Source organism: Pseudomonas onubensis, from assembly GCF_965653655.1.
Taxonomy (GTDB): domain Bacteria; phylum Pseudomonadota; class Gammaproteobacteria; order Pseudomonadales; family Pseudomonadaceae; genus Aquipseudomonas.
Genome location: NZ_CBFHAZ010000005.1, coordinates 57,068 through 112,995 on the forward strand (window position 1 = coordinate 57,068; position 55,928 = coordinate 112,995).

The following is a 55,928-nucleotide window of genomic DNA, read 5'->3' on the forward strand; positions in this document are numbered from 1 at the left end:
GCCGGCCCCGAGCATGCGATCAGAAAATTGTTGGAATGTAACGCGTTGGACACGAAGGGGAAAAGGCAAGAAACGCGCGCGGGTGGCGTGGCGCAGAGAGAGCTGCTCCCAGGGAAAAAAGTAAGACTGACGTTGAGCGTTACAGACGAGGAGGCACCCGCTTTTCAGGACACCTGGCTCGCTGTACCGGGGGGGTGGAGACGGTGCCGGGGTAAAAGCTTTGAAGATCTGTCCGGATACTGTGGCAGTAACACCACGGACTTTAAACCTATAACGATGCCGGATGGACGTGTTTGCGATGTTTATCCAACGTGCAATTAACAAGGAGATGATTCATGACTCAGGAAGCATGGAAGCAACCTTTTTTCAGTAGCAAGATGCCTGCTTGCCCGTTGAAAGGGCATTGGGCAAGCGTTTGCCTGGTGGATGAAACAGGCAGCGGCAAGGCTTATGGCGGGCTGGTTTACACAATCCAGGACACTACAGGGCGACTGTACAACGGCAGGTTGAATGGAGAGGGATACGCCAAGTTGGAAGGGTTTTATTGCGGCCCTGTCATTCTCACTTTGGATGCGCAGTATTCCGGCGAAGAGGAGCCGTATTCAAAATTGAGAAAACGCAAGACTTACCCGTTGCCTATCACCGAACTTCAAGCCCGCGCCGAACACACCCGATTTTCAGCGGCTGATGGCCAGCGTATCGAAGGCAACCCTGCACAAGGCCAAGCAGACCGGTTTTACCAGGTTGAGGTGCGCGATCTGGTTCGACATATTGCCCACCTGCCGCCGTTTGCCTCCAGAACCTATCAGCCCCCAAGGCATGCGTTGAAAATGATGGCCGAGCTGGGGTTTGGTCCGCCGCAGCCCGCATTGTCAGGCGTTGTGCTGTTCCCCAACTTGCACACGGTGTTGGAAGTACGGCCTTTGCGAGCCCTGCGCCCGATGTTATCGACCGACGATCAGTTTTGTGCGTTGAACCTGTATCAATTGGCGTTGATGTCCACATTGAGTTACTGCGATTTTGGTCAGCAGCCTGCAAAACCGCCGGTGCAACACGTCAGCTTTCCCCTGGATCCCAGCGCAGGAAATCTGTTCGCGGAAAAACTCTCGGGGTTTCAAGAAGCCTGGAAGGTCGATCGTGAACAGGCTCAGCGCTTCTACCCCTTGTATGAAGAGGTTCCATACTCCCAGCGTTTTGAGATTTTGCCTTTCGATCCTGAGTTGTATCCACAAAATCGTCCGGAGCTTGAAGATAAACAGGAACATCCCGCTAGCCTGCACTTTTTTGACGATGAAGCCCTCGGTACGGATACCCAGGCGTTTATCAGTCACCACAACGAAGTGATTCTGATCGCTGTACGGGGTACCGCCAGTGGTGCCGATGCTTTGCGAGATGCGAATGCCCACCAAGTGCCCTTTACCGAAGGTGTTGGCAAAGCCCATGAGGGTTTTTACCAGGCCTATCGAGCGATGCGCGATTTTGTTCTGTACTACCTTGATCAGTTCCACAGCGGTCAGCGCGTTGTGATATGCGGCCACAGCCTTGGTGGCGCCATCGCGTTGCTCCTGGCAGAAGGGTTACGCCGAGTTACCCGCGTAAAGTACAACATCCTCCTCTACACCTACGGCGCTCCCCGCGCCGCAGATTCCGAGTTTACCGACGGCGCCTCGGCCCTTATCCATCACCGCATCGTCAACCACAACGACCCGGTGCCCAGTGTTCCTGCCACGTGGATGAATACCACCGCCAAACTCTGGGTGCCGGGTGCCATCACACTTTTTGCCGCGCCCGGGGCGGGTGGCCTGCTGTTCGCCGCCGGCCTCGTGCGCGTCGGCGGTAACCCTTACCAGCATCACGGCGAACAACAGCACTTCATGCCCATCAAACTGCCGGATGGCACGCACTCCTCGGTGTTATGGGCGCCCGGTTGTGAGTCCATCCTCGAGGCCGGATGCAACCGGGTGCTGCAACAGCATGGCGATATGCCCGAGCGTGCCAACCTGTTGAAACAACTGTTTCAAGCCAGTCAGCACTTCATGACCGCCAGTTACATTCCAGCCGCGTGGGCCACGCTGCGTCGTTGGCAGCAAACCGTGGATAGCCAGGGCCCTTTGATCACAGCCCGGGAGTTCGAGTTGATAGACCTGGCGCTCGACACCATGACGCAACAACTGCGCGACAAGAACCGCGAGCTCGAACGTCGTCGCCCACCGAACCAACGCGATTATGAGCATGCGCATAACCAGGCACTGAACGCTGAAGTCGATCGCTTGCGCAGCAGCCGGCGCCGATTGGAGTCATTACGCTGGCGCCGTCTGGACGTGCGTGACGTGTATGGCAGCCACGCTGATTCCACCCGCTTGCAGCCCAGCGTGAAGCGCTGGTTGCGCCACCGTGAAAACCGCAAGTCGGCGCAAATCGCCAGTATTCCTGCGCCACTCCAGGACGGCGCCGGCCGGGTGCAGCCACTGGATATCGACTCAATCGTCTGACCCAGTTACTTATGGCCCCGCTGCTTACAAAAACTCCACCTGTGCCGGTCTACGTTGCATCAGTACCTTGCCATTGCGGATCGAATATAACGGCAGGCCTTGGCTGCGGATTACCTCGTAGTCACTGTCTGCCGAGAGCACCAGCAGGTTGGCCGGGCGACCGGGTTCCAGGCCGTACCGGTCACCCAGGGCCATGGCCTTGGCGCTGTTGTCGGTGACCAGGTCCAGGGCGCTTTGCAGGTTGCGGTAGCCCAGCATGTGGCAGATGTGCAGACCGGCTTCCAGCACGCGCAGGATGTTGCCGTTGCCCAGCGGGTACCAAGGATCAACGATGGAGTCCTGGCCGAAGCAGACGTTCATGCCGGCCTCGAGCAGTTCATTGACGCGGGTGACGCCTCGGCGTTTCGGAAAACTGTCGAAGCGGCCCTGCAGGTGAATGCTTTCGGTAGGGCAGGAGACGAAGCTGATGCCCGAGTGCCCCAGCAGGCGAAACAGTTTGACGCAGTAGGCATTGTCATACGAACCCATCGCCGTAGTGTGGCTGGCGGTGACGCGCTCGCCCATGCCGCGGCTGCGGGCTTCTTCGGCGAGTACTTCGAGAAAGCGCGAGTGCGGGTCATCGGTTTCGTCGCAGTGCACGTCCACCAGGCAGCCAGTGCGTTCGGCCAGGTCCATCAGGAACTTCACCGAGCTAACCCCTTGGTCGCGGGTGTATTCAAAGTGCGGAATACCGCCGACCACATCAGCGCCCAGGCGAATGGCTTCTTGCATCAGTTCACGGCCGTTGCGGTAAGACTCGATGCCTTCCTGCGGGAAGGCGACGATTTGCAGGTCGATCAGGTGCGTGCTTTCTTCGCGCACCTCCAACATGGCTTTGAGCGCGGTGAGGTCAGGGTCGGTGACATCAACGTGGGTGCGCACATGCTGGATGCCATGGGCGGCCAGGGCCTGAATGGTTTTCTTGGCGCGTGCTTTGGTGTCTTCCTGGGTGATGGTGGCTTTGCGTTCGCCCCAGCACTCAATGCCCTCGAACAAGGTACCGCTCATGTTCCAGCGCGGCTCGCCGGCGGTCAGCGTCGCATCCAGGTGGATATGGGGCTCCACGAACGGCGGTATGACCAGGTTGCCAGCGGCGTCGAGGTCGCCAGCTGTTAATGTCGGCGCCACAGTTTGCGCAGTAATGCGGGCGATCCGGCCGTGTTCCAGGTGCAGATCATGCAGGCCTTCACGGTTGCGCAGGCGGGCATTGATGATATGCATGGGCAAGTTCCTCTTGGCTTTGGATAATCAGGCAGGCAGCCGCCAGGTCATCAGGGTTATCAGCCACAAGGTTACCATCCTCATGGCAACAGTCGGGTTCAGGCCTGTACGTCGGCCAACGGCGCCCGAATGCGCAGTGCAGCAGTGAGTGCGATGTAGGTCAAAGACGCAGCCACAATCCCCACCAACGGCGCCACCCACGGTGAGTGAAACGCCAACACGGTGCCCACGGCATATGCCGCCAGCCCCAGCCAATTGAATGCCGGCAGGCGTACATCGGCCAGGCGCGGGTACTGGCCGCGATAGCGGTAGAAGAAATCCGCCATGATGACCCCGCCAATCGGCGGGATCACGGTGCCCAGCAGAATCAGATAAGGCACCAGCAAGTCGTACATGCCAAGCAGTGCCAGCAATGTACCGATCACCGCGCCGGCCAGGGTCACGGTTTTGCGTCGCCGGGTACGCAGCAGATTGCAGCCGGCCACGGCGAAATTGTAGATGGTGTTGTCCTGGGTGCTCCAGATGTTTAGCAGCAACATGGCCATCGCTGCCATGGCGAAACCTTGCAGCAGCAGGACCTCGACCACATCGGGTTGCTGATAGACGATGGCGCCATACGCACCGATCAACACCATCAAGCCATTGCCGATAAAAAAGCCGATCAGGCTGGCCAGCACCGCGACCTTGGCCGAACGAGAAAAACGCGTCCAATTGGTCGCCTGGGTGGCGCCGCTGACAAAGGTGCCGAATACCAGCGTGATGGCGGTGGACACGTCCAGTTCCGCCGTCGGCACCACCGCCATAAGACCCTCCAGGCCGCCGACTTTGACGGTGGCGACCCACATCGACAGCAACAGCAGGATGCCCATGGCCGGCACCGCGATATAGGACAGCATCTCCAGCCCGCGATAGCCCACATACGCGGTGGCGCAGAACAGCAGGCCAAACAGCACCATCAGTGCCAGCACCGTGCCTTGGTTCAATTCGAAATATTTGCCCAGCACCACTGCGGCGGTGGCGGTGCCCCAGGCGTACCAGCCGATCTGGGTGAAGCCGAGGATCAAGTCGCTGAGTTTGCTGCCCACTTCGCCAAAGCAGAAGCGGCCCATCAGGACCGAATTCAAGCCGCTCTTGAACGCGATGTAGCCCAGGCCTGCGGCGTAAATACCCAGCAACAGGTTACCCAACGCCACGACACCGAGCATGTCGATAAAACTGAACGCCACGCCCAGCTTGCCGCCAGCGAACATGGTCGCGGTAAAAAAGGTGAAGCCCAGCAACACCATGGCGGTGGACGCGAGGCCCTTGCGCGCATGCATCGGCACTTCACTGAGGGGGTAATCGTTACCCGGTTCTTGCTGCGTCATGGCCTTGCTCCCTGGATGACTGACGCCGTGCTGTTGCACTGCGCGTGCCAAACCGGCGACGCGGCGTACTTATGCCAGGCAGCGATGTTTAGCGTGTCTGCCACCGACATCAGGTAGGCACGAAAGCGGTGCAGCGGTGAGACAAAGTGGATCAGTCGAACAGGGTCTGGGTGGTCTCGCCACGATGAAACGCAAACGCCGCTTCAAGATCGCTTTCGATGGTGCGCCCACGGGACAGCGGCGGCAGGTCGTCGAGGGTGAAAAAGCCCACTTCGGTGGTTTCAAACCCGGCCACCGGCGCCAGTTGGTTGACCCGCTCGCACAGGAAGTACAGCTTGTAGAAGTCCCGCACATCCGGGCGATACAAGCCCTTGGCCTTGTGCGTGACGCTGTAAAGCGCGCGTGCCGTGACGCTCAACCCGGCTTCCTCACGGATCTCCTTGACGATATTTTCCGCCGCCGACAAGCCGATATCGGCATAGCCACCCGGCAGCGCCCAGCAGCCGTCGGTCAATTCGCGTACCAGCAGTATCCGGTCGCCTTCGATCACCGCGCCGCGTACGTCAATCATCGGGGTTGAATAGCGCTTGGCAAAATCCGGTACCAGCCCGGTGATGCGTTCCAGAGGCACATCCGCCAGTTGCGCGAGCATGCTGTGGGCAATCTCGGCAATTTCCTCAAGGCGCTCACGTTCAAAGTCGTCGGTGCAAAAATGCAGCCCCGTGGACGCCAGGGCCTGCAAGCGTTTGGCCTGGGTCAGCCAGAGGTTTTCCATGGGGGTTCCTATAGAAGATGTTTGATCATATAGACGCGGCGCAGTCCGTGTTCCTCGGCGCGATGGGTTTGCACATAGCCACGGCGACTGTACAGCGCAAGGTTCTCGGTCATCATCTCATTGGTGTACAGACGGATAGCACTGTAGCCGGCATCAAGGGCCTGCTGTTCGGCAAAATCCATCAGCTGTCGCCCCAAACCAAGGCCTTGTGCTTGTGGGGCGACGGCGAGGTTATCCAACAGCAACGCCGTGTCGGTGTGCCTCAGGATAACAAAGCCTTGAACCTGCCCGGCGTGGTCCAGCACGTGCACGCCCCCGCCTTCGATCAACTGCGGGTAGTCCTCCAGCATCGGCCCAGGCTTTCGGCCGATGCGCTCAATGTAGGGCGCATAGGCAGCCTGGACGATGGCCTCGATAGCGGCACTGTCATCGATAGTGGCGGGGCGCATCATTTCAGCGTGCTCCTGTGATAAAGGCTCAGTCCACTGGCGCTTCGAAGATCGCCTCGATGGGCCGTTCGAACACCTTGGCGATCTTGAACGCCAGCGGCAAGCTCGGGTCGTAGCGGCCGGTCTCGATGGCGTTGATGGTCTGGCGCGATACGCTCAGGCGCTGCGCCAGATCAGCCTGGGACCAACCCAACTCTGCGCGTAAGTGGCGCAGTTGATTATTCATTGATAACGCCTTGTGCCAATGATCGTGGCCACACACCAGACGCCGCCCATGATTGGCCAGACCATGAAGGCCGACAGGCGCGGCAGGCCGGCGGTTTCCAGGAAACCGTAGCTGAAGGTGGTGAGGGCGGTGCATACAAACGCCACCGCGAGCGCTTCCAACTGAATCTTGCGGCCCAACTCATCCATGCTGTTAAGCCGGCGGATGATCGATACCGCCATCGCGATCATCGGAATAACCGGCAGCAATGCCAAGGCGATTTTCGCGGCGCCGTCGGGCATCGTCCGTACAGATGAGCTGGAAACTACCACGCAGCAAATGTACACCAACAGAATGACGATAAATTCCACCAGGAAGCGTTTGGTCGACATGACTCTCTCCAGGAGTAAAGGGTGCTTTACACTGGGTGTGTAGGTTTTCAATGTCAAGCATGCTTTACATATGCAGGCGACAGGCATAAAAAAACCACCCGCAGGTGGTTTTAAACACTCAACCGCTTACTCGCCGCGATAGATGCAACCGCTGGTGCAGGTCTCATGGATGCGAATCGCGCTGAGCTCCGGCAACAGGGGCTTAAGTTCGGTCCAAATCCATTTGGCCAGCACTTCGCTGGTCGGATTCTCCAGGCCCGGGATGTCATTGAGGTAGTTATGGTCGAGGCGTTCGTACAGCGGCTTGAAAATCGCCTTGATTTCCGAGAAGTCGCGAATCCAGCCGGTATGGGGATCCAGGTCGCCGCTGAGGTGGATCGCCACCTTGAACGAATGCCCGTGCAGGCGCCCGCATTTGTGGCCCTCCGGCACGTGGGGCAGGCGGTGGGCGGACTCGAAGGTAAACTCTTTGAAAATTTCCACAGTATTTTAAGCTCGGTCAGGTATCTGGCAGGCGGCGAGTTTAACAGCTTGACCCCTTGCCGCGCATACCGCTGGGTCACAGCGCTTGCAGTCGCTCGCCCAGCCCACCATTGTCCGCCAATTGCAGGAACTCATCCCCCAGCCGCCGGCTTTCGCTCATCGCGGTTTGCCAGTATTTGTTGCGGCTCGCGTCATCGCCCATATAGCGCTTGAAGTCGCTGCGGTCCGGCAATTTGCCGTGGGGCAGGCGGCCCAGGTAGTCCCTGGAGGGCGCCAGTAGCAGCACATCCTGCAAGCCCTGCGGGTTACTGCGCCGCCACGGCAAGCCCTTGTCGAACCAGCCGGGGATCACCCGGTCGGTGAAGTGCGGGTACAGCACGATGTCGTCGCCGTGGTAAGGCAGGTCGAGGTGGTAGTCCAGCAGGCCACCGTCGCGGTAAGTGCCCGTGCCTGCGCCGGGCAGGTCGCGCACGCCTTGCATCACCATGGGGATGGAACCCGAGGCCAGCAGTGCCTGGCGCAGGTTGCCCACCTGCAGGTCGAGGAAGCGCGAGGGAAAGTCCGTCAGCGCATGCACTGGTGGCGCTTGGCGCGGGTCGTGGATGATCAACCGCTCAAAATGCCGTGACAGCCGCGCACGGCCACGCAGGTTGTCGGCAATCACCGACGACAGGCCCAGCCCCAGTCGGCCACGGTGGTCATCGGCAAGCAGGCCGTGGCTCTTGACCACCATGATATTCAGGCGATAGTCGGGGTTGTCCAGCACCCGCGCATCGCGGCCAGCCAGCAGGTCGTCGAGCATGCGCTGGCAGCTATGGCTGACTTCGGCCATGGTCACGCCCTTGGCGAAGCGTTGCTCGTTATACAGGCGGCCGAGGTCGAGCAGGCCTTGCACCGGGTCGGGCAGGCACGCACTGGCAAAGCGCCAGGAGCCGATGGACGCGCCGATCAATGCACGCTCACGCGGCGCGCGCGGCAGCCAATCGCCGAACAGCGCCAGGTCCAGGCCTTGAATGCCCAGCGCCTTGGGGCCACCGGCCGCACCGGGTAGGATACCGACGTCCGCCGGCGCAAGGCCTTGCTCGCGAATGCGCGTGAAAGCGCGTTTTCCGGCCTTGAGGGTCAGGGCGGGAAATTTGATGTGGATGGCAGTCATACAGGTCTCGGTTGCAACGAACAGGCAATATAAGAGAATTCTTGCAACGATGGGTAAGCATGCCGCTTGAAAATTGCCATGGTGGCAATTCAGTTTCAGTTAAGTTGCCACGGGTACCGTGGTGGCACATGTCCCCCATCGGGCCGCCCTCAAGGAACATCAGGATACGTAATGAAGGTAAATCTACGCGCAGGCAGTCAGGTGGCGCTGGTATTGCTACTGAACAGCGCCAGCCTGTCGGCCCATGACCTGGGGCAGGATGAGGCCCTGCGTCTGCGTCAGGAAGGTGTCATCGCGCCGTTGGAACAGTTGCTGGGTCCGGCGCTGGAGCGCTACCCGGGCGCCAAGTTGCTGGACGCCGAACTTGAAGAGCACAAGGATCGGCCGGTGCGCTATATCTACGAGATCGAGTTGTTGACCGTCGAGGGTGTGGTGCGCGAAATCGAGCTCGATGCCAGTACCGGTAAGCTGCTCAAAGATAAGGAAGACGACTGATGCGCCTGCTTCTGGTGGAAGACAACGTACCGTTGGCCGATGAACTGTTGGCGGGCCTGCAGCGCCAGGGTTACGCGGTCGACTGGCTGGCCGACGGCCGCGATGCCGCGTACCAAGGCCGCAGCGAACCCTATGACCTGATCATCCTCGACCTCGGCTTGCCGGGCCTGCCCGGGCTGGAGGTGCTGGCGCAATGGCGCTCAGCGGCCTTGGCCACACCGGTGCTGGTGCTGACCGCGCGCGATTCCTGGGCCGAGCGTATCGAAGGGCTCAAAGCCGGCGCCGACGATTACCTGAGCAAACCCTTTCACCCCGAAGAGCTCTACCTGCGCATCCAGGCACTGTTGCGCCGTTCCCACGGCCAGGCCAACCAGCCGACGCTGCAAGCCGCCGGCCTGCATCTGGATGAAGGGCGCCAGTGCGTGTTGCGCGATGGCGAGGAGATCCAGTTGACTGCCGCCGAATTCCGCCTGCTGCGCTACTTCATGTTGCACCCGGAACAGATCCTGTCGAAAAGCCACTTGGCCGAGCATTTGTATGACGGCGAGACCGAGCGCGACTCCAATGTGTTGGAAGTGCACGTCAACCACCTGCGCCGCAAGCTGGGGCGCAGTGTGATTGAAACCCGGCGTGGCCAGGGTTACCGGTTTGGCGCCGCTCCGGCATGAGGTCGATTCAACGGCGCTTGAGCCTGGGGCTGATCAGCGTCATGGTGGTGGTCGGTGTCGTGCTGGCGCAAACCAGTTTGTGGTTGTTCGAGACCGGTTTGCAGCGTTACCTGGAAGCCGGGCTGCGCAACGACAGCGAGAACCTGTTGGTGGCACTGGTGCGCGGGCCTGAGGGTGTTCAGTTGGATGAGCAGCGTTTGTCTCCGGCCTACCAGCGGCCGTTTTCCGGGCATTATTTTCGCATCGATTTTGCCGACGTTCACTGGCGTTCCCGCTCGCTGTGGGACCAGGAGCTGCCGCGCCTGACCGAACCTGGGCTCAAGGGCAACCTGCAACTGGGGCCGGAACGCCAGCAACTGCTGGTGTTGCGTTCGGACTACAAACGTTTCGGCCAGTCGATCTCCATCAGCGTGGCCCAGGATTACACGCCCGTGCGCGAAAGCTTTCGCCTGATGCGCCAAATTGGTCTGATCATCGGCCTGGCGGCGCTGTTGCTGGTGCTGATTCTGCAACGGGTCACCGTGCGCCGCGCCTTGCGCCCGCTGGAGACGGCACGCAACCAGATCGCCCAACTGCAACAGGGCCGGCGTTCGCAACTCGATACCCAGGTGCCGTTGGAACTGGAGCCGCTGGTGGCGCAGATCAACCATCTGTTGGCCCATACCGAAGACAGCCTCAAGCGCTCACGCAATGCCTTGGGCAACCTTGGCCATGCGCTGAAAACCCCATTGGCGGTGCTACTGAGTGCGGCCTCCAGCGAAGCGCTCAAGGACCACCCCGAACTAAGCAAGCTGCTGCGCGAGCAACTCGATCAGGTGCAACAACGCCTCAACCGTGAACTCAACCGCGCCCGGCTGGCTGGCGAAACCCTGCCGGGCGCGCTGTTCGACTGTGAAAAAGAACTGCCCGGCCTGCTGGCCACCTTGCGCATGATCCACGGTGAACACCTGGACTTGAGCTACCACGTCGACCCCGGTCTGCAATTGCCCTGGGACCGCGAAGACCTGCTTGAACTGCTCGGCAACCTGCTGGATAACGCCTGCAAATGGGCGGATGCCGACGTGCGCTTGGCGGTCAGCGAAACCCCGCGCAGCTTTCTGCTGGCAGTCGAAGACGACGGCCCCGGCATCCCACAGGCCCAGCGTGAGCAAGTGCTCAGCCGCGGTGCGCGCCTGGATGAGCAGATTGACGGTCATGGCCTGGGGCTGGGGATCGTGCGGGATATCGTCGAGGTGTGGGGCGGTACGTTGCAGTTGCAGGACAGCGAGCTGGGCGGGCTCAAGGTGCTGATCGAATTAGCCAAACGTTAACACCGCTGAGATCGTTCCCACGCTCTGCGTGGTAACGCCGCCCTGGACGCTCCGCGTCCCGCTGTCGACGGGTGACGCGGAGCGTCACAGGAGGCATTCCCACGCGGAGCGTGGGAACGATCGTTATACGCGAAACTGATCCATCAACCCCTGCTGCTGATTCGCCTGGCTATTCAACGCCTGGCTCACCCGCGCCGATTCATTCGCCTGCTCCGACAGTGATTCAGTCACATCCCGAATCGTCGCCACATTGCTGTTGATCTCTTCGGCCACGGCGCTTTGCTGTTCGGCGGCGCTGGCGATTTGCAGGTTCATGTCGCTGATCACCGTGACCGCCTCACCGATCTGGCGCAGGGCGGTGACCGCCTGGCCAACCTGTTCGACACTGCCCTGGGCCTGGCGATAGCTGTTGCCCATGGAGTCGACCACGTCGGTGGTGCCGCTTTGCAGGTGCTCGATCACCAGGCGGGTTTCTTCTACCGATTCCTGGGTGCGCCGCGCCAGGTTACGCACTTCATCGGCGACCACCGCAAAGCCACGCCCGGCCTCACCGGCGCGGGCGGCTTCGATGGCGGCATTAAGCGCCAGCAAGTTGGTCTGCTCGGCGATGCCGCGAATCACTTCCAGCACCGAGCCGATCTTCTCGCTATTGGCCGCCAAGCCTTCGACCTGGGCCATGGCGGTGCTCATGTCCGCCGCCAGGTTGCCGATGTTGGTGGTGGTGCGGTCGATCACACTCAAGCCGTCGCGGGTGGCCTGGTCGGCATCGCGTGCGGCGTGTGCTGCTTGGGCAGCACTACGCGCCACATCCTGGGCGGTGGCGCTCATTTCGTGGGAGGCGGTGGCCACTTGATCGACCTGGCGGTACTGCTGCTCCATGCCGGCGCTGGTTTGCGTGGCGATCGCGGCGGACTGATCGGCAGTGCCACGGGCGTCCTGCACCGAGCGTTTCACTTGGGCAATGATCGGTTGCAGCTTGTCGAGGAAGCGGTTGAACCAGCCGGCCAATTGGCCCAGTTCATCGTGTTTGTCATAGGCCAGGCGGCGGGTGAGGTCGCCTTCGCCGCTGGCGATGTCTTCTAGCATGCGCGCCACGCCGAGGATCGGCCGGGTCACGCTGCGGGCCATCAGCCACACAAGCACTAAGCCGACCACGGCGGCCAGCAGGCCCAGGCTCAGCTCCAGCAGCGTGCCGCGGGCGTTGTCCGCGTCCAACTGCGCCTTGAGCGTTTCGGCAGGGCCGACTAGGACTTTTTCCGGCACATCCAGCAACACGCCCCATGGCTTGCCGCCGGGTATCGGCGCGAATGGCGCCAGCACCTTGAGCTGATGATCGGTACGCAGGCTGCTGGTCTGGGGGTTACTGGCCAGCACGCTGATCAATTGCGCGCCGCTGGTGGTGTCGACCTGATCCAGGCGCTGGCTGAGTTTACTGGCGTCCGGGCTGTAGCCGGCGAGCAAACCGGTGGGGCTGAGGATGCTGACTTGGGTCTGGCCGTCATACAGCTTCTGGCTGGCCTGTTGGCTCACGGCCTGCAGGCTATTGAGGTTGATGTCCACCGACAGCGAGGCGATGACTTTGCCGTTGACCATCAGCGGGAAGACGATGCTGGTCATCAGCACGTTTTGCCCGTCGATCACATAAAAGTACGGTTCGATCACGCAGGGTTTCAGCGTAGTGCGTGGGCAGGTGAACCACGCGTTAGCCTTTTCGCCGCTGGGGCCGACGCTGATGTCGGCCATGTCGCTTTCGGGCAGCGACATGGAGGTAAGTTTGCCGGGCGTTGGCTGCGACCAGTAGAGGGCGAAGCGGCCTTTGTCGTTGCTGCCCAGTTCTGCCTGATTGGCGAACAACTCGTCCTTGCCGTCCAGCGCATTGGCCTCAAACACCAGCGACAGGCCGAGCAGATCGGGGTTGGCCTGCAAGGCGGCCTTGACCTGACGGGTCAGGTCTTCGCGGGTATCAAAGGCGTCGAGGAAGCGTTTTTCCGCCTGTTCGCGCAAAAACAACACCTGGCGTGAAAAACCATGGCCGTACTGGTAGGCGTCCATAAATTGTTGGCGAATGCCCAACGCCTGCACTTCACCCTGGGCCTCGATGCGCGCCTGGGCGGCCGCGTCGAGCATCTGCATGCTGGAGGTTTTGACCTGCTGTGAACTCTGCTCCATGCGATACAGCGACAGACCCACCAGCAGGGTCACGATCCCCAGCAGGCACAGGCCCGCGAGCAGGGTGATTTTCCATTGAATGGAGAGCTGTCTGAGAGACATCGAGGAGCATCCTTAACCTGAAAACACAGAGAGACCCGTTTATCGGCTGGTGCGGATATTTCTTTATTCAAACGTTCAATTTAAAGCTGCTTTTGTGGCGAGGGAGCTTGCTCCCGTTCGACTGCGAAGCAGGCGCCCAGGTCGCGATTTTTGGGGCTGCTGCGCAGCCCAGCGGGAGCAAGCTCCCTCGCCACAGTTTTTGACATGACGGCCCGCCTGCTGCAAAGTGCGCGCCCTCTAATAAGACCTCCTAAAGCCTGCCCGCGGACGCCATCTGATGGCCGCCCGGTCGCGGGCCTGTCTGTTTTTTATGTTTTTTGCTTGAGGTAATCATGATTAACGCAGTCATCGCCGCGGTCGGCACCATGCTGGTGCTCAGTTTGTCCCGTGTGCATGTGGTCATCGCCATTATCGTCGGCGCCCTGGTCGGTGGCTTGACCGGCGGGTTGGGCATCGAGGCCACGCTCAAGGCCTTTAACGGCGGCTTGGGCGGCGGCGCAACGGTGGCATTGTCCTACGCCTTGCTCGGCGCTTTCGCGGTGGCAATTGCCAAGTCCGGCCTGGCGCATGCGTTGGCGGACAAGGCGCTGCTGTTGGTCGATCGTCAGGAAGCCACCGGCGGCGGCCACGTCAAATGGTTGCTGATCGGCCTGTTGTGGGTGGTGGCGATTGCCTCGCAGAACATTTTACCGATCCATATCGCGTTTATCCCGCTGCTGGTGCCGCCACTGCTGTACGTGCTGACCAAGCTGCAACTGGATCGCCGGCTGATCGCCTGCGTGATGACCTTCGGCTTGATCACGCCGTATATGTTCCTGCCGGTGGGCTTCGGCAATATCTTCCTTAACCAGATCCTGCTGGCCAACGTGGCCAAGAGTGGCGTGGACATCAGCCAGGTCAACGTCACCCATGCCATGGGCCTGCCGGCGTTGGGCATGGTGGTGGGTCTGCTGGTGGCGGTGTTTATCAGTTACCGCAAAAAACGTGTGTATGACCTGGAGAAAATCGAGCGCGTCGAGCAAGTGGCGGTGCAATACAACCCGCTGACCCTGCTGGTAGCCGGGCTGGCGATTGCCTCGGCGTTTATCATTCAGCTGTGGCTGGACTCGATGATCATCGGCGCCCTGGCTGGCTTTCTGATCTTCTCGGTGTCGGGCATTGTGCGCTGGCGCGAGACCGACGACCTGTTCACCGAAGGCATGAAGATGATGGCGATGATCGGCTTCATCATGATCGCCTCCTCGGGGTTTGCCGAAGTGCTCAAGGCCACCGGTGACGTGCGCTCGCTGGTGCAAGCCTCGGCGGCATTCATTGGTCACAGCCGTGGTGTGGGCGCGTTGCTGATGCTGCTGGTGGGGCTGTTGGTGACCATGGGCATCGGCTCGTCATTTTCCACCGTGCCGATTCTGGCCGCGATTTTTGTGCCGTTGTGTGTGCAGCTGGGCTTCAGCCCGTTGGCGATTGTGTGCATCGTGGGTACGGCGGGGGCGTTGGGTGATGCCGGTTCGCCAGCGTCGGACTCCACGCTCGGCCCAACGTCTGGCCTGAATATCGACGGCCAGCATCATCATATCTGGGACACCGTGGTGCCGACCTTCCTGCACTACAACATTCCGTTGCTGGCGTTTGGCTGGATTGCCGCAATGACCCTCTGATCTGCTTGTCTGTAGGAGCTGGCTCCTACAGATATTTCGCCACTGGCCGTTAACCTCTCAAGTCGCCACGAATAAGAGAGAGAAAAGCCATGCGTCTGAGTTTGAAGGCCAAAGTCCTGTCCCTGGCCGTTGTGCCGGTGTTGTTGTTTGCCGTGGTCATCAGCCTGACCACGGTGTGGATCCTGCAGGGCCAGGCGCGTAATGAGGTGGATGAAACCCGCCAGCGCCTGCTCAATGACGCCAAGGCCACGCTGCAAAGCTATGTGGAGGTGGCGATGACCACCATCAAGCCGCTCTACGACGCGGCCGCCCCCGGCGACACGGCGGCGCGCGCGCAGGTGGTGAAGCTGCTGTCCAATACGGCGTACGGCAAGGACGGCTACTTCTTCGGCTACGACTCCGAGACCATCCGCCTGTTCAAGGGCAACAGCCCGGACGGCGTGGGCAAGAGCTTCAAGGACAACCGTGACCCCAACGGTGTCTACGTCAACCGCGACCTGGTCAAGGTCGGCAAGGACGGCACCCACTACCTGCAATACAGCTCCACGCAACCTGGGCAGACCGAACTGGTGCCGAAAATGGGCTACACCGAATACCTGCCCAAGTGGGACATGGTGATTGGCACGTCAGTAAACCTCGATGGTATCGAAGCCCAGGTGGCGGTGGTCGAGGCCAAGGTCGAAAAACGCATGGAAGGCGTGCTGCTGAGCATCCTCGGCGTGGCGGTGGTGGTACTGCTGGTGATTGCTGCGGTGGGCATGCTGGTGGCCAATACCATCTTGCGCCCACTGAACCTGATGAAAGCCAACCTCGACGATATCGCGGCGGGCGAGGGAGACTTGACCCGCCGCCTGGCCATCACCAGCCAGGATGAGTTGGGCGACTTGGCCGGCGCGTTCAACCGCTTTGTCGACAAGATCCACGGGCTGGTGCGCCAGATCACCGAGATGACCGCGCAACTCACCGGGCTGGTCAGCCAGGTGTCCGAACAGGCCCAGCGCTCGGAAACCGCCATGGAACGTCAACGTCACGAGACCGATCAGGTGGCGACCGCCATCAACCAAATGTCCTCGGCGGCCCACGAAGTGGCGCGCAGTGCCCAGGGCGCCGCCGTCGCTGCGCAACAGACCGACGCCGAAGGCCAGGCTGCCAAGCGGGTAGTGGATGGCAGCATCGCGCAGATCCATGCACTGGTGAATGACATTCGCAGCAGCGGTGTGTCCCTCGACAGCTTGCAGCAGGACGTGTCGTCGATTGTCAGCGTACTCGGCGTGATCCGCTCGATTGCCGAACAGACCAACCTGCTGGCCCTCAACGCCGCCATCGAAGCCGCACGGGCAGGCGAGGCCGGGCGTGGTTTTGCGGTGGTCGCCGACGAGGTGCGCGCGCTGGCCAGCCGCACGCAAACCAGTACGCAGGAAATCCAGGGCATGATCGACCGCCTGCAAAAAGGCACCGTCGCTGCTGTGGATGCCATGCGCCGCTCCAGCGATGCCGGCGATGGCACCTCCGCCCAGGCCAACGAAGCCGGCGCTTCGCTGGACACCATGGCGCAGTTGATCGGCACCATTAACTCGATGAATGCGCAAATCGCCAGCGCCGCCGAAGAGCAGACCGCCGTGGCCGAAGAGATCAACCGCAGCGTGCATCAGATTGCCGTGGCGGTGGACAGCGTGGCGGATGAAACCCAGCTGGGCGCGCAAACCTCGCGCAGCCTGGCGGACCTGGGCCAGCGCCTGGGGCAGTTGGTGGGGCAGTTCAGGATCTGATCAACCATAGCTTCAGCGTATGTTTGCCTAACGCTAATACGAATATACCTATCACCGCCCCTGCGTGAGACTTGAGCCCCAACTACAACAGGGGCTCACCTCCATGCCACTGCTTGACCCGCTTCAGCGCCTGGCTGAACTCGACACCAACACGGTTTCCGACGCGCTGGACTTCCTGCAACTGCCCGGCGCCGTCGTCGGCATTCGCCCGTTGTGGGACTGCCCCAAAGTCGTCGGCCGGGCCAGCACCATTCAACTGGCGCCCAAGACTGACGCCGCGCCTGGTGTACACCTGATTTCCCCGGTAATCGACGCCATCACCACCGACGACCGCGTACTGGTGATTGCCGGCGGTATCGACGGCATTTCGTGCTGGGGTGACATCATCGCCAATGCCGCCGTGGCCAAGAATATCCGTGGCTCGGTGATCGACGGCTTCAGCCGCGATATCGACGGCAGTGCGACCATCGGTTACCCGGTGTACGGGCGTGGCGTGACCATGATCAGCGCGCGCAATCGGGTGGTGCAGGTCGCCTCCGGCGTCACGATTGATGTGGCGGGCGTGAAGGTGTCGCAAGACGACTTCGTCATTGCCGACCGTTGCGGCAGCGTGTTTATCCCGGCAGCGGTGATCGAACAGGTGCTGGACCTCGGCGAGCGGATCGCCGCCCGTGAAGCCGGCATGGTCGATGCGGTGCGCAGTGGCCGCTCGGTCGCTGATGTGATGCACGACAGCCAATTTGAAGCCATCCGCGTGGAGACCGCCCAATGAATGATCAACAACTTGTCGCTCTGTTCGAAGGGCTCGACACCCCCGGCGTGTCGGATGCCATGGACAAACTGGGTATTGCCGGCCAATGCCTGGGCATCGCGCCGCTGGATAACTACCGTGGCACCGTGGTCGGCCCGGCGTTTACCGTGCAATACATGCCGGCCAGCATGCCGCCGGGTTCAGTCGGTGATTTTATCGAAGACGTGCTGCCGGGTGATGTGGTGGTGCTCGCCAACGCCGGTCGCACTGACTGCACCGTGTGGGGCGACATCATGACCCAGTACGCCGGCAGTCGAGGGATCGCCGCGACGGTCATCGATGGCGTGTGCCGCGACGTCAGCAAAGCGCTGGGCGACGGTTACCCGCTGTTCAGCAAGGGCCGTTACATGCGCACCGGCAAGGACCGCGTGCAGGTAGCGTCGGTGAACCAGCCGGTGGCCATCAGCGGTGCCCGCGTGTGTGCACGCGACATTGTGGTGGCCGACGCGAATGGCGTGCTGGTGGTGCCGCGCGCCCGTGCCGAAGAAGTGGCACGTACCGCACGCCAGATTGAGGAAGTGGAATCGCAGATCCGTGCGCAGCTCGAGGCCGGCAAGACCTTGAAACAAGCGCGTGAAGCCCTGGGTTATCACACGCTGCAAAGGAAAACCTCGTGAATACGCTGAACCAGCGCCTGGCCCAGGCCAAGCCGTCGGCCACTTACCGCATCATCGACCGCGTGGCCGCACGCCGCGCCGAAGGGGCGAAGATTATTTCGCTGTGCGCCGGCGAGCCGGATTTCGACACCCCGGACCATATCCGCCAGGCCGGTATCGACGCGATCCGCAACGGCCACACGCGCTACACCCAAGTCGCGGGTATACGGGCCTTGCGTGAGGCCGTGGCGGATAAGTTCCGCCGCGAAAACGGCCTGGACGTGACCTGGCAGGACACGTTGGTGAGCAACGGCGGCAAGCATGTGATCTACAACGCCCTGGCCGCCACCCTGAACGAAGGCGACGAGGTGATTGTGCCCGCACCGTACTGGGTCAGTTACCCGGAGATGGTGGAACTGTGCGGTGGCACCGCCAGGGTTGTGGCGTGCAGTGCCCAGCAGGGTTTCAAGCTGACGCCCGAGGCGCTGGCGGCGGCAATCACGCCGAACACGCGCTGGCTGATCCTCAATTCACCGTCCAACCCGACCGGCGCGGTGTATAGCCGGCACGAATTGCAGGCGCTGGCGAATGTGTTGCTGGAGCATCCGCACGTGCTGGTGCTGGCGGACGATATCTACGAACACCTGCTGTTCGACGGGCAAACCTTTCATACCCTGGCGCAAGTCGAGCCGCGCCTGGCGCCACGGGTGCTGACCATGAACGGCGTCTCCAAAGCCTACGCCATGACTGGCTGGCGCATTGGTTTTGCCACCGGCCCGCGCTGGTTGCTGGAGGCGATGGAAAAACTCCAGGGCCAGCAGACCTCGGGGGCCAGTGCGATTTCCCAGCACGCCGCCATCGCCGCCTTGAGCGGGCCGCAGGATTTTATCCGGCAGTCGCGCGCCGTGTTCGAGAAACGTCGCAATTTTGTGGTGTCCTTCCTCAACAAAACCCCAGGACTTGAATGCGCGAACCCGTCCGGCGCGTTTTACGCCTTCGCCAACTGCGCAGGTTTGCTGGGGCGCACCACGCCCGCCGGCAAGCTGTTGCAGACCGACGAAGACGTTGCCCACGCCTTGCTCGAGGAAGCCAATGTGGCCGTGGTACACGGCAGCGCATTTGGCTTGGCGCCGTACCTGCGTATCGCCTACGCCTTGGGCGACGACTCGCTGTTGCAGGCGTGCGAGGCGATCCGCCAGTTCTGCGTGGCGACGCGTTAGACGTCACGCATCAACAGGCCGAAGCGCAGGTCCATCTGCGCTGGCAGGGGGAGATACACGGTGTGTCCATCTCCCGGCGCTACGTCGATGGCTTCGCCTTTGGTGTTGTGCAACGTGGTCAGGTCAAAGTGAAAGTTGCCGGCGGGCGTCATCAGTTCCAGATGATTGCCCACGGCAAAGTGGTTTTTCACTTTAACCTCGACCAGCTCGCCCTGGCGCTCGCCGGTCAATTCGCCGACAAACTGCTGGCGCTCCGACACCGAGCTGCCGTTCTGGTAGTTCTGGTATTCGTCGTGCACATGGCGACGCAGGAAACCTTCGGTGTAGCCGCGTTGGGCCAGGGACTCAAGATTGGTCATCAGGTTGCGGTCAAATGCACGGCCAGCCACCGCATCGTCAATGGCCTGGCGATACACCTGGGTGGTGCGCGCGCAATAGAAGTGGGACTTGGTGCGCCCTTCGATCTTCAGCGAATGCACGCCCATGTGCGCCAGGCGCTCCACGTGCTGCACGGCGCGCAGGTCCTTGGCGTTCATGATGTAGGTGCCGTGTTCGTCTTCGAAAGCGGGCATCTGCTCATCCGGGCGGTTGGCTTCTTGCAGCAAAAACACCTGGTCGGTCGGCGCGCCGATCCCCAAGGTCGGTTCACAGTGCTGGACGATATCGCCCGTGACGTTCTCTACCGCCGGTGTGGCCGAGTATTTCCAGCGGCATGCGTTGGTGCAGGTGCCTTGGTTGGCATCGCGCTTGTTCATATAGCCGGACAACAAGCAGCGCCCGGAATAAGCCATGCACAGGGCGCCATGCACAAACACTTCCAGCTCCATGGCGGGCACCTGTTGGCGGATTTCGCCGATTTCTTCCAGTGACAACTCCCGCGACAGAATCACCCGGCCGATACCTTGCTGCTGCCAGAACTCGACGCTGGCCCAATTCACGGTATTGGCCTGCACCGACAAATGAATGGGCATGCACGGGAAGTGACGGCGCACCAGCATGATCAAGCCCGGGTCGGACATGATCAACGCGTCCGGGCCCATGGCGATCACCGGGGCCAAATCCTTGAGGAAGGTCTTGAGCTTGGCATTGTGTGGGGCAATGTTGACCACCACGTAGAAACGCTTGCCCAGTGCATGCGCCTCCTGGATGCCGAGCGCGAGGTTGGCGTGGTCGAACTCGTTATTGCGCACGCGCAGGCTGTAGCGCGGCTGGCCGGCGTAGACCGCATCGGCGCCGTAGGCGAAGGCATAACGCATGTTTTTCAGGGTGCCGGCGGGGGCGAGCAGTTCGGGGGCAATCACAGGGGGCATGGGCTCAGGTCGCAAAAGGTCGCGAGGGTAAAGGAGCGGGCGCGCGCCTTTATTGATCCAGGTCGGGCTTTTGCCGGTTTTGTATCGCCGTGTATCGGCGGGTGCTGCTCGACACAGCTGGGATACCTCAGAGCGTTTCAATAGGCACTCTGCGACTCGACAAGGTAATCCCCATGCGACCCATCACGTTCCTGTTTGCCAGCCTGCTGCTGGCTTTTGCCCTTTCCGCAAGCTGGGTAGCCAGTGGCGAAAGCAAACACCCTGCGGGCGCCATGCCGTCGCTGGCGGGGGCGGTTGACTGGCTTAATTCGCCGCCCCTGAGCCTTGAAACGCTCAAAGGCAAAGTGGTGCTGGTGGATTTCTGGACCTATGACTGCATCAACTGCCGGCGCGCGCTGCCCTACGTCAATAGCTGGGCCAAACGCTACGAAAAAGACGGTTTGGTGGTGATTGGCGTACACACGCCCGAATACGCGTTTGAGCACATCCCGGCCAACGTCAAAGAGCAGGTGCGCAAGCTCGGCATTGGTTATCCGGTGGCCATTGACAATAACTACGCGATCTGGCGCAGCTTCGATAACCAATATTGGCCAGCCCACTACCTGATCGATGCCAAGGGCCAAGTGCGCTACAGCCATTTCGGCGAGGGCCGTTACGAGGCCCAGGAGCAGGTGATTGAGGCATTATTGAGTGAGGCCAAGGAGATTCAATAACACGGCCTATGCTTGAAGGGCACTCCCAGGTTTTGCCGCGGACTAAGCAACAGGGCCGCTGAAGGCCCTCTGCTTTTCTGACATGGACCGGACATGAACCAAACCAACCTTCAATTCAAAACCCTGTTGTTATTGCTGGTCCTGGTGACCATCGCCTTTATCTGGATATTGCTGCCGTTCTACGGCGCAGTGTTCTGGGCGGTCATCCTTGGCATTATTTTCGCCCCGATGCAGCGGCGCCTGCAGCAACGCTTCAGTTGGAACCGCAACCTGACGTCGCTGGCGACCCTGACGGTGTGCCTGGTGATTGCAATTCTGCCGGTGATCATCACCAGCGTGCTGCTGGTGCAAGAGGGCGCCACCCTCTACAAAAATATCGAAAGCGGCAAACTGGACGTGGCGGGCTATATCGAACAGTTCAAGAATTTCCTGCCGCCGTACTTCCAGCACCTGCTCGACCGTTTCGGCATGGGCAACCTGGAGGGCCTGCGGGAAAAGATCGTCAAGAGCGCGATGCAGGGCAGCCAGTTCTTTGCCACCCAGGCGTTCAGCTTCGGCCAGGGCACGTTTGATTTCCTGGTGAGCTTTTTCATCATGCTGTACCTGCTGTTTTTCCTGCTGCGTGACGGCCCGGAACTGGTGCGCAAGGTACGCACGGCGGTGCCGTTGGCTGAGCCGCAAAAGCGCCGGTTGCAACTCAAGTTCAATCGAGTGGTGCGCGCCACCGTCAAGGGCAATGTGCTGGTCGCCGTGACTCAGGGTGCGCTGGGCGGTTTGATTTTCTGGTTCCTGGACATTCCCAGCGCGTTGCTCTGGGCGGTGTTGATGGCGTTTCTGTCGTTGTTGCCGGCGGTCGGCGCGGGGATTGTGTGGGGGCCGGTGGCCGCCTACTTCCTGTTGAGCGGTTCGATCTGGCAGGGCGTGGTGTTGGGCTTGTTCGGCGTGTTCGTTATCGGGCTGGTGGACAATGTGTTGCGCCCGATCCTGGTGGGCAAGGACACCAAGATGCCGGATTACCTGATCCTGATCTCTACCTTGGGCGGCCTGTCGGTATTTGGCTTGAATGGCTTTGTGATCGGGCCACTGGTGGCGGCGCTGTTTATGTCCAGCTGGGCGTTGTTTGTTGAAAGCAAACCGCGGGTCAAGCTGCCATTGCCATAGATTTCAGGCGTGGAGCCTGAAGTTCGACACCTGCTGTTGCTGTTGTTGCGCAGCGGACAGTGAGGTGAGCGGGCCGCTGATGGTTTCGCCATCGCGTACCACATACCAGCAGGCCAACAACCCAAGCTCCCGGAGTGGGGCGGGGACGGCACTGCCGACAACGGACATGATTTGAGCAGTGGGCATAGGGACCTCCAATGGCTATGGGGGTCACCTTACGGGCTGATGGCACGTAGGAAAAATCACCCATCTCGATAGTCAACATTAACGCCAGGCGTCAATCCACCACTTGATCGAGCATGTTCACCACTTCCTGTTCACTGAGCAGGCCTTTGCGCACTAGGTTTTCTGCCAGCAACGCGAGAAACTTTGCGCTGCGGTGGCCCTCAAGGTGCTTGAGTTCAGTGAGTGCGCTGTAGACCTTGCTGGACGTGCACAGGCCAGCGGTGCGGTGCGGGTTTTGCGTGGGCATGGTCAGTCGTCCTTAATTGTTATTGGGTGGACCGCTCGATAGTGAGACTGTTGGGTGACGTAAACATGACAGCGCAGGCCCGGGTCAAGCAAGTGGACATTTGATCGTCATGATGTGGGATTGCGGCACGAGCATTGTCCTCATAACGACCTTGGCATGATAAAACCGGGCTTTTTGAGAAAAAAGCCAGGCAAAAAAGCCATGTAAAAAAAAGCCCCGCGAGTGGGCGGGGCCTGTTCATTTACAGCGTGATTGTCTGTTACCAGCCGCGGCCATAATAACCGTGGGGAGGGCCGTAGTAGCCGCGTGGTGGGCCGTAATAGACTGGCGCCGGGCGGTAGTAAACCTGCTGTTGCACATACACCGGTGGCGGCGGTGCGTAGTAGACCGGCGGAGGCGCGGCATACACCGGTTGCGGCTGCACATACACCGGTTGCTGCACGTAGACTGGTTGCGATTGGCTGGCAACCACGGAGCCGACAACGGCTGCGCCGATCAAACCACCCAATATGGCCGGGCCACCCCAACCACCACCGTGGGCGGAGGCTTGGCCTGCCATAGCGAGTGCGCCGATAAGCAAGGCGATTTTGGGGATTTTACGAATCATGGTCATTCCTCGGTTAGCCCCTGCGCTTGTGGTCTGCAATCAATAGACTCAAGGATTGTCGCGGGGATACTTTTAAGACAACGTATTTCTGAAAAACAGCACAGCCGCTAGGTAAAGGTTGTGTAAGGTCTGTACCGATTTGCTTACTCAAAGGAGTTTTCCATGCAGATGCACCCCAACAAGGACACCCAACTGTGCATGTCATTGTCGGCGCGTCCCGGGAATTTTGGCTTGCGATTTCACAACCACCTGTACGAACAGCTGGGGCTGAACTTCTACTATAAAGCCTTCAGCAGCCAGGATTTGCCCGGCGCGATCGGCGGTATCCGAGCGCTGGGCATCCGTGGTTGCGGGGTGTCCATGCCGTTCAAGGAAGCCAGCATCGCCCTGGTGGATGAGCTGGACGCCTCGGTCAAGGCCATCACCTCGCTCAATACCATCGTCAACACCGACGGCCATCTCAAGGCTTACAACACCGACTACATTGCCGTGGAACAACTGCTGAAAAAGCATGCGGTACCCAAAGACTCGACCTTTGCCCTGCGTGGCAGCGGCGGCATGGGCAAGGCGGTAGCCAGTGCCCTGCGCGATGGCGGCTATGCCAACGGCGTGATTGTGGCGCGCAATGAAGCGGCGGGCCGGGCGTTGGCGCAGAGCCTGGGGTATGAGTGGCGAGCAGAACTGGGCGAGTTGCGCCCGCAGATGCTGGTCAACGTGACGCCAATCGGCATGACCGGCGGCGCAGAAGCGGACCAGTTGGCCTTTGAGGCGGACGCTGTGGATGCCGCTGACACTGTATTCGATGTGGTGGCGATCCCCGCGGAAACACCGTTGATCGTGCGTGGGCGTGCCCAGGGCAAGCGAGTGATTACCGGGTTGGAAGTGATCGCAATCCAGGCATTGGAGCAGTTTGTGTTGTACACCGGTGTGCGGCCGACGCAAGAGCAGTTTGAGGCAGCAGTGGCCTTTGCCCGAAATTAAAGCACTGCGCAGATCCAAATGTGGGAGCGGGCGCGCTCGCGAAGGCGGTGGATCAGTCGATACATCCAGTGACTGACACTGCGCCTTCGCGAGCAAGCCCGTTCCCACATTTTTAATCGAGTTAAGCCTGTTCCAGCTGGGCCAACCGCTCTTCCAAAGCCGCAATTCGGGCTTCAAGCTCTTCTATACGCTCCACCGAAACCCCGCCGGCCGAGCGCTCCACCGGGCTCCCGCGCGCCGCGATAATCGCCTCAATATCGGCCGGATCCCCCAGCGAATGGGTATAACGGTCTTCCCGTTGCCCCGCCTGGCGCGGCACCAGCACCGCCAGCCCGCGTGCAATCAAGCGTTCAAGCTGGTGCACGACCTGTTCGGCATCTTCAAAATCATGCATGCGCCCGCTGCGGGTCAACAGTTCGTTGACGGTCTGCGGCCCGCGCAGAAACAGCAGCCCTATCAGGATCACCTGGGCCGGTACCAGCTCCAGCGCCTTGTCCACCCGATGCTCCCAGCGGTCGGCGCGGCTGCCCATCACCAGGCGGGTAAAGCCTTGGCCCTCGAGCACCCGCAGGCTCTGGCCGACCTGGCCCTGGCTCAAGTTGGTCACCGGTTCCCGGCTGGTCTTCTGGTTGCAGGCCAGCACCAGCGCATTGAGCGTGAGCGGATAAGTTTCCGGGTTGGTCGCCTGTTTTTCGATCAGGCAGCCCAGGATACGGATTTCCGTGCTGTTCAGGCGCGGCTCAGGGGTGTCGGTGTCGTGCTCGGCGGTCATCGCGCTTTCCCTATGCAGTGAAGCTCACTAGCCTAATCCTGAAAAAATAAAAGACAAGCCGCAGGCATGGCTATAATCGCCGCTGGTTCCAAACCCTGCCATCACCGTGAGACTGTCATGACTATTTCCCTGTACGCCGCCTCCATCCCGGTCTTCAAGCAAATGCTCAACGCCCTGAGCGATGTACTGAACAAAGCCGAAGCCCACGCTACCGCCAAGAACATCGAACCCAACGCCTTGCTGCAAGCGCGTCTGTTCCCCGACATGTTCCAGCTGGTGCGCCAGGTGCAGATCGCCGTCGACTTCGCCAAGGGCGTTTCTGCGCGCCTGGCCGAAATCGAAGTACCGAAGTACGAAGACAGCGAAGTGACCTTCGCCGACCTGCAAGCGCTGATCGCCAAGGTGCTGGCATTTGTCGACACCATCAAGCCTGAGCAAATCGACGGCAAAGAAGGCATCGAAATCATCACCCGCCCAGGCACGCCGAAAGAGAAGCGCTTCAGCGGCCAGTCCTACCTGCTGACCTACGGTCTGCCGCAGTTCTTTTTCCACGTCACCACCGCTTACGCTTTGCTGCGTCACAACGGTGTGGAAGTGGGCAAGCGCGACTACATGGGCGCTTTCTAAGCATCCAGATACAAAAAAGCCCGGGGCGTTCCTGTTGAACGCTCCGGGCTTTTTTACGCCTGATGTTTAAGCTGTATGCTCGTCCTTGCCCAGGCAGGCGGCGGCCGTGAACAGCACATCGGTGGACGAATTGAGCGCGGTTTCTGCCGAATCCTGCAGTACACCGATGATGAAGCCCACGGCCACCACCTGCATGGCTATCTCGCTGGGAATGCCGAACAGGCTGCACGCCAACGGAATCAGCAGCAACGAGCCACCAGCCACACCCGACGCACCGCAGGCACATACCGCCGCGACCACGCTGAGCAGCACGGCGGTGGGCATGTCCACGGCAATACCGAGCGTGTGCACGGCGGCCAGGGTCAACACGGTGATGGTAATCGCCGCGCCGGCCATATTGATGGTGGCGCCCAGCGGGATCGACACCGAATAAGTGTCTTCATGCAGGCCCAGGCGTTTGCTCAGCGCCAGGTTCACCGGGATATTCGCCGCCGAACTGCGGGTGAAAAACGCGGTAATGCCGCTTTCGCGCAAACACATCAGCACCAGCGGATAAGGGTTGCGGCGCAGCTTCCAGAACACGATCGCCGGGTTGATTACCAGCGCGACGAACAGCATGCAGCCGACCAGCACCACCAGCAGGTGCGCATAGCCGAGCAGGGCGCCGAAACCGGAGGTGGCAAGGGTCGAGGCCACCAGGCCGAAGATGCCCAGCGGCGCAAAGCGAATCACCACGCGCACGATCAGCGTGACGCCATTGGACAGGTCATCGAGCACCGTGCGAGTGGTAACACCTGCATGGCGAATCGCGATACCCATGCCAATCGCCCAGGCCAGAATGCCGATGAAGTTGGCATTCATCAGCGCACTCACCGGGTTATCCACCACGCTCAGCAGCAGGCTTTGCAGCACCTCGCCGATGCCGCCGGGGGCGCTGACGGTGGCGTCATGGGTGGCCAGCACCAGAGGCGACGGGAACAGCATGCTGGCAACCACCGCGACGACGGCAGCGGCAAAGGTGCCGAGCAGGTACAGGAACAGGATCGGCTTGATATGGGTTTCCTGGCCATGTTTATGGTTGGCGATAGACGCCATGACCAATACGAACACCAGAATCGGCGCCACGGCTTTCAGCGCGGTGACAAATACCTTGCCGATAAACCCGGTGGCGCGCGCCGCCTCGGGCAAGAACAGGGCGAGCAGGATACCGGCCACCAGGCCGATGACAATTTGGGTGACCAGGCTGACGCGCATCAGTCGTTGCAGCAGGGAAGGGGCAGCAGTCATAAACAGTTGTCTCTAGTTTTTTTAGTAGGACGCAGCATTGCAGGCAGATAGCGCCGTAGGAAGCAGGCCGGAAGTCTAACATGCTGTAGGAAGCGTCCCATTCGGTGCGGCATTCCGTCACCCGCACCTGTGGGGTTTGGCCAGGCCAAGACATATTCTGTTAAGATTGCCGCCTCTCATCTTTCCTCTCCGTCAGCGAGCCCTTCGGGCTGTCGTTGATGTCGTCGTTTCTGGAGTTTTCATGTTGTTCCCTATCCTGCTGCTGTCGGCTGCCGGTTTTACCGTGCTGACCACAGAATTCATCATTGTCGGGCTGCTACCGTCGATCGCCCGGGACCTGAACGTCAGCGTGTCCCAGGCCGGGCTGCTGGTGACGTTGTTTGCGTTTACCGTGGCGGCGTTCGGGCCGTTCCTGACCGCATACTTCGCACGCTTCCAGCGCAAGCGCCTGTTTATCTGCATCCTGATCATGTTTGCGCTGGCCAATACGGTGGCGGCATTGGCGCCGAATATCTGGGTCATGGCCTTGGCGCGTTTGATCCCGGCGTTGGGTTTGCCAGTGTTTTGGGCCTTGGCGAGTGAAACGGCGGTGGATATCGTCGGGCCGGAATTTGCCGGCCGAGCCATTGAAAAGATCGGTTTCGGGATTGTCTGCGCCACGGTGTTCGGCATTCCGGTGGGCACCTTGATTTCCGATATGTTCGGCTGGCGCACCGCATTTGCCATTCTCGCGGTGGTGGCGTTGGCCAAGGCCTTGCTGCTGTTTATTTACTTGCCGGTGACCCGACCGAAGAATGATCAGGTGAGCCTGCGCTCGCAGTTCAAGATCCTGCGTAGCCCGCTGATGCAGGGCCATATTCTGCTGTCGATTCTGGTGTTCAGTGGCATGTTTACCGCTTACACCTACCTGGCGGACATCCTTGAGCGCCTGGCCGGCTTCGACGGCACGCTGGTGGGCTGGTGCCTGATGGGCTTTGGCGCGGTGGGCCTGATCGGCAACGCCCTTGGCGGGCGTGCGGTGGACCGTCATCCGTTGATCGCGTCGATGGTGTTCTGTGGGTTCATGATCGCCGGCATGGTCGCAGTGGTCCCGGCGATTCACTCCAGCATTGGCCTGGCAGCGGCGATGGCGGTGTGGGGCGTGACCCAGGCGGCGATGTTTCTGGTCAGCCATGTGCGCTTGATGAAAGCCGCGCCCCACGCCCCGGCGTTTGCGGCGTCGTTGAACATCGCCGGCGCCAACCTGGGGATTGGCCTGGGAGCAATGGTGGGTGGGCACGTGATCGACACCCTGGGCCTTGCCAGCCTGGGCTTCGCGGCGTCCGGGTTTATCCTGGCGTCGATTTTGCTGGCGCTGTGGTTGATGACCGCCAAACCTCTGCCTGCCCGCGTCTGATCCCTGTGGGAGCGGGCTTGCTCGCGAAGAGGGAGTGTCAGTCACTGGATATATTGACTGACCCACCGCATTCGCGAGCAAGCCCGCTCCCACATTGGACCTATGGTGGGCGTAGGATTCAGGTCAGGCTAGTGTCAGTGTGGGAGCTAGCTTGCCTGCGATGACGGTATGCCGCTTGTCCGTCAGGGCAGGGCGGTAAACAGCTCGCGCCGCGCGCCTTCGGTAATCGCCACGATGCCGGGGTGTTTGATCTTGCGCTCCACCGAGATCGCGTAGAACGACTCGGTGACCGCATCGGTCTGGCCGATCAGCGCCACGCCGTATTGGCGCACCACTTCATCGGCAATCACGCTGGGGGCGATAAAAATCCCGCTGCCGGATTGGCCGAATGCCTGCATCAACGCGCTGTCGTCGAACTCGCCGATAATCTTTGGCTGGATCTGCTGCTCGGCGAACCAGCGCTGTAAGCGGCTGCGCACCACCGTCTCTGCGCCCGGAATCAACAACGGCGCACCCTGCAGGCAGTGTGGGAAATCGCCGCCATACTGGTCAGCCAACGCCCGGGTGGCAAAAAAGCTGATGCCGCATTCCCCCAGTTTCTGGCTGTAGCCTTTGATGTCCAGATGCGTGGGCATCGGGCTGTCGGAGATCACCAGGTCCAGGCGCTGGATCGCCAGGTCGGCCAATAACCGTTCGAGTTTGTCTTCGCGGCAGGTAATGCGGATCGGCTCGCTCAGCTCCATGGTCGGCGCGATCAGCCGGTAAACGATGGATTTGGGCACCACATCCGCGACCCCGACCCGAAACAGGATCTGCTGTTCGTCGGGCGCTGCGCGCAACATGGCTTCCAACTCGTTACCGGTCTGGAACATCTGCTCGGCGTAGGGCAAGGCCCGGCGCCCGGCTTCGGTGAGTTCCAATTGGCGACCGACGCGCTGAAACAGCGCGATACCAAAGGTCTGCTCCAGCAGGCTGATCTGGCCGCTGATGGTCTGCGGCGTGAGGTTCAGTTGCTCACAGGCACGCACAATACTGCCGGTCTTTGCCACCACCCAGAAGTAATGCAATTGTCGATAATTGAGCATGGCGGTCTACACTTCGTAAAAAACGAAGTATACGTGAGAAAAATACGAATTTTACTGAAGTGTTCAGCTGCATAGAATGCCTCGCTATCGAGGGGCCACTACTTGGACCCAATGGTTCTAACGAGGAATACATGATGAAACTCAATTCCCTGGGCGCGGCGTCCGTACTTACGCTTTCATTGGTGATGATCAGCGGCTGTGATCAAGTCGAAAAGAGCGCGCAGCAGGTGCTGGGCAAAGCCACCGAATCGGCCAAGCAAGCCATTGATGACACCCACAAGGCCGCCGAACAGGCATTGAGTGAAGCGACCCAAGGTTTGATCCAGCCTGAAAAAGACGCTGATCAGGCCGAAAAAGAACCCGAAACCGACCGTAAAGAAGCTTAATTCCCCAGCACAACGTCAGGACTGACCTATGGACTACCTTTTACAACTGGCTGCCAGCCCGACCGCCTGGGTCGCACTGGCCACCTTGATCGTCATGGAAATCGTGCTGGGCATCGACAACCTGATCTTTATCTCGATCCTCACCAACAAGCTGCCCGAAAAACACCGGGCCAAAGCGCGGCGTATCGGCATCAGCATGGCGTTGATCCTGCGTCTGGGCCTGTTGAGCACCATCGCGTTTATCGTGCAGTTGACCGCGCCGGTGTTCGAGATCTTCGGCCAGGCGTTCTCGTGGAAAGACATGATCCTGATCGCCGGTGGCCTGTTCCTGGTGTGGAAGGCGACCACCGAGATCCACCACAGCATGGACCCGGAGCCTGAAGAGAAAGCCTCCGTCAGCAACACCGTGGCCATCGGCTTTGCCGCCGCCATTGGGCAGATCCTGTTGCTCGACCTGGTGTTCTCCATCGACAGCATCATTACCGCCGTGGGCATGACCGAGCACTTGCCGATCATGATCATCGCCGTAGTGGTCTCGGTGATCGTGATGCTGGTGGCGGCCGAGCCGTTGGCCAAGTTCATCAACGACAACCCGACCGTGGTGATGCTGGCCCTGGGCTTCTTGATCATGATCGGCATGACGCTGATCGCCGAAGGCTTCGGCGCCCATGTGCCAAAAGGCTACGTGTATGCGGCCATGGCGTTCTCGGCAGTGATCGAATGCCTGAACATCGCCCGGCGTAACCGCCACAAACGCTTGCTCGCTGCCCGCCAGTAAGCGCTGAATAAAAGGCCGGCTGTGCTCACAAGAGCCCAGCCGGCTTTTTGCTGTCTGTTAGAATCGGCCCACTTGTTACCTTGAGGTCCACCATGAACGAGCCGATTCGCCTCACCCAGTACAGCCACGGCGCGGGTTGCGGCTGCAAGATTTCGCCCCAGGTGCTGGAAGTGATCCTTGCCGGCAGCGGCGCACAGAACCTCGACCCCAACCTGTGGGTGGGCAATGCCTCGCGTGACGATGCGGCGGTGTACGCCATCGACGACGAGCGCGGCGTGGTCTCCACCACCGACTTTTTCATGCCGATTGTCGATGACCCCTTCGACTTCGGGCGTATTGCCGCCACCAACGCCATCAGTGATATCTACGCCATGGGCGGCGACCCGCTGATGGCCATTGCGATTCTGGGCTGGCCAGTGAATGTGCTGGCGCCGGAAGTCGCCCGCGAAGTGATCCGTGGCGGCCGCTCGGTGTGCGACGCCGCCGGCATCCCGCTGGCCGGTGGGCATTCCATCGACGCGCCGGAGCCGATCTTCGGCCTGGCCGTGACCGGCATCGTGCAAAAACGCCATATGAAGCGCAACGACACCGCCACCGCCGGATGCAAGTTGTACCTGACCAAACCGCTGGGCATCGGCATCCTTACCACCGCCGAGAAGAAGGGCAAATTGCGCGAGGCGGATATCGGCCTGGCCCGTGACTGGATGTGTACGCTCAACAAGCCTGGCAGCCGTTTTGGCAAGTTGGCCGGCGTAACGGCCATGACCGATGTCACCGGTTTCGGCCTGTTGGGCCATCTGGTGGAAATGGCTGACGGCAGTGGTCTCACGGCCCGCATCGAATACGCCAGAGTCCCTCTCTTGCCTGGGATCGAGGACTACCTGGACCAAGGCTGCATGCCCGGCGGCACCTTGCGCAATTTCGACAGCTATTCAAGCAAGCTGGGGCGTCTGCAGGAACTGCACAAGCGTGTGCTGTGCGACCCACAGACCAGTGGCGGCCTGTTGATTGCCGTCACCCCAGAGGGCGACGCCGAGTTTCACACCGTGGCCGCCGAACTGGGCCTGAACCTTGAGCCAATCGGCGCATTGGTTGAGCGACAGACCCACGCGGTAGAGGTGTTTTGATGGCAACTGACATCACCAACTACCGCGACATCTTCCTCAACGATCGGCCGATGATGGATACCCGCGCGCCGGTCGAGTTCACCAAGGGTGCGTTCCCCTGCGTGGTCAATCTGCCGCTGATGACCGACGACGAACGCCAGCGGGTCGGCACCTGCTACAAACAGCAAGGCCAGCAAGCGGCCATCGTGCTGGGGCATGAGTTGGTGTCCGGGGCAATCAAGGCCGAACGCATCGAGCATTGGGCGCAGTTCGCCCAGGCCAACCCCGACGGCTACCTGTACTGCTTTCGCGGCGGGTTGCGGTCGCAGATCGTGCAGCAATGGTTGAAGACAGAAGCGGGTATCGAATATCCGCGCGTCGGCGGTGGCTACAAGGCCATGCGCACCTTTCTGCTGGAAACCCTGGAGCAGGCGACGGCCGAGTGTGATTTCGTCTTGCTCGGCGGCATGACTGGCACCGGCAAAACCGAGGTGTTGGGCCAGTTGCGCAATGCCTTGGACCTTGAAGGGCACGCCAACCACCGCGGCTCCAGCTTCGGCAAGCGCGCCACGGCGCAACCGTCGAACATCGACTTTGAGAACCGCCTGGCGGTGGACCTGCTGAAGAAACGCGCGGGCGGTATCGAACAGTTTGTGGTCGAGGACGAAAGCCGCATGATCGGCAGCTGTGCACTGCCGTTGCCGTTGCATAAGGGCATGCAGACCTTCCCGATGGTGTGGCTGCAAGACAGTGTTGAAGGCCGTGTCGAACGGATTCTGCGCGATTACGTGGTTGATCTTTGCGCCGAATTTATCGCGGTGTTTGGCGAAGGCGGGCAGGCGTTGTTTGCCGAGCGCTTGACCCAGAGCCTGGCCAACATCCACAAGCGCCTGGGTGGCGAACGCTTTCAGCGCCTGCAGGCCATATTGCAGGAAGCTTTGACGGAACAGGTGCGCAGTGGTGCCGTGGATTTACACCGGGTGTGGATCGAAGGCTTGTTGCGCGAGTATTACGACCCGATGTATGCGTTTCAGCGGGAAAGCAAAGGCGCGCGGATCGAGTTTGCCGGGGAGCAGGGCGCGGTGGTGGAGTACTTGCGCGAGCGGGTTGCCAGGCGCAATTAATGCAGTGGGTTTGAGGGCCTCTTCGCGAGCAAGCCCGCTCCCACATTTGAATGTATTCACAAATCAAAATGTGGGAGCGGGCTTGCTCGCGAAAGGGCCCTGAACAGCACTAAAGAATCACCGCCCCGACCAACCCACACACCACCCCCACCAACATGGTCAGCCCAGCCACCGTCACCAGCACCCGCGCGTCGAAGTCCTTGCGCAGCATCAACAGCGACGGCAGGCTCACGCTGGGCAAGGTCATCAGCAACGCCACGGCCGGGCCGGTGCCCATGCCCAATGTCATCATGGTTTGTACGATAGGAATCTCGGCTGCCGTAGGAATCACGAACAGCGTGCCGACGATGGCCAGCGGTACCAGCCACACCAGGCTATTGGCCATGGCGCCGTCGACATGGGGAAACAGCCACACCCGCGCGGCGCCCAGAATCAGCACGGCGACGATATAGATCGGGATCGTGCTCCAGAACAGCTGCCACAGGGTCCGCAGCCACCGGCTCAAAAATGGCTGCGACTCGGTCTGGCTCACGTCAGCCACGGCGTCCAATGCCGCTTCCGGCACGTGGTCGGGACGGGCAATGCGTTGTGCGACCAACGACACGCCCACCACCAGCACAATCCCCGCCACCAGGCGTAACGCAGTAAAGCCCCAACCCAGCACAAAGCCCATGAACACCAAGGTTGCCGGGTTCAGCACCGGGTTGGCGATCCAGAAGGCCAGCGCCGCGCCCACCGACACCTGCTGACGGCGCATGCCCGCTGCCACCGGGGCCGCGCAGCAACTGCACATCATCCCCGGCAAGGCGAACAGCCCGCCACGCAGGGTCGAACCCAGCCCGGCGCGGCCAAACAGGCGCAGCAGCCAGTCGCGCGGGATCAGTACTTGCAGCAGCGAACCCAGAATCACCGCCAATACGGCGGCTTTCCAGACCGCCAGAAAATACACCTGGGCATACGCCAGCGCGGCGGCTAGGGGCGAGCTTTGCTGATCGTTGAGAATCGACGCGCCAATGCTGTGGTTATCCGCAGCGACAAAGGCTTTGAGGTAGTAGGGCGACCACTTCACGTAATAGAGGCCGATGCAGGCCACCAATATGAACAGCGCTGGTTTCCACCAGAACGACCAACCCCGGTTGGGCTGGGTGGAGATGAGGTTGGGCATGGTGCAGGTCCGCAGAGGATTCAATAGCGGGGCATCATACGCGCCTACCACCGATCGTTCCCACGCTCCTGCGTGGGAATGCAGGCTGAGACGCTCTGCGTCGCGACGCTGGCCCCAGCACCGGAACCTCGCGCAGGGTGAAAATTGAGCGTTACGGAGTGAATTCCTACGCGGGAGCGTGGGTTCTATCTGCAGGGCTTCAGATATCCGCGCTCACTTGGGTTGCATCCGGGCATGTCTGCTGGCCGTTATCCAGGCCCTGCTTGTAGTTGCGGCTCAGCAACGAGGCCTTGCCGTTGTGCCAGGTCAATGTCAGCACATACAGGGTGTCATAGTCGCCACCGGACCAATCGTCGGTAATGGTGTGTTTTTCACCCGAGGCTTCACTGGCCACCCGGTTGATCAGCTCCGGCAGGTAGCCGTGGGACCAGGCGGTGTAGATGATGGAGTTGTGGTACTTGTCTTCCACCAGCTCATCGGCGAGGTCGTGGGTATCATTGGCGGAGTACTTGATGTTCACCGGCAGGCCGAGTTTGATGGCGCTGGGGCTGATGGTCATCAGGGGCCGAATGTAGCTGTAGGAGTTGTCGTGCTCGCCTTCCTCGACATTGCGCGTCGGGTTGGGCGCAAACACGTAGTTGGCCTTGCCGAATTTTTCCGGCAGCACAGTGGCCAGGTTCATCGCGCGGTTCAAACCCTGGCAATTGAGCTGGCCGAGGCCGCCGACGGGTTTTTCGCCGTGGCGCAGGAACACCAGGGTTTGCACGCCATCCACCGGCGCGGCGCGGCTGGTGCGCGACTCCAGGGTCAGGCCGATGGCGCCACCAACCAACAACAGCGGCAACATGATGTAGGCATAACGTTTAAGGCGTTGCGCAAGGCACAGAGGCTTGATTGTCATTAGAGGTTCGAGTCTTCAGTGCGGCGATTAAGGCGGGCAAGCCTGGCCCCAGCGACGCATCCGGCGTGCTGCGGTTTAACCTGTGAGTGTTACGGCGTATCTCCTTTCACCGTCATGGCGCAGTTAAGAGTGTAAATCGGCTCTTTGGTTCGCCTGCGCGCACCATAGCGCGGCAATGTTGCGCAATGATGACCCATGCAGGACGGCCTGCAGGTGGCTATTATGGGGGCTTTGAACCTGGGGACATTCCGATGAACGCACTCGCCGCTTTCCCGATCAACAGCAAATGGCCAGCCCAGCACCCGGAGCGTTTACAACTGTATTCGCTGCCCACGCCCAACGGCGTCAAGGTGTCGATCATGCTGGAGGAACTGGGGCTGCCTTATGAAGCGCATAAGGTCAGTTTCGAGACCCAGGACCAGCTGTCGCCGGAGTTCCTGTCCCTGAACCCCAACAACAAAATTCCCGCGATCATTGACCCCAATGGCCCGAGCGGGCAGCCGCTGGCGTTGTTCGAGTCTGGCGCGATCCTGATTTACCTGGCGGAAAAAACCAGCCAGTTGCTCTCCGAAGACCCGGCCACCCGTTACGAAACCCTGCAGTGGCTGATGTTTCAGATGGCCGGTATCGGCCCGATGTTTGGCCAGGTCGGGTTCTTCAACAAGTTCGCCGGCAAAGAATACGAAGACAAACGTCCGCGTGACCGCTATGCCGCCGAGTCTCGGCGCTTGCTCGGCGTGCTGGAAAAACACCTGCTGGGCCGCACCTGGATCATGGGCGACGAATACAGCATCGCCGACATTGCCACCTTCCCGTGGATCCGCAACTTGATCGGTTTCTACGAGTCCGGCGACTTGGTTGGCATCGCTGATTTCCCTAATGTGCTGCGTGCGCTGGACGGTTTTGTCGCCCGCCCGGCGGTGATTCGTGGCCTGAGTATTCCGAGCTAAGACATGCCGACTTTCGATTTCAAGCAACTGGATGTGTTCAGCCGGGTTTCGCTCAAGGGCAACCCCTTGGCGGTGGTGCTCGGCGCCGATAGCCTCACCGACCAGCAAATGGCCAACTTCGCCAACTGGACCAACCTCAGCGAGACCACGTTTTTGCTGACGCCGCGTGACCCTCGGGCGGATTATCGGGTAAGAATTTTCACCACGCTTAAAGAGCTGCCGTTCGCTGGGCACCCAACCCTGGGCAGTTGCCATGCGTGGCTGCAGGCAGGCGGCGTGCCCAAAGGTGAGGAGATTATCCAGGAGTGCGAAATCGGCCTGGTGCGTGTCCGTCGCCAAGGCGATGAACTGGCGTTTATTGCACCACCGTTGTTGCGCAGGGGGCCGGTGGAAGCGCCCTTGCTGGAGCGCGTGCGCCTGGGGTTGGGCCTGCCACCTGAGGCCATTGTGCGCAGCCAGTGGGTGGATAATGGCGCAGGCTGGCTGGCGGTGATGCTGGGCCAGCGCGATCAAGTGTTGGCCTTGCAGCCTGACTTTTCGCAATTGCATGGCTTGGCCATTGGCGTCATCGCGCCCTGTGACCCGGCGCGTGACGACGTGGACAGCCACTTTGAAGTGCGCGCTTTTATCGCCGGTGACGGCGCCCAGGAAGACCCGGCCACCGGCAGTTTGAATGCCGGTGTTGCCCAATGGTTGCTGGCCGAAGGCCTCGCGCCCGAGCGTTATGTGGTCAGCCAGGGCACCGCGATTGGTCGTGCAGGGCGCATTCGCGTAGAGCGCCAGGGTGATGAAATCTGGGTGGGCGGCGCAGTGGCGGCGTGTATCGAAGGGCGAGTCCAGCTCTAGATCAATATATTGTTACGACCCACGCAATACACTATTGGTCCCCAGGCGTTTGTGCTGCGGGGGCCATGGGGCATAAGCTTTTGCCCAAATATTCTGATGCTATCCAGGAAAGCCATGACCAGCCAGTTCCCCCAAGCCCGTCCTCGACGCCTGCGCCGCTCCCCGGAGCTGCGTGGCCTGTTCCAGGAAACCGAATTCACCCTCAACGACCTGGTGCTGCCGATTTTCGTCGAAGAAGAAATCGACGACTTCGTGCCGATCACCAGCATGCCGGGCGTGGTGCGTATTCCTGAGAAAAAACTGGCCGGTGAAATCGAGCGTTATGCCCGTGCCGGGATCAAGTCGGTGATGACCTTTGGCGTGTCCCACCACCTGGACGCCAACGGCAGCGACACCTGGAAGGAACGCGGGCTGGTCTCGCGCATGTCCTCAATCATCAAGGACGCCGTGCCGGACATGATCGTGATGTCCGACACTTGCTTCTGCGAATACACCGACCACGGCCACTGCGGCGTGATGCACGGCGCCCACGTCGACAACGACGCGACCCTGGTCAACCTCGGCAAACAAGCTGTGGCCGCCGCCCGCGCCGGCGCCGATGTCATCGCACCGTCGGCCGCCATGGACGGCCAGGTCCAGGCCATCCGCCGCGCCTTGGACGACGCGGGTTTCACCCATATCCCGATCATGGCCTACTCCACAAAATTTGCCTCGGCCCTCTACGGCCCGTTCCGCGAAGCCGGCGGCAGCGCCCTCAAGGGCGACCGCAAAAGCTACCAGATGAACCCAATGAACCGCCGCGAAGCCGTGCGCGAATCCCTGCTCGACGAACAGGAAGGCGCCGATGCGCTGATGGTCAAACCGGCTGGCGCCTACCTCGACATCATCCGCGACATTCGCGAAGCCTCGCGCTTGCCGGTGGCGGCGTATCAGGTGAGTGGCGAATACGCGATGATCAAGTTTGGCGCACAGGCAGGGGCAATTGATGAGGAGCGGGTGGTGCGCGAGACGTTGGGGTCGATCAAGCGCGCTGGCGCGGATTTGATTTTTACGTATTTTGCGATGGATTTGGCGTTGGCTGGGATCTAAGGGTATCGGTTAACTCTGTGGCGAGCGAGTTAGCTCGTCACAGGTGTGAGTTTGGGGAAACACGCTCCATTAGATGCTATCAAGCGATCAATGAATTGGTGGCTTTTTGAAGTTCTGCGTTAATCGAAACTTGAGCGAGCAGCATTTGTTCTCTTAGCGTACTAATTGACTGCGCGGTAAGCGTTAGAGCGGGAGATTCCCATTCATAGTCTTTAACGACCTTAACCTGGAAGTGTCCTTTGGCGTCGAATGAAGGATACCAACCTACATCAATGAGGAAACCGTGCGGATACTCCACCTGAAGCATGTCCTCTTTCAGGTTATGGGCTTGATGCTCAATCCCTGAATCCTGCAACATCGAGAGCTCGTCGTAAGTAACTTTGCCTTGTAGGAAATCTAACGAGATCATTTAGTTAATCTCCGAAATTCTTGCTCTGAAATGGGATGGCCGTGAATTGTTTTTGCGCTTAATTCTATGCGTATCCAACGGCTGGATACGCCCTCGCTAGCGCCAATGCTCTCAGGGTACTCCATCACTTTCCACGGTTTTCCATTAGTAGCCGCTCTGCCGTTTTTATAGGCTTCTCTTTCCAGATTTTCAATATTTATGCCTGGCTTGTACTTGGCTGGACCGGACTTGGTTGTTGCCAAAATATCTTTCCAAGGCATTTTCTTTGAAGGGCTGTGCTTATAACCATGAGCTGTCCACTCAATTTCTTCAGGTGCAGGCAGCGTCGGATGGCTGCCTTTTAATATTGCACTGTTAGCCGGATCTTCGGCGCCCTCAAAGGGACCGCATTCACCAGGACATTTACTGAGTCCTAGCGGATCCACCCAGCCCGTAGGGTTCAGGGCGTACTGGTACGCATTAATCCCACCCGCCAGCTTCACCGGATCCGGCGTCAGGTAACGGCCAATATCTGGATTGTAGTAGCGATGGCGGTTGTAGTGCAGCCCGCTTTCCGCATCGAAATATTGGCCCTGAAAGCGCAGCGGGTTGTCGATTTTTCTTACGTCGAGGCGGGCTATTTCGCCGTAGGCGCGGTAGTGCGCGGACCAGACGATTTCGCCTTCGGGGTTTGTCAGTTCCTGCGGCGTGCCGAGGTGGTCGAGTTGGTAGTGGAAGGGTTTGGTGTCTTCAGGCCCAAAGCCTTCCAGCAGTGCCAACGGCCGAAAACTGTCTGGCTCGTAGAGGTAGCTGCGGTGGCAGTCCGCATGGTGTTCAGCTACCAGCTTGTCGCCTTGCCAGAAAAACTCCGTGGTTTTCCCGTCCACCGTCTTGCTGATCCGCCGACCAAATGGGTCATAGCGATAGCTGGCGGTTTGCCCGTTCGGTTGTGTGATCCCAATCAACCGATGCTGGCAGTCGTAGCGGTACTCAGTAACCAGCTGATGGCCCTTGCCACGCCGCTGACGGATCAAATTGCCGAAAGCGTCATAGTCGTAGTGATGATCGCCCTGAATCATCAACCGATTCCCCGCCACGATGTCCGGGCCGGGGCGGTCTTGCATCAGCAGGTTGCCGGCCGGGTCGTGGCCGAAGCGTTCCTGTACGTCTTGCGAGTGGTCGGCGCGGGTCAGGCGGGCGAGGGGGTCGTAGTGGTAGTGGTGTTCGCCTTTGCGGGTGTCGAGCAGGCGGGTGAGGTTGCCGGTTTTGTCGTAGTCGTATTGGCGTTGGTAAAGGGTGTGTTGCTGTTGGCTGACGGCGTGGGCGCGCAGGCGGTTCTGGTCGTCGTAGTGGTAGTGGCTGAGGAGCTGGCCTTGTTGGCGTTGGTGTTCGCGGCCGGTTTTGAACAGGTGGGAGGTGAGGGTTTCGCCGTTCAGCTCGACGGTGGAAAGGTGGCCGCCTTTGTCGTGGTTGAAGGTGAGGCGGTTGTTGTCCGGCAGGCGCAGGTTTTTCAGCTGCCCGCAGGCGTCGTAGCCGTAGCGCAAGGTGCCCCAGCCTTGGTGTTCGGCGGTGAGGCGGTTTTGCGGGTCGTATTCGTAGGCCAGCGCCCAGTGGCCGTCGTCGACGCTGAGGAGATTGCCTTGGCGGTCGTAGGCATAGTTGACAACATTGCCGTCTGGCAGGTTTTTTCTTACGAGGCGACCGGCGTGGTCTCGCTTGTAGCGGGTAACGAGCTGACTGCCGTCGTCGCCGTGTTCGGTTTTTTCCGCCAGGTTGCCGTTGAGGTCATACACATAGGCCGTGCGCTGGCCGTCAAAGCCGATTTCCTGCTGGATCAGGCCGTTGGGGTGGTAATCGAGCCGGTAGGTTTCGCCTGCCTCGTTTTCGATTGAGGTCAGCAGCAGGCGTGCATTGTCGTAGCGATACTTGATTTGGCTGCCGTCGGCGTTGATACGGCGGCTGATCAGGTGCAGGCCGTCGGCATATTCGTAACGGGTGACGTGGCCGAGTTCGTCGTGTTCGGCGGTGATTTTTCCGTAGGCGTTGTAGCTGTATTCGCGTGTTGCGCCACCGGGCTGGGTTAGTTTCCGCAGGCGTCCAGCAGCGTCCCATTGGTACTGCGTGAGCCCGCCGTGCTCATTTTCCCGCGTGATCTGTCGCCCAAGACCGTCATAGCGATAACGCTTGATCCCGCCATTGGGCAGTAGCTCTTCAAGCAACTGCCCCCGTTCATTCCAAACCAACCGATGAACGCTGTTATCGGGAAACCAAACTCCCGTCAGCTGCCCATATTTGCTGTAGCTGTAGTCCGTGATATTGCCGTCAGGATCGGTCTTACGAATGACGTCGCCCTGATCATTACGCTCGTATTTCCAAACTGCCTCACCACGGCGTACAACCCGCACAAAACCGTTGTCATGCTCGTAGCACGTCGGCTCATCGTCCCCCGGAAACAGCGCCACCAAGCGTCCGGCTTCGTCGTACTGATACCCCGTCACCGCCCCAAGCGGATCCTGCTCGACCGTCAGCCGGCCCTTGTCGTCATAGGATTTGAAGTGTTCAGCACCGTCAGGATCAATCCTTTGCACCAACCGCGCACGATCATCATGGACATACACTTCCCGGCTGCCATCAGCGTTATGCACCGTGACACGGCCGTCATCCCCCCAGGCATACCGCGTATCCATCTGCGAAAAGCTGGCCCAATGCCGAACACACCGCGCTGCCTTACCAGCCCGTTCCCATTCCCAAAAGAAACTCGCGCCACCGGCCAGCCCGCGCTCAAGAATGACGTGCTGCTCGTCGTAGCGATAAACCTCGGTTTCACCTACAGCATTGGTCGCAGAAACCAGTCGTCCCAATCCGTCATAGGCGTAGGAAACAACGCTCTGCTCCGTCACCCATTCGAAGGGTTCATGCCCTTTGGCGCGATGAACCTGATAGTCCACCGCCACAATGCGGCCCAGCTCATAACGCAGAAACAGCGAGCGCCCCACACCGTTATCCAGCCGTTCAACCCGCCCCAAACGATCGTGAAAAACTCGCAGCCGGTTGTCATACGCATCGCTGATGGCAACCAGCACACCATCGTGGAAGTGATAAAAGCGCGACGCCTGGGCCAGCACCAGTTCATCGGGCAAGTCGCCCAAGTAGATCGCCGCTTCGGCCAAGCTATTGGTAATCGCCGGTCGAGCAGCAGTAGGCAACGGAAACTCGGTACGGCGATTCTCATGATCGGTCCACACCACCGAATCACCGGAAACAGAAAGCCTGTGCGCCAGCGAATGACTCCAGCCAAACCCCAACCCGCCATCCACTTCCACCGCACTGGTGCGATACAACCGCGTCCACTCAAACGGCAAGATCCCATCCAACGTGCCATCGGTGAGTGTCAGCAATTCCTCGCCGGTAACCATCGACACCGGGCAACCGTTGGTAACGGTTTTGTCCGCAGGGGCCGCCGCATCGCCGTTCAGGTTCTTGCCCGAAGCCGGCACATCATCCACAGGTTCCTGGCGCACCAACGCGGTCTGCTGCGACTTGCCGCGCACCGCCGGCACCGGGTTGGCAACCAACTGGTCCCCAGCCTTCAGCGGCGCAACCGGCACGGTCTTGATCGGCGTCGGGGCACTGCTCAGCAACAAGGGTTTAACCGCCGCTACATGTGGCTCCAACGTCGGCCCCACATGCTGTTTTGCCAGCAACTCGAGCAAACTCCGCGCCCGTCCGGACTTGATGTGCCCGAGGACTTGAGTGCCCAGGCGTACTGCCACGCCCATGCCCGCCGTCGCCCGAATCAACAGCAAGTTGATCAACACCTCGCCGGTGATTTCGCCCATCAACTCATGCATGTCTTGCGGCGGCAGCAGGCGCATCCAGCTGACCATCGCCGACACGTAAATGAACAACAGCGGCTCATCGCTGAGTACCAGCAGGCCGTTGGCGATCGCGTCGTTGCTGAGTGCCAGCAGCTCATCAAGCTCGGCTTGGGAGATGTACTTGAGCAACTTCTCGCTGTTGGGCTTGATGTCCGCCAACAGGTCAAACAGCTGCGTCAAGTTGTCCCAAAGGGTGTAGAGCGCCGTGCCCATGCCATTGAGAGCCGCTTTCTCCAGCATCCTGCGTTGGTCGAGCGGTTTGGCGTCGGTATAAATTGCCCATTGCGTCTGGAATGTGTCGTTCCATTCTTTACGCAGGCGCACTTCCAGCCCCGCAATCACTGACTGATAAGACGCGTACAGTGCCTTGACATGATCTTTGGAAACATCGGGATAAAAACTGATTCGGTACGATTGATTACGATCACACTCGGTGATTTCGAGAATGCCGCTGGGGCCGATGGTGTGGTGGATCGGCTCGCCCAATGGGCCGCCGTTGGGATCGACGCGTTGCAGCACCACCGGCGTATTGCCGATGGGCACAAAGCGCGCGCTTTGGAACATATGCACCAGAGTCAACGTGCCATTGGTCTGGCACGTGGCAACGGTGCTGCTGGGAATGATGGAGCGGTTGATCGGGGCGACCAGCGCCACCTCATCCCCGACCTTGAACACCTGCTCGACATCCAGCGCCGAGAGGCTCCAGAAGCTGGACGCCCAGTCGTCAAAGGTATTCAGGCATTCGCGAAAATCGCGGAAGACGCTTTCAACGTCGACCGTCTTCACGTCCATTGGGGTCAGGGCCAGCCTGCCAATGGCCGGGTTCAAGCGCTAGCCCCTTTGGCCCGGGCTCTAACAAACAAAACCATCTGCAATCCCTCGCACTGTGTGATCAGGCGAAGGACTTTGCAGAGGTTTTAAGACGCGCGCAGCAGTGCTTATCCGGCGGATTGGTAGGATGTTTCCGTAGTTTTTGTCGTCTGTTCGGTCGGGTGTGGTGATGTGATTGTCGTACAGCAGGCAGTCACGTTTGGTCATCACTGACAAATGCAGCAGGTCGGCGAACCCCGGTTAGACTTACCTGTCGATATCCGCACAACCCGGCCCGTCGTTATTCAAGGAAGCCCCATGTATTCAAGCCGCCTGATTCTGTGCCTCACCACGTTGCTGGTGCTGGCCGGTTGCGCCACCCCACGCGGCCCGCAGCTGCCTGAACGCAGCGAGGCCGAGGTGAAGGCGCAGATTGTGCGGCTGTTACCGGCCACGGTGGCGGACCGCAACGGCTGGGCCACAGACATCTACACCGCCTTCGACACCCGGAAAATCTACCCCAGCAGCGAAAATATCTGCGCCGTGCTGGCGGTCACTGAGCAAGAGTCCACCTACCAAGTAGACCCGCCGGTGCCGAACATGGGCAAGATCGCCCAGGATGAAATCCTGCGCCGCGCCGGCAAGGTCCATGTGCCGGCCTTTGTGGTACGCACCACGCTGCAATTGCGTTCGCCCACCGGCAAGACCTACGCCGAGCGCCTCAGTGCCGCACGTACAGAGAAGGACTTGAGCGGCATTTTTGACGACTTCATCAGCATGGTGCCCCTGGGTAATACCTTGTTCGGAGGCTTCAACCCGGTGCACACCGCCGGCCCCATGCAGGTCAGCATCGACTTTGCGCAGCAACACGCCCGCGATTATCCCTACACCGTGGATGGCACCATTCGCCGTGAAGTCTTCACTCGTCGTGGCGGCATGTACTTCGGCATTACGCATTTGCTCGGTTACCCGGTGAGCTACGACCAGCCGCTGTACCGCTTTGCCGATTTCAACGCGGGGTGGTATGCCAGTCGCAATGCCGCGTTCCAGGCCGCTGTCAGCCGAGTCAGCGGCACCGAGCTGGCGCTGGACGGGGATCTGATTCGTTATGGCTCACTGCTGCCCGGCACCACCGAGTTGGCGGTGCGTTCCCTGGGCGCGAAGCTGGATATGCGCAACCCCAGCATCCGCAGCCAGCTGGAAAAGGGTGAGCAGTTCGATTTCGAGGAAACCACGCTTTATCAACGTGTCTTTGCCCTGGCCGACAAGGCTGCCGGCAAGCCGGTGCCACGCGCGATTTTGCCGGGCATCGTGCTCAAAAGCCCGAAGATCACCCGCAACCTCACCACCGCGTGGTTTGCCAAGCGTGTGGATGAGCGCTATCAGCGTTGCATGAAGCGCTAGCTGATTGTTGATCATTGGCTTGGCTGATCTTGATGGCGGTCTTGGGGAGGCTGGGTTACACCTTGTGTTTTGGCCAAGGAAGAACTCGCCATGATCACTCACGCCGTGCCCGAAGGCTTTGTCTCTCTGCCACGCAGCAGCCCGTTGCTCGACCTGTTAGGTCCGGCGTATTGCCGGGGTGAAGGGTTACAACTGGAAATCGGCCTGCGTGCCGACAACCGCCACGCCAATGGCCGTGGCACGGTGCACGGTGGGGTGTTGGCGACCCTGGCGGATGTCGGCATGGGTTATGCGATGGCGTTTTCCAGCGAACCGCCGTTACCGTTGATAACCGCCAGCATGACGTTGGACTACCTAGGTGCCGTGCAGGTGGGGGAGTGGATTGTGGTGCGCCTGGAGCACCACAAGCGTGGCCGGCAGATGGCGTTTGCCACCGTGAGCCTGCAAGTGGGCGACAAGGTGGTGGCACGGGCGAATGGGGTGTTTGCGGTGCCTCATTCTCACTGACTTACAATGAAGGTCAACTGTGGGAGCTGGCTTGCCTGCGATAGCGGTGTATCAGGTAACAATTGCTTGGCTGACACGTTGCTATCGCAGGCAAGCCAGCTCCCACATAAGTATTGCGTTTTTTCAGGAAAACCGGGCAAAGAAAAGGCCCGATTTTCGTGGAATCGAGCCTTTTCTCGTGTTGCTCTTGTTGACTGGGGCTGCTGCGCAGCCCAACGGGAGCAAGCTCCCTCGCCACAATTAGCCTGTTGCTTTTTAGATCAACTGCGCTCGAGCGCCAGGGCTACGCCTTGGCCGCCACCGATGCACAAGGTGGCCAGGCCTTTCTTGGCGTCGCGCTTGATCATTTCATGCAGCAGGGTCACCAGCACGCGGCAGCCTGAGGCGCCGATCGGGTGGCCGATGGCGATGGCGCCGCCATTGACGTTGACTTTGCTCGCATCCCATTCCAGCTCTTTGCCCACCGCCAAAGATTGCGCGGCGAAGGCTTCGTTGGCTTCAATCAGGTCTAGGTCGCCCAGGCTCCAACCGGCTTTGTCCAGGCAGCGGCGGGTCGCCGAGACCGGGCCGATGCCCATGATCGCAGGGTCGACACCGGCGTTGGCGTAGCTGGCGATACGCGCCAGCACCGGCAAGCCGAGAGCCTTGGCTTTGTCAGCGCTCATCAGCAGCACAGCGGCGGCGCCATCGTTGAGGCTGGAGGCGTTGCCGGCGGTGACGCTGCCGTCTTTCTTGAACGCGGGCTTGAGCTTGGCCAGCGACTCGGCTGTGGTGCCGGCGCGCGGTTGTTCATCCACGGCGAAGGCCACCGGGTCGCCCTTGCGCTGCGGGATCAGGATCGGGGTGATCTCATCGACAAACCGGCCGGCTTCGATAGCGGCGGCGGCTTTCTGCTGGGAGGCGGCGGCGAAGGCGTCCTGGGCTTCACGGCTGATGCCGTACTTGTCCACCAGGTTCTCGGCGGTGATGCCCATGTGGTAGTCGTTAAACGCATCCCACAGGCCGTCAGTGATCATGCTGTCGAGCATCTTGGCGTGGCCCATGCGCAAACCCGTGCGCGCAGCGGGTAATACGTATGGTGCCAGGCTCATGTTCTCCATGCCGCCGGCGATGATCACATCGGCGTCGCCACAACGGATGGCCTGGGCGCCGAGGTGCAGGGCTTTGAGGCCCGAGCCGCAGACCTTGTTCAGCGTCATAGCCGGCACCGCATGGGGCAGGCCAGCCAGAATCGAAGCCTGACGCGCCGGGTTCTGGCCGCTGCCTGCGGTCAGTACCTGACCGAGGATCACTTCATCGACTTGAGCCGGGTCCAGGCCGGTCTGCTCCAGCAGGCGACGGATCACGGCCGCGCCCAACTCCGGTGCCGGGATGCTGGCCAGCGCTCCTTGAAAGCTGCCCACGGCGGTGCGGGTGGCAGCAACAATCACGACGTCTTGCATGGAATCTGTCCTCACTGGAAGTGCATTTCTGGAACGTGGTCCGGGACGATCAGTTTACCGGCGGTCTTGCTCACAATCTCTTCAACGCTGACGCCAGGTGCGCGTTCCTTGAGGACAAAAGCGCCATTTTCGATTTCCAGGTACGCAAGGTCAGTCAACACGCGCTTGATGCACTTGGCGCCGGTCAGCGGCAGGCTGCATTGACTGAGCAATTTCGACTCACCGTCCTTGGACGCATGGGTCATGATCACAATGATGTTCTCTGCACCGGCCACCAGGTCCATGGCGCCGCCCATGCCTTTGACCAGCTTGCCGGGGATCATCCACGACGCGATGTTGCCCTGCACGTCCACTTCAAATGCGCCGAGCACGGTGAGGTCGACATGCCCGCCGCGAATCATCGCGAAGGATTCCGCAGAGGAGAAGATCGAGGCGCCGATGCGCGCCGTCACGGTTTGTTTGCCGGCGTTGATCATGTCGGCATCGATGGTTTCTTCGGTCGGAAACGGGCCCATGCCAAGCAGGCCGTTTTCCGATTGCAGCATCACTTCCATGCCTTCGGGGATGTAGTTGGCCACCAGGGTCGGGATACCGATGCCGAGGTTGACGTAGAAACCGTCCTGCATTTCGCGGGCGACGCGTTGAGCCATTTGTTCGCGGGTAAGAGCCATGTGTTGTCTCCTTATTATTTGGGCTGGCGGATTATTTGCGGACGGTGCGCTGTTCGATGCGCTTCTCGAAGGTGCCGCAAATGACTCGGTCGACGTAGATGCCTGGGGTGTGGATCTGCGCCGGGTCCAGCTCGCCCGGTTCGACGATTTCTTCAACTTCGACCACGGTGATCTTGCCCGCAGTAGCCGCCAGCGGGTTGAAGTTCTGCGCGGTATGGCGGTAGATGACGTTGCCGAAGTGGTCGGCCTTCCAGCCTTTGACAATGGCGAAGTCGCCGGTGATGGACTCTTCCATCAGGTACGGGCGACCGTTGAATTCGCGGGTTTCCTTGCCTTCGGCCACTGGAGTGCCGACGCCGGTGGCGGTGAAGAAGGCCGGGATGCCGGCGCCGCCTGCGCGCATTTTTTCCGCCAGGGTGCCTTGGGGCGTGAGCACCACTTCGATTTCGCCGCTGAGCAGTTGCTTCTCGAACAGGGCGTTTTCACCGACGTAGGAGGCGATGACCTTGCTGATCTGCTTTTCTTCCAGCAGTACGCCCAGGCCAAACCCGTCGACGCCGCAGTTGTTGGAAACCACGGTCAGGTCGCGGGTGCCCTTGCGCTTGATCTCGGCGATGAGGTTTTCTGGAATGCCGCACAGGCCAAACCCACCGGAGAGCACGGTCATGCCGTCTTCCAGGCCTGCCAGTGCTTCTTCATAGGACGCCACGCGTTTATCGAAACCTGCCATATGCACCTCTTTTATTGTGTGTGGGCCAGCCAATGAACTGAGTGTTGCGCCGACGGATTGATTTGTTAAGTTGTTTTTTAAGGTTGATTGATTTAGAAAACAGCATAGTCCAACCGCCGCCCGGAGCAGCCTCATGACCGTCAAACAGATGCGTGCCTTTCTCGCCGTGGCCCAAAGCCTGAGTTTTGCCGCGGCCTGCGAGCGCCTGCACCTTTCCCAGTCGGCGCTGAGCCTGACCATCAAGGGCCTGGAAGAGGGCCTGGGTGGGCGCCTGTTCAGCCGTAATACCCGCAACGTTGCACTGACGCCTGAAGGTGAATCGCTGCTGCCGCTGGCGCGTCGGTTGATTGCCGACTGGGACAATGCCGAAGACGAACTGCGTCAGCGTTTCACCCTGCAACGGGGCCGCGTCACCGTGGCGGCGATGCCGTCGTTTGCGGGCAACCTGCTGCCACCGATCCTGAAGATATTCCGCGCGCGCTACCCGCAGGTGAATGTGACGGTGCACGACCTGATCAATGAACAGGTGCTGGAGATGGTCCGCGATCGCCAAGTGGAACTGGGTGTGGCGTTCGAGCCGTCCGAGGGGTCGTCACTGGCATTCACACCTTTATACCTGGACCGGTTTATCGCGGTGGTGCCCGGTGATTCGCCCTTGGTGCAGCGTACCGAAGTCGACTGGAACACCCTGTTGGAACACCCGTTCATTACCCTGCAACGGCCCTCGACGGTGCGCGTGATGCTGGAGGAGCATCTCGGGGCCTTGCAGATGAAATTGCCGGTGGCGTTGGAAAGTCATCAATTGGCCACGGTCGGCAAGATGGTTGCCAGTGGCCTGGGTGTCAGCGCCGTGCCTGCGCTGTGCGCGCGCCAGATGGAGGAGGCGGGCGCCCATTGCATCACCTTGAGTGCCCCGGTCATCGAGCGTCCGATTGGTGTACTCACCAAGCCCGGTCATGAACTCTCGGCGGCGGCGCAGGTGTTGTTTGATATTTTTCGCGACGAAGCAGCGAAGGGACGTTTCCCGACTTTTTGAGCGTGCCACAAAACAAATGTGGGAGCTGGCTTGCCTGCGATAGCTATTTAACATTCAAAAAAAGTGTTGGACGTTAAACCGTTATCGCAAACAAACCAGCTCCCACAATGGGCAAGTTTTACTTAGTAGTAGCGGTCGATCACTTTAACTTGCGAGTTATCCTTAAAAGATGCCCAGGCATTGTTAAGTGTGTCGAACACTTGCTCAATGAAGTTTCGATCGGCCGCTGCTTTTTTGCCGACATAACCCTGGCCGCGGCGGTACATTTTCAGGCGCGCCGCCAGTTCGGGGTGGGTGCGGTCGAACTCGGCTTCTTCGGTGTGGGGCGCCAGGCAGTCAATTTTGACCTCGCCCGACTTGCCAACCCACAGAATATGGTCGTCGAGAGTGTCTTTCTGCGCTAAGAACATCTCAGCCAATTCATCGATACTTGGTTGGTTGTTCAGATTCATGTGTAAGCCCCTTGACCAGTTGGCGATCTATCAGTTGGTTCGTTAAAACTGCTTAGTTGTCTCCGGTTGCGAAAACCGGGCGTCAGTAACGGTCTGCCGAATACGGGCAGGGTCTTGAACCTGATGCATGTAGTCTTGCTGATGAGCGGCTACGTAATGGTTTCATCACGAAGACAAGCAGCGTTTGAGCTTCTTGTACCGATCCTTGCGGGCCGGTCAGCTTCATCAATCTGCCTTGTGGGCAGTGCACATCCGGAAAAAACAGCTCGGCGGTCAGACGAGCTTGTTCAAAACGCGTGTTACCAACGCTCCCGATCCGGGAGACGTCTCGATAATGCAAGGACAAAAAGGTTACGTCAACGGTTATGTAGTGATTATTTTTAGTCACTACATAAATTGCTGTGGGGACGGGAGAATGCGGGGAAACGTGACTTGGGCGTCACTTTTTGTGCGGTGGGTCTCGGTGGGTGCAATGGCCAAATCAACACAGAACCCCTGTGGGAGCGGGCTTGCTCGCGAATGCGTACTGTCAGTTAAAAAATGTTGAACTGACCCACCGCATTCGCGAGCAAGCCCACTCCCACATTTTGATTTGCAGTGTGCCTACTGACGCAATCGCTCGGCCAGCAGAGGCAACAACCGCTCGCATGACGCCTGGATCTTCACCTGCAACAGCTCATCCCCACGGGTCTTGCCCAGGTTGATGGCTATTACCGGCTTGCCTTGCTCCACCATCGCTTTGCACAGGCGAAACGCCGAATAGGCCATCAGTGAAGAACCCACCACCAGCAGCCCGCCGGCGTGCTCCACGGCGGCCATGGCCCTGGCTGCTGTCGCCGGCGCCACGTTCTCGCCAAAAAACACAACGTCTGGCTTCAGACGCTCGCCATTGCAATGGGGGCAGCGCGGAACCTGGAAGCGTTCTTCAAAGGTCGGATCGAGCAGCGTGTCACCGTCGGGCGCCTGCACCGCGTGGACCTGCACCAGGTAAGGATTGTCGATTTCCATCTGCCGCTGAATCACATCGCGGGTACTGCGCTGCTGGCAATCCAGGCACAGCACACGATGCAGGCTGCCATGCAGTTCGATTACATCATGGCTGCCGGCCTGATCATGCAGGGTGTCGACGTTTTGCGTGATCAGCCCGCTGATACGGCCGCGCTGCTGCAGCGTGGCCAGTGCCAGATGAGCCTGGTTCGGCTGCGCAATACGCACCCGTGGCCAGCCCAGCATGGCGCGTGCCCAATAGCGGCGACGCGCTTGCGCGGTGGCGAGGAATTCCTGGTACATCATCGGCGCCTTGCCACGGCGCACGCCTTCGCTGTCGCGATAGTCCGGGATACCCGATGACGTGCTGATACCTGCACCGGTCAAGACCAAAAAGCGTCGTTCAGCCATGGCCCGGTACAGGGTGTCGAGATGGTCTTCTTGATGGTCCAGCGTATCGAGCATGGGTTCCCCTATTCGCCGCGGATGTATTGCTCCAGCTGTTTGATCAGGTCGGCCTGTTCGGCAATGGCCTCTTTTACCAAGTCACCGATGGACAGCAGGCCCAGCAGTTTGCCGTCTTCGACCACGGGCAGGTGGCGCAGGTGACTGTCGGTCATGATGTTCATGCATTCTTCGACACTTTTATGGGTATCCACGGTAATGACCGGCGAACTCATTACCTCATGGACCTTTGTGGTGACCGACGAAAGGCCTTTGAGCATGATTTTGCGCGCGTAATCACGTTCACTGAGGATGCCGACAACTGCGCCTTCCTTGACCACCGGCAAGGCCCCGACGTTTTTTTCTGACATTCGCACCAGCGCCTCAAATACCGTGTGGTCCGATTGAATGGTATGCACGTCCTGATTCTTCTGGTCCTTGGCTTTGAGCACTTGTGCAACGGTTTTCATGGCGGCCACTCCGGTGTTGTTGTTAGGAAGTCAGCGAGTCCCCTACAGAATCCTAGACGGGCTACAGCGCCGCAAGGCCCAAAGCGGCGTTAAACCCGTCGAAAAACGTCATTCGCCGGATTATTTCGCGATTTAGCCGGCACTTTTCGGTTTTTTCGCCCGCTTTGTAGCGCCTGTTGTCTTGCGTGGTGCGGCCTTGCGTTTGTTTTTCCACGGCGTAGCGCCTCGGCCTGCCGGGCTGGCTGGGCCGGTGATGGTCATGCGCATGCCATTGCAGCGTGCCACTTGTTTGCTCATCCAGGCCGCCTGCTTGGCGACGAATTCTTCCAGGCTCATTTCACCGTTTTGCACCATGTCCAGTGCCTGCTCCCAGATCGCGGTGGTGCCTGGGTCGGCAATCGCCCGCGGCACCGCGTCGATCAGGCTGAACGCCGCCGGAGTGGCCGACAGCGCCTTGCCGTTTTTGACCAGATAACCGCGGTCGAGCAAGCCCTGGATAATTCCAGCGCGGGTGGCTTCAGTGCCGATGCCGGTGGTGTCCTTGAGCTTTTGCTTGAGCAGCGGGTCTTCCACCAGTTTGGCGACGTTTTTCATCGCCTTGATCAGGTCGCCCTCGGTGAAGGGCTTGGGCGGCTGGGTCCACAGGTCCTTGAGGTTGACCTTGGCCACCGCGTAATCCTGGCCTTGCACCAAGGTCGGCAAGGCCTGCGGTGCGGGAGCTTCACGGCCTTTGGCGGGCGCCAGCGCCTCGGGCAGGGCGCGTTTCCAGCCCGGCTCGATGATGACTTTGCCTACCGCGCGCAAGGCTTGGCCGGCGCAGTCGAAATCCGCCTGGGTGCGGTCGTATTCATGGTTGGGCAGGAACTGAGCCAGGTAGCGCGCGCGAATCAGCGTGTAGACCGCACGGTGTTTGCCGGCCAGTTGCGCGACGTCCTTACCGGCTCCCGTAGGAATGATGCCGTGGTGCGCGCTGACCTTGGCGTCGTTCCAGGCCCGCGAGCGGCGTTGCGGGTCGATATGCGGCATCAGCTCATTGACTGCCGTATCCGCGCGGGCCAGCGCCGCCAAGATCTTCGGTGCATCACTGTGTTGGCTGAGCGGCAGGTAGCCGCAATCACTGCGAGGGTAGGTGATGACTTTGTGGGTTTCGTAAAGGGACTGCGCAATGTCCAGGGTTTCCTGTGCACCCAGGCCGAGCTTCTTGGAACAGATTTCCTGCAACGTGCCGAGGTCGAAGGGCAGGGGCGCGACTTCGCGCATGCGCTCGGTACGCAGTTTGACCAGCCGGGCGCTGGCGGCGTTGGTCATCGCATCGGCCGCATCGCGAGCCAGTTGCGGGTTAAGACAGCGGCCTTGATCGTCGCAGGCATCCTCAGCGGCGCGCCATTGAGCCGTGAAGGTCATGCGGTCATGCCGCAAGTCGACATCAATGGCCCAGTAAGCCACTGGCACAAAGTCGGCGATGCTGCGGTCGCGGTCCACCACCAGGCGCAACGTCGGGGTTTGCACGCGGCCCACCGGCAATACGCCTTGATAGCCGGATTGACGCCCGAGCAGGGTAAACAAGCGACTCATGTTCATGCCGATCAGCCAGTCGGCGCGTGAGCGGCCGAGGGCCGAGTGATACAGGCTGAAGGTTTCGGCACCGGGTTTGAGGGCGGCCAGGGCTTTGCGAATGGAGGCTTCATCCAGTGCCGACAGCCACAAGCGCTGGATCGGTCCGCGATAGCGGCAATGCTCCACCAACTCACGGGCGATCATCTCGCCTTCGCGGTCGGCGTCGGTGGCGATCACCAGTTCCTGGGCTTCGCCGAGCAAACGCTTGACGGCCTTGAACTGGCTGGCGGTCTTGGGCTTGACCAGCATCTTCCATTTGTCCGGCACGATCGGCAGGTCGGCCAGCACCCAGCGCTTGTATTTAGCGTCGTAGGCGTCGGGTGGGGCGGTTTCCAGCAGGTGGCCGATGCACCAGGTGACTGTGACCCCATTACCCAGCCAGCACCCGTCGCCACGCCGACTGGCGCCGAGTACGGCCGCGATATCCTTGGCCTGGGAGGGTTTTTCACAGAGGTACAGCCGCATGGTCATCACATCAGATCGGGTTGATACCTTGCAGGATGCTCAGTCAAAGGCAATTGAGCAACCATTATCTGTATGGATGTACAGCTGTAAGTTTCAAGCTGCAAGCTTCAAGTAGAAGCCGATCAGCTTTTACCTGGCGCTTGCAGCTTGCAGCTGACTCAATTGTTATTGATGTCTACGTCCTTGGTTTCCTTGAGGCAGAACAACCCCACAAGCAAGCTCACGCCGGTCACGACCACCGGGTACCACAAGCCGTAGAAGATATCGCCGGTGTACACCACCAGGGCAAACGACACCGTCGGCAGGAACCCGCCAAACCAGCCATTACCGATGTGGTAGGGCAGTGACATCGAGGTGTAGCGGATACGCGTCGGGAACAGTTCCACCATCAGCGCTGCCAACGGGCCGTAGCACATCGCGGCGATCAGAATCAGCACCACGATCAGCACCACCACCATCACCTTGTTGACCTGGGCCACGTCCGCCGAAGTCGGGTAGCCGGCCAGGGTCACCGCGCCGCGCAGGGCCGCTTCGTCGTAACCGTCGATGCGCACATCACCCACGCTCACCTGCACCGGGCTGCCGGCTGGCGCGGCGGCGCTGCTGTATGGCAGACCTTGCTTGACCAGGAAGGTCTTGACCTTGTCGCACGGGCTGTCAAAACGCGCCTTGCCCACCGGGTCGAACTGGAAGGTGCAGGTGGCCGGGTCGGCCAATACGGTAATCGGCGCCTGGTGGCTGGCCTGGTCCATCGCCGGGTTGGTGTAGTGCGCCAGCCCTTTGAAGATCGGAAAGTACAGCGCGGTGGCCAGCAGCAAGCCGAGCATCAGCACCGGTTTGCGCCCAACCTTGTCCGACAGCCAGCCAAACAGGATGAAGAACGGCGCGCCGATCACTACGCTGATAATCAACAGCATATTGGCCAGGGCCGGGTCCATCTTCAGGAACTGCGTGAGGAAGAACAGCACATAGAACTGCGCCGCATAGAAGGTCACTGCCTGCCCGCCGTTGATACTGAACAGCGCAATCAGCACCACCTTGAGGTTTTCCCATTTACCGAAGGATTCGCGGATCGGCGCCTTGCTCGCCTTGCCTTCCTCTTTCATCTTCAGGAATGCCGGCGACTCATGCAGGCTCATGCGGATCCAGGTGGAAATGCCCAGCAGCACAATCGAGAACAGGAACGGAATGCGCCAGCCCCACACTTCGAACTGGTCGCCGGTGAAGTAACGGCAAGCCAGCACCACCAGCAGCGACAGCAGCAGGCCCAGGGTTGCGGTGGATTGAATCCAGCTGGTGTGCAGGCCGCGTTTGCCCGCCGGTGCGTGCTCGGCCACATAAGTGGCTGCACCGCCATATTCGCCGCCCAATGCCAGGCCTTGCAGCATGCGCAGCACGATCAGAATGATCGGCGCCGCAATGCCGATGCTGGCATAGGTCGGCAACAGCCCGACACAGAAGGTCGCCACGCCCATCAGGATGATGGTGACCAAAAACGTGTACTTGCGCCCGATCATATCGCCCAGGCGGCCGAACACCAGCGCGCCGAACGGGCGCACTACAAAGCCTGCGGCAAAGGCCATCAAGGCAAAGATGAACGCCGTGGTGTCGTTGACCCCGGCAAAGAATTGCTTGCTGATCACCGCCGCCAGGGCGCCGTAGAGGAAAAAGTCGTACCACTCGAACACCGTCCCTAAAGACGAGGCGAAGATGACTTTCCTTGATTCGCTGCCGGTGCTCGCCTTGACGGCCGAACCCAGGGGTTGAGCATGTTCTGACATCGGGTATCCCTCACAGTGATTATTTATTGTTGTTCCACTGTCGGCGCCGGGTGCGGCGCCGCTATTCAGATTGCATGAACCGTTTCTCTCTGCGGGGCGAGACTCCTTGTGTTCGGCGAAAGCATCAGTTGCGCTGCCTTTTCCGCAATCATCAGTGTAGGTGAGCAGGTGTTGCCCGATGTAATGCGTGGCATCACCGAGGCATCGGCAATACGCAGGCCCGGCACGCCATGTACGCGCAGTTGCGCATCGACCACTGCGTCTTGGTCATCGCCCATGCGGCAAGTGCCCACCGGGTGAAAAATCGTCGTGCCGATACGCGCGGCGGCTTCATGCAGTTGTTCTTCGGTTTGCAGCGCGTCGCCCGGCAGGTATTCCACCGGCTTGAACTGGCTCAGGGCCGGTGCGGCGACGATGCGGCGGGTCAGGCGGATCGCGTCGGCGGCCACGCGCAAATCTTCGGGATGGCTGAGGTAGTTGGGCCGTATCAGGGGTGCATCCGCTGGGTTGGCCGAGCGGATATCAATGCGGCCACGGCTTTGCGGGCGCAGGTCGCAGACCGACGCGGTAAACGCCGGAAACGCATGCAGCGGCTCGCCAAAACGTTCCAATGACAGCGGTTGCACATGGTATTCAAGGTTGGCCGACGTCTGTTCCGGGCCGGAGCGGGCGAAGGCGCCGAGCTGGCTGGGCGCCATCGACAATGGGCCGCTGCG

53 protein-coding genes and 1 pseudogene (2 of these 54 running past the window's edge) are annotated in these 55,928 nt (G+C 60.3%); 25 read left to right on the forward strand and 29 right to left on the reverse strand.

Annotation, left to right across the window (positions count from 1 at the left end; translation table 11 throughout):
- Positions 1–321: the 3' end of a hypothetical protein gene (locus ACTD9P_RS03285; protein WP_438866669.1), read on the forward strand. Its footprint begins 465 nt before the window's first position; 321 of the gene's 786 nt are visible here — the last part of the coding sequence; its start codon lies off the left edge, out of view; its stop codon occupies positions 319–321.
- Between the two features lie 14 nt (positions 322–335).
- Positions 336–2,492, forward strand: coding sequence for a lipase family protein (locus ACTD9P_RS03290; RefSeq protein WP_438866670.1), 2,157 nt, complete (start codon positions 336–338; stop codon positions 2,490–2,492).
- Between the two features lie 24 nt (positions 2,493–2,516).
- On the opposite strand, the gene codA is transcribed toward ACTD9P_RS03290, so the two are convergent.
- From codA to ACTD9P_RS03330, 8 genes are all read right to left on the reverse strand, one after another.
- Positions 2,517–3,752, reverse strand: coding sequence for a cytosine deaminase (gene codA / locus ACTD9P_RS03295; RefSeq protein ID WP_438866672.1), 1,236 nt, complete (start codon positions 3,750–3,752; stop codon positions 2,517–2,519).
- 98 nt (positions 3,753–3,850) lie between these two features.
- Positions 3,851–5,119 (reverse strand): cytosine permease, encoded by a 1,269-nt coding sequence (gene codB, locus ACTD9P_RS03300; RefSeq protein WP_438866673.1) that lies wholly within the window; start codon positions 5,117–5,119, stop codon positions 3,851–3,853.
- A 151-nt stretch (positions 5,120–5,270) separates the two neighbouring features.
- Positions 5,271–5,894 (reverse strand): NUDIX hydrolase, encoded by a 624-nt coding sequence (locus ACTD9P_RS03305; protein WP_438866674.1) that lies wholly within the window; start codon positions 5,892–5,894, stop codon positions 5,271–5,273.
- Between the two features lie 8 nt (positions 5,895–5,902).
- Positions 5,903–6,346, reverse strand: a complete 444-nt coding sequence (locus tag ACTD9P_RS03310) for a GNAT family N-acetyltransferase (RefSeq protein ID WP_438866676.1) — start codon at positions 6,344–6,346, stop codon at positions 5,903–5,905.
- 25 nt (positions 6,347–6,371) lie between these two features.
- A complete protein-coding gene (locus ACTD9P_RS03315) occupies positions 6,372–6,569 on the reverse strand; it encodes a helix-turn-helix transcriptional regulator (protein WP_438866677.1) in 198 nt (65 codons plus the stop codon).
- Positions 6,566–6,940, reverse strand: coding sequence for a hypothetical protein (locus ACTD9P_RS03320; RefSeq protein WP_438866679.1), 375 nt, complete (start codon positions 6,938–6,940; stop codon positions 6,566–6,568). The genes ACTD9P_RS03315 and ACTD9P_RS03320 overlap by 4 nt, the downstream gene beginning before the upstream one ends.
- A 126-nt stretch (positions 6,941–7,066) precedes the next feature.
- Positions 7,067–7,423: a 6-carboxytetrahydropterin synthase QueD gene (queD, locus tag ACTD9P_RS03325; protein WP_003237990.1), complete on the reverse strand. Its 357-nt coding sequence runs from the start codon at positions 7,421–7,423 to the stop codon at positions 7,067–7,069.
- Between the two features lie 76 nt (positions 7,424–7,499).
- On the reverse strand, positions 7,500–8,579 hold the full coding sequence (locus tag ACTD9P_RS03330; protein WP_438866680.1) for a patatin-like phospholipase domain-containing protein: 1,080 nt from the start codon (positions 8,577–8,579) through the stop codon (positions 7,500–7,502).
- A 171-nt stretch (positions 8,580–8,750) separates the two neighbouring features.
- Between ACTD9P_RS03330 and ACTD9P_RS03335 the strand changes: the two genes are divergently transcribed.
- From ACTD9P_RS03335 to ACTD9P_RS03345, 3 genes are read left to right on the forward strand one after another with little or no spacing between them, the layout of a single operon-like run.
- Entirely contained in the window at positions 8,751–9,074 is a 324-nt protein-coding gene (locus tag ACTD9P_RS03335) for a PepSY domain-containing protein (RefSeq protein WP_438866682.1), read from the forward strand.
- On the forward strand, positions 9,074–9,742 hold the full coding sequence (locus ACTD9P_RS03340) for a response regulator transcription factor (RefSeq protein ID WP_438866683.1): 669 nt from the start codon (positions 9,074–9,076) through the stop codon (positions 9,740–9,742). The genes ACTD9P_RS03335 and ACTD9P_RS03340 overlap by 1 nt, the downstream gene beginning before the upstream one ends.
- Positions 9,739–11,052, forward strand: coding sequence for a sensor histidine kinase (locus ACTD9P_RS03345; RefSeq protein WP_438866685.1), 1,314 nt, complete (start codon positions 9,739–9,741; stop codon positions 11,050–11,052). Before ACTD9P_RS03340 ends, ACTD9P_RS03345 begins: the two co-directional genes overlap by 4 nt.
- A 123-nt stretch (positions 11,053–11,175) precedes the next feature.
- On the opposite strand, the gene ACTD9P_RS03350 is transcribed toward ACTD9P_RS03345, so the two are convergent.
- Positions 11,176–13,323 carry a methyl-accepting chemotaxis protein gene (locus ACTD9P_RS03350; protein WP_438866686.1) on the reverse strand — a complete coding sequence of 716 codons (2,148 nt, stop codon included), beginning with the start codon at positions 13,321–13,323 and terminating at the stop codon, positions 11,176–11,178.
- Positions 13,324–13,658: 335 nt separating this feature from the next.
- On the opposite strand from ACTD9P_RS03350, the gene ACTD9P_RS03355 reads away from it, so the two are divergent.
- From ACTD9P_RS03355 to ACTD9P_RS03380, 5 genes are all read left to right on the forward strand, one after another.
- A complete protein-coding gene (locus ACTD9P_RS03355) occupies positions 13,659–14,978 on the forward strand; it encodes a Na+/H+ antiporter family protein (RefSeq protein WP_438866720.1) in 1,320 nt (439 codons plus the stop codon).
- A gap of 89 nt (positions 14,979–15,067) precedes the next feature.
- Positions 15,068–16,747, forward strand: coding sequence for a methyl-accepting chemotaxis protein CtpM (ctpM, locus tag ACTD9P_RS30385; RefSeq protein WP_498371980.1), 1,680 nt, complete (start codon positions 15,068–15,070; stop codon positions 16,745–16,747).
- A 103-nt stretch (positions 16,748–16,850) separates the two neighbouring features.
- Entirely contained in the window at positions 16,851–17,519 is a 669-nt protein-coding gene (locus ACTD9P_RS03370) for an RraA family protein (RefSeq protein ID WP_438866688.1), read from the forward strand.
- Positions 17,516–18,175 carry an RraA family protein gene (locus ACTD9P_RS03375; protein WP_438866689.1) on the forward strand — a complete coding sequence of 220 codons (660 nt, stop codon included), beginning with the start codon at positions 17,516–17,518 and terminating at the stop codon, positions 18,173–18,175. The genes ACTD9P_RS03370 and ACTD9P_RS03375 overlap by 4 nt, the downstream gene beginning before the upstream one ends.
- Positions 18,172–19,374, forward strand: a complete 1,203-nt coding sequence (locus ACTD9P_RS03380; protein WP_438866691.1) for a pyridoxal phosphate-dependent aminotransferase — start codon at positions 18,172–18,174, stop codon at positions 19,372–19,374. Before ACTD9P_RS03375 ends, ACTD9P_RS03380 begins: the two co-directional genes overlap by 4 nt.
- Here the strand turns inward: ACTD9P_RS03380 and trhP are convergent.
- Positions 19,371–20,684: a prephenate-dependent tRNA uridine(34) hydroxylase TrhP gene (gene trhP, locus ACTD9P_RS03385; protein WP_438866692.1), complete on the reverse strand. Its 1,314-nt coding sequence runs from the start codon at positions 20,682–20,684 to the stop codon at positions 19,371–19,373. The genes ACTD9P_RS03380 and trhP overlap by 4 nt on opposite strands.
- A 266-nt stretch (positions 20,685–20,950) precedes the next feature.
- Between trhP and ACTD9P_RS03390 the strand changes: the two are divergent.
- Both ACTD9P_RS03390 and ACTD9P_RS03395 read left to right on the forward strand, forming a co-directional pair.
- Positions 20,951–21,397 (forward strand): annotated as a pseudogene (locus ACTD9P_RS03390) (thioredoxin family protein); the annotation flags it as partial.
- Positions 21,398–21,490: 93 nt separating this feature from the next.
- A complete protein-coding gene (locus ACTD9P_RS03395; RefSeq protein WP_065912354.1) occupies positions 21,491–22,558 on the forward strand; it encodes an AI-2E family transporter in 1,068 nt (355 codons plus the stop codon).
- Between the two features lie 3 nt (positions 22,559–22,561).
- Here the strand turns inward: ACTD9P_RS03395 and ACTD9P_RS03400 are convergent, their stop codons facing one another.
- The 3 genes from ACTD9P_RS03400 to ACTD9P_RS03410 all read right to left on the reverse strand — a co-directional run bounded on the left by ACTD9P_RS03400 (position 22,562) and on the right by ACTD9P_RS03410 (position 23,643).
- Positions 22,562–22,744: a hypothetical protein gene (locus tag ACTD9P_RS03400; protein WP_438866693.1), complete on the reverse strand. Its 183-nt coding sequence runs from the start codon at positions 22,742–22,744 to the stop codon at positions 22,562–22,564.
- Between the two features lie 91 nt (positions 22,745–22,835).
- Positions 22,836–23,030 carry a hypothetical protein gene (locus ACTD9P_RS03405; protein ID WP_010211349.1) on the reverse strand — a complete coding sequence of 65 codons (195 nt, stop codon included), beginning with the start codon at positions 23,028–23,030 and terminating at the stop codon, positions 22,836–22,838.
- Positions 23,031–23,289: 259 nt separating this feature from the next.
- Entirely contained in the window at positions 23,290–23,643 is a 354-nt protein-coding gene (locus tag ACTD9P_RS03410; RefSeq protein ID WP_078741781.1) for a hypothetical protein, read from the reverse strand.
- 156 nt (positions 23,644–23,799) lie between these two features.
- Here ACTD9P_RS03410 and ACTD9P_RS03415 point away from each other — a divergent pair, with 156 nt between their 5' ends.
- Complete coding sequence (locus tag ACTD9P_RS03415) at positions 23,800–24,618, forward strand: shikimate 5-dehydrogenase (protein WP_438866694.1); 819 nt, start codon at positions 23,800–23,802, stop codon at positions 24,616–24,618.
- Positions 24,619–24,739: 121 nt separating this feature from the next.
- On the opposite strand, the gene ACTD9P_RS03420 is transcribed toward ACTD9P_RS03415, so the two are convergent.
- The gene (locus ACTD9P_RS03420; protein WP_438866695.1) at positions 24,740–25,390 is read right to left on the reverse strand and encodes a YceH family protein; all 651 of its coding nucleotides are present in this window, start codon (positions 25,388–25,390) and stop codon (positions 24,740–24,742) included.
- A gap of 117 nt (positions 25,391–25,507) precedes the next feature.
- On the opposite strand from ACTD9P_RS03420, the gene ACTD9P_RS03425 reads away from it, so the two are divergent.
- Positions 25,508–26,017 carry a DUF1993 domain-containing protein gene (locus tag ACTD9P_RS03425; RefSeq protein WP_053255427.1) on the forward strand — a complete coding sequence of 170 codons (510 nt, stop codon included), beginning with the start codon at positions 25,508–25,510 and terminating at the stop codon, positions 26,015–26,017.
- Between the two features lie 66 nt (positions 26,018–26,083).
- Here the strand turns inward: ACTD9P_RS03425 and sstT are convergent, their stop codons facing one another.
- Complete coding sequence (gene sstT, locus ACTD9P_RS03430) at positions 26,084–27,304, reverse strand: serine/threonine transporter SstT (RefSeq protein ID WP_438866696.1); 1,221 nt, start codon at positions 27,302–27,304, stop codon at positions 26,084–26,086.
- Positions 27,305–27,545: 241 nt separating this feature from the next.
- Here sstT and ACTD9P_RS03435 point away from each other — a divergent pair, with 241 nt between their 5' ends.
- Positions 27,546–28,700 (forward strand): MFS transporter, encoded by a 1,155-nt coding sequence (locus ACTD9P_RS03435; RefSeq protein ID WP_438866697.1) that lies wholly within the window; start codon positions 27,546–27,548, stop codon positions 28,698–28,700.
- Between the two features lie 182 nt (positions 28,701–28,882).
- Here the strand turns inward: ACTD9P_RS03435 and nhaR are convergent, their stop codons facing one another.
- The gene (nhaR, locus tag ACTD9P_RS03440; protein WP_438866698.1) at positions 28,883–29,785 is read right to left on the reverse strand and encodes a transcriptional activator NhaR; all 903 of its coding nucleotides are present in this window, start codon (positions 29,783–29,785) and stop codon (positions 28,883–28,885) included.
- A 134-nt stretch (positions 29,786–29,919) separates the two neighbouring features.
- On the opposite strand from nhaR, the gene ACTD9P_RS03445 reads away from it, so the two are divergent.
- From ACTD9P_RS03445 to mnmH, 4 genes are all read left to right on the forward strand, one after another.
- On the forward strand, positions 29,920–30,171 hold the full coding sequence (locus ACTD9P_RS03445) for a hypothetical protein (RefSeq protein WP_438866722.1): 252 nt from the start codon (positions 29,920–29,922) through the stop codon (positions 30,169–30,171).
- Positions 30,172–30,199: 28 nt separating this feature from the next.
- The gene (locus ACTD9P_RS03450) at positions 30,200–30,949 is read left to right on the forward strand and encodes a TerC family protein (RefSeq protein ID WP_428555925.1); all 750 of its coding nucleotides are present in this window, start codon (positions 30,200–30,202) and stop codon (positions 30,947–30,949) included.
- 92 nt (positions 30,950–31,041) lie between these two features.
- On the forward strand, positions 31,042–32,076 hold the full coding sequence (selD, locus tag ACTD9P_RS03455; RefSeq protein ID WP_438866699.1) for a selenide, water dikinase SelD: 1,035 nt from the start codon (positions 31,042–31,044) through the stop codon (positions 32,074–32,076).
- Positions 32,076–33,179, forward strand: coding sequence for a tRNA 2-selenouridine(34) synthase MnmH (gene mnmH, locus ACTD9P_RS03460; RefSeq protein WP_438866700.1), 1,104 nt, complete (start codon positions 32,076–32,078; stop codon positions 33,177–33,179). The genes selD and mnmH overlap by 1 nt, the downstream gene beginning before the upstream one ends.
- A gap of 109 nt (positions 33,180–33,288) precedes the next feature.
- Here mnmH and ACTD9P_RS03465 read toward each other — a convergent pair whose 3' ends face one another.
- A complete protein-coding gene (locus tag ACTD9P_RS03465; protein ID WP_438866701.1) occupies positions 33,289–34,344 on the reverse strand; it encodes a permease in 1,056 nt (351 codons plus the stop codon).
- Between the two features lie 199 nt (positions 34,345–34,543).
- A complete protein-coding gene (locus ACTD9P_RS03470; RefSeq protein ID WP_219268296.1) occupies positions 34,544–35,245 on the reverse strand; it encodes a histidine phosphatase family protein in 702 nt (233 codons plus the stop codon).
- Positions 35,246–35,496: 251 nt separating this feature from the next.
- Between ACTD9P_RS03470 and ACTD9P_RS03475 the strand changes: the two genes are divergently transcribed.
- The 3 genes from ACTD9P_RS03475 (at position 35,497) to hemB (ending at position 38,130) form a co-directional block, all read left to right on the forward strand.
- Positions 35,497–36,195 (forward strand): glutathione S-transferase N-terminal domain-containing protein, encoded by a 699-nt coding sequence (locus ACTD9P_RS03475; RefSeq protein ID WP_438866702.1) that lies wholly within the window; start codon positions 35,497–35,499, stop codon positions 36,193–36,195.
- 3 nt (positions 36,196–36,198) lie between these two features.
- Positions 36,199–37,041 (forward strand): PhzF family phenazine biosynthesis protein, encoded by an 843-nt coding sequence (locus tag ACTD9P_RS03480; protein ID WP_438866703.1) that lies wholly within the window; start codon positions 36,199–36,201, stop codon positions 37,039–37,041.
- A gap of 114 nt (positions 37,042–37,155) precedes the next feature.
- Positions 37,156–38,130, forward strand: coding sequence for a porphobilinogen synthase (gene hemB / locus ACTD9P_RS03485; protein WP_438866704.1), 975 nt, complete (start codon positions 37,156–37,158; stop codon positions 38,128–38,130).
- Between the two features lie 79 nt (positions 38,131–38,209).
- Here hemB and ACTD9P_RS03490 read toward each other — a convergent pair whose 3' ends face one another.
- Together ACTD9P_RS03490 and ACTD9P_RS03495 are read right to left on the reverse strand one after the other, a co-directional pair.
- A complete protein-coding gene (locus ACTD9P_RS03490; RefSeq protein WP_438866705.1) occupies positions 38,210–38,539 on the reverse strand; it encodes a hypothetical protein in 330 nt (109 codons plus the stop codon).
- Entirely contained in the window at positions 38,536–43,188 is a 4,653-nt protein-coding gene (locus ACTD9P_RS03495; protein ID WP_438866723.1) for an RHS repeat-associated core domain-containing protein, read from the reverse strand. Before ACTD9P_RS03495 ends, ACTD9P_RS03490 begins: the two co-directional genes overlap by 4 nt.
- 336 nt (positions 43,189–43,524) lie before the next feature.
- On the opposite strand from ACTD9P_RS03495, the gene ACTD9P_RS03500 reads away from it, so the two are divergent.
- Together ACTD9P_RS03500 and ACTD9P_RS03505 are read left to right on the forward strand one after the other, a co-directional pair.
- Entirely contained in the window at positions 43,525–44,610 is a 1,086-nt protein-coding gene (locus tag ACTD9P_RS03500; RefSeq protein ID WP_438866706.1) for a DUF1615 domain-containing protein, read from the forward strand.
- Positions 44,611–44,700: 90 nt separating this feature from the next.
- The gene (locus tag ACTD9P_RS03505; protein ID WP_438866707.1) at positions 44,701–45,117 is read left to right on the forward strand and encodes a PaaI family thioesterase; all 417 of its coding nucleotides are present in this window, start codon (positions 44,701–44,703) and stop codon (positions 45,115–45,117) included.
- 260 nt (positions 45,118–45,377) lie between these two features.
- On the opposite strand, the gene ACTD9P_RS03510 is transcribed toward ACTD9P_RS03505, so the two are convergent.
- The 3 genes from ACTD9P_RS03510 to ACTD9P_RS03520 are packed head-to-tail and all read right to left on the reverse strand — an operon-like array spanning position 45,378 to position 47,960.
- Positions 45,378–46,559 carry an acetyl-CoA C-acetyltransferase gene (locus tag ACTD9P_RS03510; RefSeq protein WP_438866708.1) on the reverse strand — a complete coding sequence of 394 codons (1,182 nt, stop codon included), beginning with the start codon at positions 46,557–46,559 and terminating at the stop codon, positions 45,378–45,380.
- Between the two features lie 11 nt (positions 46,560–46,570).
- Positions 46,571–47,230, reverse strand: a complete 660-nt coding sequence (locus tag ACTD9P_RS03515; protein WP_017135011.1) for a CoA transferase subunit B — start codon at positions 47,228–47,230, stop codon at positions 46,571–46,573.
- A gap of 31 nt (positions 47,231–47,261) precedes the next feature.
- Positions 47,262–47,960 carry a CoA transferase subunit A gene (locus ACTD9P_RS03520; RefSeq protein WP_058420641.1) on the reverse strand — a complete coding sequence of 233 codons (699 nt, stop codon included), beginning with the start codon at positions 47,958–47,960 and terminating at the stop codon, positions 47,262–47,264.
- Positions 47,961–48,093: 133 nt separating this feature from the next.
- Between ACTD9P_RS03520 and ACTD9P_RS03525 the strand changes: the two genes are divergently transcribed.
- Positions 48,094–48,996 (forward strand): LysR family transcriptional regulator, encoded by a 903-nt coding sequence (locus tag ACTD9P_RS03525; protein WP_438866709.1) that lies wholly within the window; start codon positions 48,094–48,096, stop codon positions 48,994–48,996.
- 122 nt (positions 48,997–49,118) lie between these two features.
- Here ACTD9P_RS03525 and ACTD9P_RS03530 read toward each other — a convergent pair whose 3' ends face one another.
- The 6 genes from ACTD9P_RS03530 to ACTD9P_RS03555 form a co-directional block, all read right to left on the reverse strand.
- Positions 49,119–49,448, reverse strand: a complete 330-nt coding sequence (locus ACTD9P_RS03530; RefSeq protein WP_438866710.1) for a hypothetical protein — start codon at positions 49,446–49,448, stop codon at positions 49,119–49,121.
- A 603-nt stretch (positions 49,449–50,051) separates the two neighbouring features.
- Complete coding sequence (locus tag ACTD9P_RS03535) at positions 50,052–50,900, reverse strand: NAD-dependent protein deacetylase (protein WP_438866711.1); 849 nt, start codon at positions 50,898–50,900, stop codon at positions 50,052–50,054.
- Between the two features lie 8 nt (positions 50,901–50,908).
- Positions 50,909–51,349, reverse strand: coding sequence for a CBS domain-containing protein (locus ACTD9P_RS03540; RefSeq protein WP_438866712.1), 441 nt, complete (start codon positions 51,347–51,349; stop codon positions 50,909–50,911).
- A gap of 132 nt (positions 51,350–51,481) precedes the next feature.
- Positions 51,482–53,431 carry a DNA topoisomerase III gene (locus tag ACTD9P_RS03545; protein ID WP_438866713.1) on the reverse strand — a complete coding sequence of 650 codons (1,950 nt, stop codon included), beginning with the start codon at positions 53,429–53,431 and terminating at the stop codon, positions 51,482–51,484.
- Between the two features lie 158 nt (positions 53,432–53,589).
- On the reverse strand, positions 53,590–55,212 hold the full coding sequence (locus ACTD9P_RS03550; protein ID WP_438866714.1) for an MFS transporter: 1,623 nt from the start codon (positions 55,210–55,212) through the stop codon (positions 53,590–53,592).
- Positions 55,213–55,277: 65 nt separating this feature from the next.
- On the reverse strand, positions 55,278–55,928 hold the final stretch of the coding sequence (locus ACTD9P_RS03555) for a GMC family oxidoreductase (RefSeq protein ID WP_438866715.1). 996 nt of this gene lie beyond the right edge of the window; the window shows 651 of its 1,647 coding nt (coding positions 997–1,647); its start codon lies off the right edge, out of view — the gene reads right to left on this strand; its stop codon occupies positions 55,278–55,280.

Excerpts from the sequence above, each read along its gene's own strand:
- ACTD9P_RS03290 (WP_438866670.1), top strand. The coding sequence starts at position 336 with ATGACTCAGGAAGCATGGAAGCAACCTTTTTTCAGTAGCAAGATGCCT.
- codA (WP_438866672.1), bottom strand. The coding sequence starts at position 3,752 with ATGCATATCATCAATGCCCGCCTGCGCAACCGTGAAGGCCTGCATGAT.
- codB (WP_438866673.1), bottom strand. The coding sequence starts at position 5,119 with ATGACGCAGCAAGAACCGGGTAACGATTACCCCCTCAGTGAAGTGCCG.
- ACTD9P_RS03305 (WP_438866674.1), bottom strand. The coding sequence starts at position 5,894 with ATGGAAAACCTCTGGCTGACCCAGGCCAAACGCTTGCAGGCCCTGGCG.
- ACTD9P_RS03310 (WP_438866676.1), bottom strand. The coding sequence starts at position 6,346 with ATGATGCGCCCCGCCACTATCGATGACAGTGCCGCTATCGAGGCCATC.
- ACTD9P_RS03315 (WP_438866677.1), bottom strand. The coding sequence starts at position 6,569 with ATGAATAATCAACTGCGCCACTTACGCGCAGAGTTGGGTTGGTCCCAG.
- ACTD9P_RS03320 (WP_438866679.1), bottom strand. The coding sequence starts at position 6,940 with ATGTCGACCAAACGCTTCCTGGTGGAATTTATCGTCATTCTGTTGGTG.
- ACTD9P_RS03330 (WP_438866680.1), bottom strand. The coding sequence starts at position 8,579 with ATGACTGCCATCCACATCAAATTTCCCGCCCTGACCCTCAAGGCCGGA.
- ACTD9P_RS03335 (WP_438866682.1), top strand. The coding sequence starts at position 8,751 with ATGAAGGTAAATCTACGCGCAGGCAGTCAGGTGGCGCTGGTATTGCTA.
- ACTD9P_RS03340 (WP_438866683.1), top strand. The coding sequence starts at position 9,074 with ATGCGCCTGCTTCTGGTGGAAGACAACGTACCGTTGGCCGATGAACTG.
- ACTD9P_RS03345 (WP_438866685.1), top strand. The coding sequence starts at position 9,739 with ATGAGGTCGATTCAACGGCGCTTGAGCCTGGGGCTGATCAGCGTCATG.
- ACTD9P_RS03350 (WP_438866686.1), bottom strand. The coding sequence starts at position 13,323 with ATGTCTCTCAGACAGCTCTCCATTCAATGGAAAATCACCCTGCTCGCG.
- ctpM (WP_498371980.1), top strand. The coding sequence starts at position 15,068 with ATGCGTCTGAGTTTGAAGGCCAAAGTCCTGTCCCTGGCCGTTGTGCCG.
- ACTD9P_RS03370 (WP_438866688.1), top strand. The coding sequence starts at position 16,851 with ATGCCACTGCTTGACCCGCTTCAGCGCCTGGCTGAACTCGACACCAAC.
- ACTD9P_RS03375 (WP_438866689.1), top strand. The coding sequence starts at position 17,516 with ATGAATGATCAACAACTTGTCGCTCTGTTCGAAGGGCTCGACACCCCC.
- trhP (WP_438866692.1), bottom strand. The coding sequence starts at position 20,684 with ATGCCCCCTGTGATTGCCCCCGAACTGCTCGCCCCCGCCGGCACCCTG.
- ACTD9P_RS03395 (WP_065912354.1), top strand. The coding sequence starts at position 21,491 with ATGAACCAAACCAACCTTCAATTCAAAACCCTGTTGTTATTGCTGGTC.
- ACTD9P_RS03400 (WP_438866693.1), bottom strand. The coding sequence starts at position 22,744 with ATGCCCACTGCTCAAATCATGTCCGTTGTCGGCAGTGCCGTCCCCGCC.
- ACTD9P_RS03405 (WP_010211349.1), bottom strand. The coding sequence starts at position 23,030 with ATGCCCACGCAAAACCCGCACCGCACCGCTGGCCTGTGCACGTCCAGC.
- ACTD9P_RS03410 (WP_078741781.1), bottom strand. The coding sequence starts at position 23,643 with ATGACCATGATTCGTAAAATCCCCAAAATCGCCTTGCTTATCGGCGCA.
- ACTD9P_RS03415 (WP_438866694.1), top strand. The coding sequence starts at position 23,800 with ATGCAGATGCACCCCAACAAGGACACCCAACTGTGCATGTCATTGTCG.
- ACTD9P_RS03420 (WP_438866695.1), bottom strand. The coding sequence starts at position 25,390 with ATGACCGCCGAGCACGACACCGACACCCCTGAGCCGCGCCTGAACAGC.
- ACTD9P_RS03425 (WP_053255427.1), top strand. The coding sequence starts at position 25,508 with ATGACTATTTCCCTGTACGCCGCCTCCATCCCGGTCTTCAAGCAAATG.
- sstT (WP_438866696.1), bottom strand. The coding sequence starts at position 27,304 with ATGACTGCTGCCCCTTCCCTGCTGCAACGACTGATGCGCGTCAGCCTG.
- ACTD9P_RS03435 (WP_438866697.1), top strand. The coding sequence starts at position 27,546 with ATGTTGTTCCCTATCCTGCTGCTGTCGGCTGCCGGTTTTACCGTGCTG.
- nhaR (WP_438866698.1), bottom strand. The coding sequence starts at position 29,785 with ATGCTCAATTATCGACAATTGCATTACTTCTGGGTGGTGGCAAAGACC.
- ACTD9P_RS03445 (WP_438866722.1), top strand. The coding sequence starts at position 29,920 with ATGAAACTCAATTCCCTGGGCGCGGCGTCCGTACTTACGCTTTCATTG.
- ACTD9P_RS03450 (WP_428555925.1), top strand. The coding sequence starts at position 30,200 with ATGGACTACCTTTTACAACTGGCTGCCAGCCCGACCGCCTGGGTCGCA.
- selD (WP_438866699.1), top strand. The coding sequence starts at position 31,042 with ATGAACGAGCCGATTCGCCTCACCCAGTACAGCCACGGCGCGGGTTGC.
- mnmH (WP_438866700.1), top strand. The coding sequence starts at position 32,076 with ATGGCAACTGACATCACCAACTACCGCGACATCTTCCTCAACGATCGG.
- ACTD9P_RS03465 (WP_438866701.1), bottom strand. The coding sequence starts at position 34,344 with ATGCCCAACCTCATCTCCACCCAGCCCAACCGGGGTTGGTCGTTCTGG.
- ACTD9P_RS03470 (WP_219268296.1), bottom strand. The coding sequence starts at position 35,245 with ATGACAATCAAGCCTCTGTGCCTTGCGCAACGCCTTAAACGTTATGCC.
- ACTD9P_RS03475 (WP_438866702.1), top strand. The coding sequence starts at position 35,497 with ATGAACGCACTCGCCGCTTTCCCGATCAACAGCAAATGGCCAGCCCAG.
- ACTD9P_RS03480 (WP_438866703.1), top strand. The coding sequence starts at position 36,199 with ATGCCGACTTTCGATTTCAAGCAACTGGATGTGTTCAGCCGGGTTTCG.
- hemB (WP_438866704.1), top strand. The coding sequence starts at position 37,156 with ATGACCAGCCAGTTCCCCCAAGCCCGTCCTCGACGCCTGCGCCGCTCC.
- ACTD9P_RS03490 (WP_438866705.1), bottom strand. The coding sequence starts at position 38,539 with ATGATCTCGTTAGATTTCCTACAAGGCAAAGTTACTTACGACGAGCTC.
- ACTD9P_RS03495 (WP_438866723.1), bottom strand. The coding sequence starts at position 43,188 with ATGGACGTGAAGACGGTCGACGTTGAAAGCGTCTTCCGCGATTTTCGC.
- ACTD9P_RS03500 (WP_438866706.1), top strand. The coding sequence starts at position 43,525 with ATGTATTCAAGCCGCCTGATTCTGTGCCTCACCACGTTGCTGGTGCTG.
- ACTD9P_RS03505 (WP_438866707.1), top strand. The coding sequence starts at position 44,701 with ATGATCACTCACGCCGTGCCCGAAGGCTTTGTCTCTCTGCCACGCAGC.
- ACTD9P_RS03510 (WP_438866708.1), bottom strand. The coding sequence starts at position 46,559 with ATGCAAGACGTCGTGATTGTTGCTGCCACCCGCACCGCCGTGGGCAGC.
- ACTD9P_RS03515 (WP_017135011.1), bottom strand. The coding sequence starts at position 47,230 with ATGGCTCTTACCCGCGAACAAATGGCTCAACGCGTCGCCCGCGAAATG.
- ACTD9P_RS03520 (WP_058420641.1), bottom strand. The coding sequence starts at position 47,960 with ATGGCAGGTTTCGATAAACGCGTGGCGTCCTATGAAGAAGCACTGGCA.
- ACTD9P_RS03525 (WP_438866709.1), top strand. The coding sequence starts at position 48,094 with ATGACCGTCAAACAGATGCGTGCCTTTCTCGCCGTGGCCCAAAGCCTG.
- ACTD9P_RS03530 (WP_438866710.1), bottom strand. The coding sequence starts at position 49,448 with ATGAATCTGAACAACCAACCAAGTATCGATGAATTGGCTGAGATGTTC.
- ACTD9P_RS03535 (WP_438866711.1), bottom strand. The coding sequence starts at position 50,900 with ATGCTCGATACGCTGGACCATCAAGAAGACCATCTCGACACCCTGTAC.
- ACTD9P_RS03540 (WP_438866712.1), bottom strand. The coding sequence starts at position 51,349 with ATGAAAACCGTTGCACAAGTGCTCAAAGCCAAGGACCAGAAGAATCAG.
- ACTD9P_RS03545 (WP_438866713.1), bottom strand. The coding sequence starts at position 53,431 with ATGCGGCTGTACCTCTGTGAAAAACCCTCCCAGGCCAAGGATATCGCG.
- ACTD9P_RS03550 (WP_438866714.1), bottom strand. The coding sequence starts at position 55,212 with ATGTCAGAACATGCTCAACCCCTGGGTTCGGCCGTCAAGGCGAGCACC.